This is a genomic window from Clostridia bacterium (assembly GCA_017620395.1).
Lineage (GTDB): Bacteria > Bacillota > Clostridia > Oscillospirales > RGIG8002 > RGIG8002.
The window spans coordinates 1-57671 of record JAFZQJ010000018.1 but is presented as its reverse complement, the minus strand read 5'-3'; the positions used below and the strand labels follow the sequence as shown (position 1 = coordinate 57671).

45 protein-coding genes and 1 pseudogene (1 of these 46 running past the window's edge) are annotated in these 57671 nt (G+C 60.2%); 32 read left to right on the top strand and 14 right to left on the bottom strand.

Features of this window, described 5'->3' with window-relative positions:
- On the top strand, positions 1–2230 hold the 3' portion of the coding sequence (locus tag J5441_03345; GenBank protein MBO4934190.1) for a leucine-rich repeat protein. Its footprint begins 1514 nt before the window's first position; only the last 2230 of its 3744 coding nucleotides appear in the window; the start codon falls outside the window, past its left edge; its stop codon occupies positions 2228–2230.
- 88 nt (positions 2231–2318) lie between these two features.
- On the opposite strand, the gene J5441_03340 is transcribed toward J5441_03345, so the two are convergent.
- Entirely contained in the window at positions 2319–2576 is a 258-nt protein-coding gene (locus J5441_03340; GenBank protein ID MBO4934189.1) for a YlmC/YmxH family sporulation protein, read from the bottom strand.
- A gap of 199 nt (positions 2577–2775) precedes the next feature.
- On the opposite strand from J5441_03340, the pseudogene rpsB reads away from it, so the two are divergent.
- The 6 genes and pseudogenes from rpsB (at position 2776) to J5441_03310 (ending at position 10032) form a co-directional block, all read left to right on the top strand.
- A pseudogene (gene rpsB / locus J5441_03335) lies at positions 2776–3486 on the top strand (30S ribosomal protein S2).
- A 393-nt stretch (positions 3487–3879) separates the two neighbouring features.
- The gene (locus J5441_03330) at positions 3880–4794 is read left to right on the top strand and encodes an elongation factor Ts (protein MBO4934188.1); all 915 of its coding nucleotides are present in this window, start codon (positions 3880–3882) and stop codon (positions 4792–4794) included.
- 66 nt (positions 4795–4860) lie between these two features.
- A complete protein-coding gene (locus tag J5441_03325) occupies positions 4861–5505 on the top strand; it encodes an HAD hydrolase-like protein (protein ID MBO4934187.1) in 645 nt (214 codons plus the stop codon).
- Between the two features lie 49 nt (positions 5506–5554).
- Positions 5555–6991, top strand: coding sequence for a hypothetical protein (locus J5441_03320; GenBank protein ID MBO4934186.1), 1437 nt, complete (start codon positions 5555–5557; stop codon positions 6989–6991).
- Positions 6992–7066: 75 nt separating this feature from the next.
- A complete protein-coding gene (locus J5441_03315; GenBank protein MBO4934185.1) occupies positions 7067–8491 on the top strand; it encodes a hypothetical protein in 1425 nt (474 codons plus the stop codon).
- Positions 8492–8607: 116 nt separating this feature from the next.
- Positions 8608–10032: a hypothetical protein gene (locus tag J5441_03310; GenBank protein ID MBO4934184.1), complete on the top strand. Its 1425-nt coding sequence runs from the start codon at positions 8608–8610 to the stop codon at positions 10030–10032.
- A gap of 440 nt (positions 10033–10472) precedes the next feature.
- On the opposite strand, the gene J5441_03305 is transcribed toward J5441_03310, so the two are convergent.
- The 10 genes from J5441_03305 to J5441_03260 form a co-directional block, all read right to left on the bottom strand.
- Positions 10473–12230 carry an iron hydrogenase small subunit gene (locus J5441_03305; protein MBO4934183.1) on the bottom strand — a complete coding sequence of 586 codons (1758 nt, stop codon included), beginning with the start codon at positions 12228–12230 and terminating at the stop codon, positions 10473–10475.
- A gap of 17 nt (positions 12231–12247) precedes the next feature.
- Complete coding sequence (nuoF, locus tag J5441_03300) at positions 12248–14044, bottom strand: NADH-quinone oxidoreductase subunit NuoF (protein ID MBO4934182.1); 1797 nt, start codon at positions 14042–14044, stop codon at positions 12248–12250.
- A gap of 63 nt (positions 14045–14107) precedes the next feature.
- Positions 14108–14479, bottom strand: a complete 372-nt coding sequence (locus J5441_03295; protein ID MBO4934181.1) for a (2Fe-2S) ferredoxin domain-containing protein — start codon at positions 14477–14479, stop codon at positions 14108–14110.
- A gap of 23 nt (positions 14480–14502) precedes the next feature.
- Positions 14503–15066 (bottom strand): sensor histidine kinase, encoded by a 564-nt coding sequence (locus J5441_03290; GenBank protein MBO4934180.1) that lies wholly within the window; start codon positions 15064–15066, stop codon positions 14503–14505.
- Entirely contained in the window at positions 15063–15797 is a 735-nt protein-coding gene (locus J5441_03285) for a PHP domain-containing protein (GenBank protein MBO4934179.1), read from the bottom strand. The genes J5441_03290 and J5441_03285 overlap by 4 nt, the downstream gene beginning before the upstream one ends.
- Complete coding sequence (locus J5441_03280) at positions 15794–16120, bottom strand: hypothetical protein (protein MBO4934178.1); 327 nt, start codon at positions 16118–16120, stop codon at positions 15794–15796. Before J5441_03280 ends, J5441_03285 begins: the two co-directional genes overlap by 4 nt.
- Before the next feature lie 17 nt (positions 16121–16137).
- Positions 16138–17478: a 4Fe-4S dicluster domain-containing protein gene (locus tag J5441_03275; protein MBO4934177.1), complete on the bottom strand. Its 1341-nt coding sequence runs from the start codon at positions 17476–17478 to the stop codon at positions 16138–16140.
- Positions 17479–17512: 34 nt separating this feature from the next.
- A complete protein-coding gene (locus tag J5441_03270; GenBank protein MBO4934176.1) occupies positions 17513–17938 on the bottom strand; it encodes an ATP-binding protein in 426 nt (141 codons plus the stop codon).
- Complete coding sequence (locus tag J5441_03265; protein ID MBO4934175.1) at positions 17935–18288, bottom strand: hypothetical protein; 354 nt, start codon at positions 18286–18288, stop codon at positions 17935–17937. The genes J5441_03270 and J5441_03265 overlap by 4 nt, the downstream gene beginning before the upstream one ends.
- Positions 18289–18321: 33 nt before the next feature.
- Positions 18322–18825 carry an NAD(P)H-dependent oxidoreductase subunit E gene (locus tag J5441_03260; protein ID MBO4934174.1) on the bottom strand — a complete coding sequence of 168 codons (504 nt, stop codon included), beginning with the start codon at positions 18823–18825 and terminating at the stop codon, positions 18322–18324.
- A gap of 355 nt (positions 18826–19180) precedes the next feature.
- Here J5441_03260 and mraZ point away from each other — a divergent pair, with 355 nt between their 5' ends.
- The 20 genes from mraZ to tig all read left to right on the top strand — a co-directional run bounded on the left by mraZ (position 19181) and on the right by tig (position 41284).
- Positions 19181–19654: a division/cell wall cluster transcriptional repressor MraZ gene (gene mraZ, locus J5441_03255; GenBank protein MBO4934173.1), complete on the top strand. Its 474-nt coding sequence runs from the start codon at positions 19181–19183 to the stop codon at positions 19652–19654.
- Between the two features lie 4 nt (positions 19655–19658).
- The gene (gene rsmH, locus J5441_03250; protein ID MBO4934172.1) at positions 19659–20591 is read left to right on the top strand and encodes a 16S rRNA (cytosine(1402)-N(4))-methyltransferase RsmH; all 933 of its coding nucleotides are present in this window, start codon (positions 19659–19661) and stop codon (positions 20589–20591) included.
- Positions 20592–20594: 3 nt separating this feature from the next.
- Positions 20595–20999 (top strand): hypothetical protein, encoded by a 405-nt coding sequence (locus tag J5441_03245; GenBank protein MBO4934171.1) that lies wholly within the window; start codon positions 20595–20597, stop codon positions 20997–20999.
- A 201-nt stretch (positions 21000–21200) separates the two neighbouring features.
- Positions 21201–23414, top strand: coding sequence for a PASTA domain-containing protein (locus J5441_03240; GenBank protein ID MBO4934170.1), 2214 nt, complete (start codon positions 21201–21203; stop codon positions 23412–23414).
- Between the two features lie 36 nt (positions 23415–23450).
- Entirely contained in the window at positions 23451–24893 is a 1443-nt protein-coding gene (locus J5441_03235) for a UDP-N-acetylmuramoyl-L-alanyl-D-glutamate--2,6-diaminopimelate ligase (GenBank protein ID MBO4934169.1), read from the top strand.
- Between the two features lie 27 nt (positions 24894–24920).
- Entirely contained in the window at positions 24921–26282 is a 1362-nt protein-coding gene (locus tag J5441_03230) for a UDP-N-acetylmuramoyl-tripeptide--D-alanyl-D-alanine ligase (protein MBO4934168.1), read from the top strand.
- A gap of 21 nt (positions 26283–26303) precedes the next feature.
- Positions 26304–27293: a phospho-N-acetylmuramoyl-pentapeptide-transferase gene (locus J5441_03225; GenBank protein MBO4934167.1), complete on the top strand. Its 990-nt coding sequence runs from the start codon at positions 26304–26306 to the stop codon at positions 27291–27293.
- A 9-nt stretch (positions 27294–27302) separates the two neighbouring features.
- A complete protein-coding gene (gene ftsW / locus J5441_03220) occupies positions 27303–28496 on the top strand; it encodes a putative lipid II flippase FtsW (GenBank protein ID MBO4934166.1) in 1194 nt (397 codons plus the stop codon).
- A 2-nt stretch (positions 28497–28498) separates the two neighbouring features.
- Positions 28499–29611: an undecaprenyldiphospho-muramoylpentapeptide beta-N-acetylglucosaminyltransferase gene (murG, locus tag J5441_03215; protein ID MBO4934165.1), complete on the top strand. Its 1113-nt coding sequence runs from the start codon at positions 28499–28501 to the stop codon at positions 29609–29611.
- 66 nt (positions 29612–29677) lie between these two features.
- Positions 29678–30982: a UDP-N-acetylglucosamine 1-carboxyvinyltransferase gene (gene murA, locus J5441_03210; protein ID MBO4934164.1), complete on the top strand. Its 1305-nt coding sequence runs from the start codon at positions 29678–29680 to the stop codon at positions 30980–30982.
- On the top strand, positions 30933–31799 hold the full coding sequence (locus tag J5441_03205) for an FtsQ-type POTRA domain-containing protein (protein ID MBO4934163.1): 867 nt from the start codon (positions 30933–30935) through the stop codon (positions 31797–31799). Before murA ends, J5441_03205 begins: the two co-directional genes overlap by 50 nt.
- 30 nt (positions 31800–31829) lie before the next feature.
- Entirely contained in the window at positions 31830–33026 is a 1197-nt protein-coding gene (gene ftsZ / locus J5441_03200) for a cell division protein FtsZ (GenBank protein ID MBO4934162.1), read from the top strand.
- A 79-nt stretch (positions 33027–33105) separates the two neighbouring features.
- Positions 33106–34383: a galactokinase gene (locus tag J5441_03195; GenBank protein MBO4934161.1), complete on the top strand. Its 1278-nt coding sequence runs from the start codon at positions 33106–33108 to the stop codon at positions 34381–34383.
- A 20-nt stretch (positions 34384–34403) separates the two neighbouring features.
- On the top strand, positions 34404–35669 hold the full coding sequence (obgE, locus tag J5441_03190; protein ID MBO4934160.1) for a GTPase ObgE: 1266 nt from the start codon (positions 34404–34406) through the stop codon (positions 35667–35669).
- Positions 35647–36057 carry a ribonuclease III gene (locus tag J5441_03185; GenBank protein ID MBO4934159.1) on the top strand — a complete coding sequence of 137 codons (411 nt, stop codon included), beginning with the start codon at positions 35647–35649 and terminating at the stop codon, positions 36055–36057. Before obgE ends, J5441_03185 begins: the two co-directional genes overlap by 23 nt.
- 37 nt (positions 36058–36094) lie before the next feature.
- The gene (locus tag J5441_03180) at positions 36095–37018 is read left to right on the top strand and encodes a YitT family protein (protein ID MBO4934158.1); all 924 of its coding nucleotides are present in this window, start codon (positions 36095–36097) and stop codon (positions 37016–37018) included.
- Between the two features lie 86 nt (positions 37019–37104).
- A complete protein-coding gene (locus J5441_03175; GenBank protein MBO4934157.1) occupies positions 37105–37839 on the top strand; it encodes a YebC/PmpR family DNA-binding transcriptional regulator in 735 nt (244 codons plus the stop codon).
- A gap of 64 nt (positions 37840–37903) precedes the next feature.
- Positions 37904–38611 carry an ABC transporter ATP-binding protein gene (locus tag J5441_03170; GenBank protein MBO4934156.1) on the top strand — a complete coding sequence of 236 codons (708 nt, stop codon included), beginning with the start codon at positions 37904–37906 and terminating at the stop codon, positions 38609–38611.
- The gene (locus J5441_03165) at positions 38608–40191 is read left to right on the top strand and encodes a hypothetical protein (GenBank protein MBO4934155.1); all 1584 of its coding nucleotides are present in this window, start codon (positions 38608–38610) and stop codon (positions 40189–40191) included. Before J5441_03170 ends, J5441_03165 begins: the two co-directional genes overlap by 4 nt.
- 13 nt (positions 40192–40204) lie before the next feature.
- Positions 40205–41284, top strand: a complete 1080-nt coding sequence (tig, locus tag J5441_03160; protein ID MBO4934154.1) for a trigger factor — start codon at positions 40205–40207, stop codon at positions 41282–41284.
- A gap of 139 nt (positions 41285–41423) precedes the next feature.
- Here tig and argH read toward each other — a convergent pair whose 3' ends face one another.
- A complete protein-coding gene (gene argH, locus J5441_03155; GenBank protein ID MBO4934153.1) occupies positions 41424–42797 on the bottom strand; it encodes an argininosuccinate lyase in 1374 nt (457 codons plus the stop codon).
- Positions 42798–42977: 180 nt separating this feature from the next.
- Here argH and J5441_03150 point away from each other — a divergent pair, with 180 nt between their 5' ends.
- From J5441_03150 to J5441_03130, 5 genes are all read left to right on the top strand, one after another.
- On the top strand, positions 42978–47903 hold the full coding sequence (locus J5441_03150; GenBank protein MBO4934152.1) for a hypothetical protein: 4926 nt from the start codon (positions 42978–42980) through the stop codon (positions 47901–47903).
- Between the two features lie 158 nt (positions 47904–48061).
- Positions 48062–49345 carry a UDP-N-acetylglucosamine 1-carboxyvinyltransferase gene (locus J5441_03145; protein MBO4934151.1) on the top strand — a complete coding sequence of 428 codons (1284 nt, stop codon included), beginning with the start codon at positions 48062–48064 and terminating at the stop codon, positions 49343–49345.
- A 68-nt stretch (positions 49346–49413) separates the two neighbouring features.
- Positions 49414–50199 (top strand): MBL fold metallo-hydrolase, encoded by a 786-nt coding sequence (locus tag J5441_03140; protein MBO4934150.1) that lies wholly within the window; start codon positions 49414–49416, stop codon positions 50197–50199.
- A 12-nt stretch (positions 50200–50211) separates the two neighbouring features.
- A complete protein-coding gene (locus J5441_03135) occupies positions 50212–52605 on the top strand; it encodes a UvrD-helicase domain-containing protein (GenBank protein MBO4934149.1) in 2394 nt (797 codons plus the stop codon).
- 1 nt (position 52606) lies between these two features.
- On the top strand, positions 52607–53179 hold the full coding sequence (locus J5441_03130) for a DUF1273 family protein (GenBank protein ID MBO4934148.1): 573 nt from the start codon (positions 52607–52609) through the stop codon (positions 53177–53179).
- Positions 53180–53673: 494 nt separating this feature from the next.
- Here J5441_03130 and J5441_03125 read toward each other — a convergent pair whose 3' ends face one another.
- Both J5441_03125 and J5441_03120 read right to left on the bottom strand, forming a co-directional pair.
- The gene (locus J5441_03125; GenBank protein ID MBO4934147.1) at positions 53674–55620 is read right to left on the bottom strand and encodes a hypothetical protein; all 1947 of its coding nucleotides are present in this window, start codon (positions 55618–55620) and stop codon (positions 53674–53676) included.
- A 460-nt stretch (positions 55621–56080) separates the two neighbouring features.
- Positions 56081–57469, bottom strand: a complete 1389-nt coding sequence (locus tag J5441_03120) for a hypothetical protein (protein ID MBO4934146.1) — start codon at positions 57467–57469, stop codon at positions 56081–56083.
- Positions 57470–57671: the final 202 nt, after the last annotated feature.

The following is a 57671-nucleotide window of genomic DNA, read 5'->3' as shown; positions in this document are numbered from 1 at the left end:
GTTCTCCAACTGCACCGGTCTGACGAGCGTGACGATACCGGATAGCGTTACAAGCATCGGCAGCGATGCGTTCTTCAACTGCCGCAATCTTACGAGTGTGACGATACCGAACAGCGTGACGAGCATCGGCGGTAGTGTGTTCTACAACTGCACCGGAGTGAAGCATTTAATAACAGGAACAGCTGGTATCGGTATTGTTACAACATGCTTTAAGAATAGTTTGACTGACGTTGTTATTCTGGACGGCGTGACGAGCATCGTCAATGATGCGTTTAGCAGTTGCACCGCTTTGACGAGCGTGACGATACCGAACAGCGTGACGAGCATCGGCGATTATGCGTTTAGCAGTTGCACCGCTTTGACGAGCGTGATGATACCGGACAGCGTGACGAGCATCGGCGATAGTGCGTTCTATAACTGCACCGGTTTGACGAGCGTGACGATACCGAACAGCGTGACGAGCATCGGCGATTATGCGTTCCACATATGCGCCGGTCTGACGAGCGTGACGATACCCAATAGCGTAACGAGCATCGGCGATGGTGCGTTCGAATACTGCAGCGGTCTTGAAGCCATAACCGTTGAAAATAATAATCCCGTCTATCACAGCGCGGGTAACTGCCTGATAGAAACTGAATCAAAAACGCTTATAGCCGGTTGCAAAAACAGCGTTATTCCCGCAGATGGCAGCGTGACGAGCATCGGTAAATATGCATTCTACTGGTGCCGCCTTACGAGCATAACGATACCGGACAGCGTGACGAGCATCGGCGATTATGCATTCTCCAACTGCACCGGTCTGACAAGAGTGACAATACCGAACAGCGTGACGAGCATCGGCAAATATGCGTTCCATTATTATACAGGCAGCTATATTCAAATCAACGCTATTTTAATAGTTTATAAAAACTCCTATGCGCATCAATATGCGGTATCAAATGGTTTTTCTTATGAATTTATCAAGCCGAATCATATAGAGGTCTCTCGCCTTCCTGATAAGCTGACTTATCTCGAAGGAAAAGAGGAGATTGATGTTTCCGGCGGAATAATCAGCGTATATTATGATAGCGGTGCATCCGAAGAAATCGAAATGACCGCCGATCTGGTCAGTGGATTAGATAATTCAGTTGTTGGAGAGCAAACGCTGACAGTCGAATATGAAGGACTGACAACGACGTTTGATGTTGAGATCATAGCCAAGTCTTTAAGCGGTATGCGAGTCACGACCCTGCCGGCTAACAGGCACTATATCGAATACAAGGACGGACTTGAGCTCGACGGCGGAGAAATAACACTTTATTATAATAACGATACGTATGAAACGATCGAAATGACCGCCGATATAGTCAGCGGCTTCGATATAACGTCGATAGGCGTTCAGACGCTGACGGTTACTTACGGTGGCTTTACTGATACATTCACCGTTGAGGTCGCGCCGAAAAGCGTATCCGATATAGCTGTCACTACGCCTCCGAGCAAACTGCAGTATTTAATCAATAAAGACCGGCTTGATATTTCCGGCGGTATTGTTACGATCTATTTTGATAACGATACAACCCGCGAGGCGTATATGGTCTATAATAACGGGTATAAGCTTATGTTCGCGGATGATTTCACTCTTGCAGATCTGGCCGTGACCGGATTTGACAATACGAGCGTGGGAACAAAGACTATCGTTGTCCGGTACAGCGGCAAGAGTGCGACGTTTGATATCGAGATACTCGATAAAACGCTTGTCCGTCTCGAGATCGTGACCAAGCCGGCAAAAACAGAATATATCAAGGGCGAGCAGCTTGATTTGAGCGGCGCGATAATAAGGCTGCATTATGACAATGACACCACGCAAACGGCGAACGTTATTTCCGTCGGCGGCAATCAACGAATGATCATCAGCGGCTCGTCTTCGTCGCTGCCGCTTACCGTAGACGGCTTTTTCAGCAATAACAGCGGAAGACAAACCGTAATCATTACATATAACGGTTGTTCGGATTCGTTCGATGTAAAAGTCAAAGGGGAAAACGTGATAATCGGCGATCCTGACGGCGACGGCGAGATCGGCGTCACGGATGCGCTGATGTCTATGAGGGCGGTTCTTGGGATCATTATCGTTGTTGACGGCGACGTATTCATCGCGGCGGACGTTGACGACGACGGGTTGCTGACCGTTTCCGACGCGCTGCGTATGCTTCGCATGGCGGCGGGATTGCCGGTCACAAGATTCTCTATTTGATACAACAAACAGCGCCGCCTGCGAATAACGCCTGCGAATAAGATAAACCGCGTATCAAAACGCCGCCCGGTAGGGCGGCGCTTTTCTTTTACCTTCTCTTTTTCCGCGGGCGGGGCGGGCAGTCGAAGTCGACGAGGATCGCGTCCTCGCCGATCTTTTCTATCGCGTTCCACGGGATGACGTATTCGTCCTGCTTGAAGAAGGGCAGGGGCGAGCCGGTCGGCACGATAATGTCCGCGATCCTGCCGGTCTTGCACTCGATCCGCAGGTCGCCGACGAAGCCGAGACGCTCGCCGTTGCGCAGGTTTATCACTTCCTTGCAGCGCAGCTCGGTCAGCTTTTGCATATCCTCACACCTCCGCTGAAAATAATAGCGCGGAAACGCAAAAAAATGACGATTTTCCGAAAAAAACTCTTGCATTTGGGGCGGGTTTGTGATAATATATATCAGCAATTCACACGCCGCATGCGGTTTTGCCGGTGCCGGAGCCGTTTCCGGTCGCAAAACGTAGGTGCGGCGGAGGGAAAACCAAGGAGGAAAAATTATGTCAACAGTAGTATCCATGAAGCAGCTGCTGGAAGCGGGCGTCCATTTCGGACACCAGACCAGACGCTGGAACCCGAAGATGGCTCCGTACATCTTCACCGAAAGAAACGGCATTTACATCATCGACCTTCAGAAGACGGTCAAGAAAATCGAAGAAGCCTACGATTTCGTCCGCGAGCTTTCCGCTAACGGCGGCACCGTGCTCTTCGTCGGCACCAAGAAGCAGGCGCAGGATTCCATCAGGGAAGAGGCCGAGAGAGTCGGCATGTACTACGTCAACGCCCGCTGGCTCGGCGGTATGATCACCAACTTCACGACCATCCGCCGCAGAGTCGACCGCCTCGCCAACCTCCGCAAGATGCAGGAGGACGGTACGTTCGACCTGCTGCCCAAGAAGGAAGTCATCAAGCTCAACCTCGAGATCGAGAAGCTCGAGAAGTTCCTCGGCGGCATCAAGGACATGAAGAAGCTGCCTTCCGCGCTCTTCATCGTCGACCCCCGCAAGGAGCACATCGCTCTCGCCGAAGCCAAGAAGCTCGGCATTCCGGTCATCGCCATCGTTGACACCAACTGCGACCCCGACGCCGTCGACTACGTCATCCCCGGCAACGACGACGCCATCAGAGCCGTCAAGCTGATCTCCGAGATCATCGGCAACGCCGTCCTCGAGGGCAGACAGGGCACCTCCATGGCGGAGGCCGCTCCCGAAGAGTCCGTCGCTCAGGGCGAAGCCAAGGAAGCCGTCCCCTTCGTAATGGCTGAAGAAGACAAGGTCAAGGTCGAGAAGCCGAAGGCCGCTCCCAAGGCCGCGAAGACCGACAAGCCCCTTATGGCCGCTATAATCGGCGAGGAGACCACCCTCGTCGCCAAGGAAGCCAAGAAGCCCGCCGCCCGCCGCACCACCAAGAAGGCGGAGGAGCCCAAGGCTGAAGAGCCCAAGGCCGAAGAAGCGAAGGCCGAAGAGCCCGCGAAGAAGCCCGCCCGCCGCACCACCAAGAAGGCGGAGCCCAAGGCCGAAGACAAGGCTGAGTAATTTATAAGTTCGGGATACCCGACATGAAATACTGTCGGGTATCGACTATGTATAGGAGGAAATAATACTATGGCATTCACTGCGAAAGACGTTGCACTGCTCAGAGAAAAGACCGGCTGCGGTATGATGGACTGCAAAAAGGCCCTCACCGAGTCCGACGGCGATATGGAAAAGGCTATCGAGTACCTTCGCGAGAAGGGCATAGCCGCCGCCGAGAAGAAGGCCAGCAGAATAGCCGCCGAGGGCATAATCGGCTCCTACGTTTCCGAGGACGGCAAGGTCGCCGCGCTCGTCGAAGTCAACAGCGAGACCGACTTTGTCGCCAAGAACGCCGGCTTCCAGGAGTTCGTCAAGGCCGTCGCCGCCACCGTCGGCAAGAACGCTCCCGCCGACGTTGAGGCGCTCGGCGCCATGACGATCGACGGCGGTAACATGACCGTTACCGACGCTCTCCGCGAAAAGATACTCACCATCGGTGAGAAGCTCACCATCCGCCGTTTCGTCCGTTACGAAGGCCACGTCGTGACCTACATCCACGGCGGCGGCACCATCGGCGTCATGGTCAACCTCGACGCCGACGACGCGACCTTTGCGAAGCCCGAGTGCGTCTCCATGGCCAAGGACGTCGCGATGCAGATCGCGGCCATGAGCCCCACCTTCCTCGACAAGGCCTCCGTTCCCGCGGAGTTCATCGAGAAGGAGAAGGAGATCCTGCTCGCTCAGGCGATCAACGAGGGCAAGCCTCAGAACATCGCCGAGAAGATGGTCATGGGCCGTATCGCGAAGTACTACAAGGAGATCTGCCTCCTCGAGCAGGCGTTCGTCAAGGACGACGAAATCAACGTCGACACCTTCGTCAAGAACGTCGCCAAGGAGCTCGGCGCTCCCGTCTGCATCAAGGAGTTCGTCCGTCTCGAGAAGGGCGAAGGCCTTGAGAAGCGCGAAGACAACTTCGCCGCCGAAGTCGCCGGCATGGTCAAATAAGCAAACGCATTTCCGAACACCGACCGGATTTCCGGTCGGTGTTTTTGCAAGCGGGGGGGTTACGGAATGAAATACGGATACGCGCTTTTAGATCTCGACGGCACGCTGACCGAGTCCGCGCCGGGCATAACGAACGCCGCGGCCTACGCGCTTAAACGCTTCGGCGCAGAAGCGGAGCCGTCGGAGCTGGAGTTCTTCGTCGGGCCGCCGCTGCACGGCTCCTTTATGCGCTGCGGGCTTTCCGACGCACAGGCGCGTGAGGCGATAAGCGTCTACCGCGAGTACTACGTCGCGAGGGGGATGTTCGAGAACCTCCCGTACGAAGGCGTCGCGGACGCGCTGCGCCGCCTGAAGGAGGCGGGCGTGACGCTCATCGTCGCGACCTCCAAGCCGGAGCCCTTCGCTGTGCGGATCCTCGAACACTTCGGGCTGGCGGAGTTTTTCGCCGTCATAGCGGGCAGCACGCTGGACGAAACGCGCACCTCCAAGCGCGACGTCATCGAGTACGCGCTCGCGTCCGCGGGCGTTTCCGACAGGAGCGGCGCGGTCATGATAGGCGACCGCAGCTACGATATCGAGGGCGCGAAGCAGACGGGGCTCGCCTCTATGGGCGTGCTCTACGGTTACGGCTCGGCGGAGGAGTTCGCGGAGGCGGATTACGTCGCCGAAACGCCTGCCGATATCGCTGATATATTGCTCGCCGCGTCTTGACATAAGCGCGGGCGGGTGATATAATAATGGTGAAACGGAGGGATATCCCATGTATATGAGAATTATGGCTATGTTTCTTATGCTGCTTCCGGTGGTCGCGATGATATCGGGTATGTTCCCGATGAATACGCTCGCCGCCGCGGAAGCGATGATAGGCGATATTGACGAGGACGGCGACATAACCGTTTCCGACTCGCTCGGCGCGCTCCGCGCCGCCGCGGGACTGAAGCAGTACAGCGCGTCCGACGTTCCCGTCTACGACGTCAGCGGCGACGGCGAAGTCGGCGTTGACGACGCGCTCGGCCTGCTGCGCAGCTCCGTCGGCATGGCGGACAAGGATTTCGGATACGCCGGAGTCGAGCTTTCGTTCGTCCCCAATCAGGACGCGCTCGACTGCAAGTACACGCAGACCTCCATAAATAACTCTATCGTTTCCGTCGGCGACACCGCCAAGCTAGCGAAGGTGATGCAGCGCGCCGCGAACGGCGACCGCATCAATATGGTCGTCCTCGGCGGCTCGATCACCGCCGGCTCGTCCGCCTCCACAAGCCGCCTCTGCTACGGATACCGCACCTACGAATGGTGGACCGCCAACTTCCCGCAGGGACGTTTCAACTTCTACAATATGGGCATCGGCGCGACCGGCAGTATGCTCGGCGTGCACCGCCTCGAGGACGACGTGCTGAAAAAGAATCCCGACTTCCTTATCGTCGAATTTGCCGTTAACGACGCGGCGGACGAGTATAAGTACTACGAGGGCGTCATCCGCCGCGTGCTCGCGAACGATCCCGAAACCGCGGTCCTGATGCTCTTTATGCAGAACGAGACCGGCGGAAACGTGCAGGAGACCGAGATCCCGATCGGCAACTACTACAAGCTGCCGATGATCAGCTACCGCGACGCGACGAATCCGCTGCTCAAGGCGGGCACGATCAAGTGGACCGACATCTCGCCCGACAATATCCACCCGAACGACCTCGGCCACAAGATGGTCGCTTCGCTCATCGCCTCCTACCTTGACGGCGTGAAGGCGAAGTACGAGCGCCTCTCCAAGGTCATCCCGGCGTTCCCGGCGGCTCCGCTTTACACCGACCGCTACGACGACGCGAAGCTCTGGATGGGCGGCACGATCCAGCCCACTCAGCTCGGCGCGTGGAAGGCCGAGCCCAACGGCGGCGCCTTCTATCACCTCAAGGGCGCGTGGACGACCGAAAAGAAGGGCAAGGCGCTGAAGTTCAAGGCGACCTTCAGAGAGCTGAACGTCATCTTCTGGAGATACCTGCCGGATAACAATCCGAACGCCGGCAAGGTCGACGTCAGCGTCGACGGCGTGAAGCTCGCCACGCTCGACGGCACGTTTGCGGGCGGCTGGGGCAACTACCTCGCCAAGGAGCACGTCTTCGACTCCGACGAACCCGCGGAGCACGAGGTCACCTTCACCTGCAACGGAGGCAACTTCACGCTTTCCGGACTGCTCATGTCCTGACGAATAAAGGCTTGCGAAGCGGCGCGTCGCGCCGCTTTCGCTTCATAAAAGCTCATTAAAGGAGGAACGCCCGATATGAAATTCACCGCAATCATGCTCGCGTTCACGCTTGCCGCGACGCTTATAGCGGGCGCGTTTCCGCTGCGCTCCGTCGCGGCGGGGGAGGCGCTGATCGGGGATATCGACAGGGACGGTGAGATAACCGTCTCCGACTCGCTGCTGACCATGCGCGCAGCGGCGGGGTTGAACGAATACACCGCCGGAGACGTTCCGGTCTACGACGTGACCGGCGACAGCGCCGTCGGCGCGGACGACGCGGTCGGCATAATGCGCTGCTCGCTCGGCATGACGGGCGGCTTCGGCTACGACGGCGTCGAGGTGACCTACGCGCCGAACACCGTCGCGAAGAAGCACGGCGTGACGCAGGCGATCTTCGACAACACCCTCGTCTCCGCGGGCAGCACCGCCCGCCTCGCGCGCGTGATGGAACGCGCCGCGAAGGGCGATACCGTCAACGTCGTCACGCTCGGCGGCTCGATAACCTACGGACTCTACGCCTCCACCTCGCAGAAGTGCTGGGCGTATCTGACTTATAAGTGGTGGACGGAGAACTTCCCGAAGGCGAAGGTCAACTACCACAACGTCGGCATCAGCGGCACGAGCAGCATCCTCGGCGTCCACCGCATGGGCGACGACGTGATCGCGAAGGACCCCGACCTCGTCATCGTCGAGTTCTCGGTCAACGACACCATGGAGGACTACCCCTACTACGAGGGCATCGTCCGCAACGTGCTGACCAAGTGCCCGGACGCCGCCGTGATAATGTTCTTCACCGTCTGCGAAAGCGGCTGGACGATGCAGAATACCGAGATCCCGATCGGCAATCACTACGGCGTGCCGATGATCAGCGGCGCGAACGCCGTCAACGGTCTGCTCGCCTCCCACGCGATGATCTGGACGGACTTCGGCACCGACGACGCGCACCCGACCGACAAGGGGCACGAGATATACGCCTCGCTCATCCGCTCCTACCTTGACTCCGTCAAGAAGAAATACACGAAGCTGTCGAAGGTCGTGCCCGCCGTGCCGGAGGCGCTCTACGGCGAGCGGTATAAGGACGCCAAGCTCTATATGGGCGGCACGCTCGAGCCGGACAGCCTCGGCGTCTGGACGGTCAACAAGAACTATCAGACCTCGCATTTCAACCACCTGAAGGGCGCGTGGCTGACGACGAAGAAGGGGAAGGCGCTGACCTTCACGGTCACCTGCAAGGAGATAAACCTGCTCTATATGCGCTGGAAGACCGACCCCAACGCCGGCAGGATCGACGTCAAGGTCGACGGCGTCCTCGTCGCGACCGTCGACGGCAACTTCAACGACGGCTGGGGCGACCACCTCTATTACGAGACCGTCTACAAGACCGACGAGGAGGCGGAGCACGTCGTCACCTTCACCGGCAGCGGCGGCAACTTCACCCTCGCGGGCATAATGCTTTCATAAATAACGGAACGGGCTCCCCGCGGGCCCGTTTTTGTTATATGAAAAAATGCGCCTTATGAATTGACACGCCGCGATAATCGTGGTAAAATGAGTTATAAACGCTCAGAGGTGATATTATGAAGTTTACCGCAATTCTGCTCGCTGTCCTGATGCTGACGGCGATATTCGCGGGAATGCTCCCGCTTTCCGCCGCCGCCGTCGCCGGTTCGCTTATAGGCGACGTCGACAAAGACGGCGCGCTGACCGTTTCCGACGCGCTGCTGACCATGCGCGCCGCGGCGGGACTGTACGCGTATGAAGAGGGGGATAAAGAAGTGCTTGACGTTTGGAACGACGGGACCGTAGGTCCGGAGGACGCGCTCGGCATTATGAGAAGCTCCATGGGAATGATAGGCTCCTTCGGCAAGACGGGCGTGAAGCTTTCCTTCGCCCCGAACGCCGCCGCCACCGCCGCGACGGTGACTCAGGCGATGCTCGACCGCGCGATCGTTTCCGCCGACGGCAGCTCCCGCATCGCGAAGGTGATGCAGAAGGCCGCCCGCGGCGAAAAGATCAGCGTCGTCACCCTCGGCGGCTCGATAACCCACGGCTCCGGCGCTTCTACCGAGAACAAGCGCTACGCGAACATAGTCGCGAAGTGGTGGAGAGACGCCTTCCCGCAAACGACCGTGAAGTTCCACAACTCCGGCATCGGCGCGACGGGCAGTATGCTCGGCGTCCACCGCCTTGAGCGCGACGTCTACGCGCACGACCCCGATTTCCTTATCGTCGAGTTCGCGGTCAACGACACCTCCGACGGCACTCAGGAGAGCTATGAGAACCTGATCCGCCGCGTCGTTACCCAGAGCCCGGACACCGCGATCGTCATGCTCTTCATGACTACCGAGTGGTTCCACGACAAGCAGGCGGAGGAGGTCCCGGTCGGCCGCGCCTACGGCATCCCGATGATAAGCTACCGCGACGCGATCAAGCCCGAGTGCGAGAGCGGCAGATACACCTTCAAGAACCAGCTTTCCGACGACGGCACGCACCCGAACGACTTCGGCTACGCGATCGTCGGCAATCTGATCACCTCCTACCTCGACGGCGTCAAGGCCGTTTACGCGGATTACAATACGATAATCCCCGAGGTTCCGGCGCAGCCGATGACGAGCGAAAAGTACATGAACGCCAAGATGTACTGGTGCAACGAAGGCCTCGAGCCCACCTCGCTCGGCAGCTGGGTGAAGGACACCTACGCCTTCTATGATTTCAGCGGCTCCTGGTCGGTCAGCAGCGGCAAGCAGCCGCTGGTCTTCGAGGTCGACGCGAAGAACGTGAAGATACTCTATGAGAAGTCGATAAGCACGAGCAAGTCCGGCGTCATCCAGATGCGCGTGGATACCTCGCTCGTCGGCACGGTCAACTCCTACTTCGAGAACGGCTGGGGCGACTACCAGACCATCGCGGACGTCTACGACGGCTCCGAGTTCAAGCACCACAAGCTGCGCTTCACGCGGATGACCGGCACCTTCCGCATCGCCGCAATCCTGCTGTCGTAAGCCGCGAAGCGGCTTAGCGTTCGCCGCAGGCGAACATATCGCGTCGGCGTAAGCCGGCATATCGCATTCGCGAAAGCGAATATATCGTATCGGCGCATCCGATATATCGCGCCGAACGACAGCGAGACATATCGTAAAAACCGCACCCGCGAGGGTGCGGTTTTTCTTATCCGCGCGCATTCGCGCAGAAGTCTCGCGTTTTTGTCATCCTGAGGCGCACCCGCGCCGAAGGATCCCCCGCCTTTTGCAGTCGGTTGCATCAGGAAGGGGATTCCTCGTCGGCTGACGCTTCCTCGGAATGACAGAGGCCGTCCGCGTACAACTGCCGCAAAGCAGCAATATCACCGCCGACGCATTGAAAAAAGCGCTCTCCCGCATGCGGGAGAGCGCTTTCATAAGACTTATGCGGTTTTGCGCTTCGGCGGCGTTCCGCCTCCGCGTTATCTTTCCTTGCCGTAGGTGTCTCTGGCGACGTAGTGCGTGTGCAGGACCTCGTGCGCCTTGTGGCTGCCGGGCTTGCCGAAGTACTCGTCGTAGAGCATCTTGATGACGGGGCTGTCGTGCGACTTGCGCAGCGGCAGGTTGGCGTCCTCTTCGTAGAGCGCCTTCGCGCGGATCCCCTTCAGGTCGGTGAAGTTGCGCACGCTCGCGGGCTGGATGGGCTGTCCGCCGCCGTTTACGCAGCCGCCGGGGCACGCCATGATCTCCACGATGTGGTAGTTCGCCTCGCCTCTGCGGATGCGGTTAAGCAGCTCTCTGGCGTTCGCGAGGCCGGAGGCGACAGCCGCCTTGACTTCGAGGCCGCCGACGTTGTAGGTCGCTTCCTTGATGCCCTGAGTGCCTCTGACGTCGGTGAAATCGACCTTCTCGAGCTTGCTGCCGGTCAGCGTTTCGACCGCCGTGCGGAGCGCGGCTTCCATAACGCCGCCGGTGGCTCCGAAGATCGCCGCGGCGCCGGTGGTGATGCCGAGCGGCGCGTCGAACTCCTCGTCGGGCAGGTTGACGAAGTCGATGCCCGCGCGCTCGATCATTCTGCCGAGCTCACGGGTGGTCAGCGCGACGTCGACGTCCGGAACGCCCGCGGCGCTCTGTCCGTCGCGGCTGCGCTCGAACTTCTTGGCGGTGCAGGGCATGATGCTGACGACGACGATGTCCTTGGGATCGAGGCCGTTCTTCTCGGCGTACCAGGTCTTGACGACCGCGCCGAACATCTGCTGAGGCGACTTGCAGGTCGAGAGGTTATCGAGGAAGTCGGGGAAGTTGTGCTCGCAGAACTTGATCCAGCCGGGCGAGCAGGAGGTGATGATCGGCAGCTTGCCGCCGTTCTGCACTCTCTCGATGAACTCGTTGGCTTCCTCAAGGATGGTAAGGTCGGCGCCGACGTCGGTGTCGAAGACTCCGTCGAAGCCGAGTCTGCGCAGCGCGGCGACCATCTTGCCCTTGACGTTGGAGCCGATGGGCATTCCGAAGCATTCGCCGAGCGTTACGCGGATGGAGGGCGCGGGGTTGACGACGACGTGTTTCGTCGGATCCTCGAGCGCCGCCCACACCTTCGCGGTGTCGTCGCGCTCATAGAGGGCGCCGGTCGGGCAGACCGCGGTGCACTGGCCGCAGGCTACGCAGGGGACTTCCCACAGATCCTGATCGAAGGCGCAGCCGATGTGCGTCTTGAAACCGCGTTCGTTCGCGCCGAGGACGGCGACGGACTGGTTCTTCTCGCAGACGGCGACGCAGCGGCGGCAGAGGATGCACTTGTTGTTGTCGCGGATCATGTGCGGCGCGCTGTCGTCGATCTCGTAGTGGTTCATCGCGCCCTTGTAGGCGTCGACGTCGTCCACGCCGTAGTCGTTGCAGAGCTTCTGCAGCTCGCACTTTCCGCTTCTGACGCAGGAGAGGCACTTCTTATCGTGGTTCGAGAGCAGGAGCTTGAGGTTGGTCTTTCTCGCTTCCTGGATCTTCGCGCTGTTGGTGATTATCTCCATACCGTCTCTGTCGACGGGATAAACGCAGGCGGCGACCATTCCGCGCGCGCCCTTGACTTCGGTAAGGCAGAGGCGGCAGGCGCCGATCTCGTTGATGTCCTTCAGGTAGCAGAGGGTGGGGATCTCCACGCCGGCGTAGCGGCACGCTTCAAGCACCGAAAGGCCGGTGGGAACGGTATAGTCTCTTCCGTTGATTTTGATGTTCAAAGTATCCATTCTGTTCTCCTTTCCGCTTACTGCTTCGAGATCGCGCCGAACTTGCAGGTGCTCATGCAGGCGCCGCACTTGACGCACTTGGCGGGATCGATGGAGTACGGAACTCCTTTTTCGCCGCTTATGGCGTCAGCCGGGCAGTTGCGCTTGCACATTCCGCAGCTCTTGCACTTCGCCGGGTCGATGACGTACTTCAGCAGGTTCTTGCAGACGCCCGCCGGGCACTTCTTGGCGACGATGTGGGCGACGTATTCGTCGCGGAAATTGCGAATGGTGGAGAGAACGGGGTTCGGAGCGGTCTGACCGAGTCCGCAGAGGGAGTTGGCCTTGATGTACTCCGCGAGCTTCTCGAGCTCGTCGAGGTCGGACATTTCGCCCCTGCCGTCGGTGATCTTCTCGAGGATCTCGAGCATACGGCGGGTGCCGACGCGGCAGGGTGTGCACTTGCCGCAGGACTCGTCGACGGTGAAGCCGAGGAAGAACTTGGCGATGTCGACCATGCAGTTGTCCTCGTCCATGACGATAAGTCCGCCGGAGCCCATCATCGCGCCGATGGCGGTCAGGTTGTCGTAGTCGATCGGCACGTCCATCTTCTCCGCCGGGATGCAGCCGCCGGAGGGACCGCCGGTCTGCGCGGCCTTGAACTTCTTGCCGTTCGGGATGCCGCCGCCGATGTTCTCGATGATCTCGCGGAGAGTGGTGCCCATCGGGATCTCAACGAGGCCGGTGTGCTTGATCTTGCCGCCGAGGGCGAAGACCTTGGTGCCCTTGGACTTCTCGGTGCCCATGGAGGCGAACCATTCGGGTCCGCGGAGGATTATCTGCGCGATGTTCGCGAAGGTTTCGACGTTGTTCTCGGTGGTCGGGCAGCCGTAGAGTCCCTTGATCGCCGGATACGGCGGGCGGGGACGCGGCTCGCCGCGCTTGCCCTCGATGGAGGTCATCAGCGCGGTCTCCTCGCCGCAGACGAAGGCGCCGGCGCCGAGGCGGATCTCGAGATCGAAGTTGAAACCGGTGTTGAATATGTTCTTGCCGAGCAGGCCGTATTCGCGGGCCTGGTCGATGGCTATCTGCAGGCGCTGGACGGCGATGGGGTACTCGGCGCGGACGTAGATGAAGCCCTTGTCGGCTCCGATCGCGTAGCCGCAGATCGCCATGCCTTCGATAACGCAGTGGGGGTCGCCTTCGAGGACGGAGCGGTCCATGAACGCGCCCGGGTCGCCTTCGTCGGCGTTGCAGACGACGTACTTCTGCGGCGCCTGAACGGGCGCGCAGAGCGACCACTTTCTGCCGGTCGGGAAGCCGCCGCCGCCTCTGCCGCGGAGTCCGGAATCGCTGACGCACTTGATGACGTCGTCGGGGGTCATCTCGGTGAGGACCTTGCCGAGGGCGGCGTAGCCGTCCATGGCGATGTATTCGTCGATGTTTTCGGGGTCGATGACGCCGCAGTTTCTCAGCACGACGCGCTCCTGCGATTTGTAGAAGGCGGTGTCGCTGAGGGCGACGTCCTTCATCAGCTCCTCGGCCTTGCCGGTGTCGTTGTAGACGAGTCTTTCGACGGGTCTGCCCTTGAGCAGATGCTCGGTCACGATCTCCTCGACGTCATCGGCTGAAACGCGGCTGTAGAAGGTGCCGTCCGGATAGACGATGACGACCGGGCCGAGGGAGCAGAGTCCGAAGCAGCCGGTCTGTACGAGCTTGATCTCGTCGGAAAGGCCGTTCTTCTTTATGCTTTCCTCAAACGCTTCGCGAACCGCTTTGCTTCCGGAGGACGTACAGCCCGTTCCGCCGCAGACCAATACCTGTGCACGAATCATAGTGTATATCATCCTTTCTTAAAATACGGGTTTGATTATTCCGGCATCCGCCGGAGCCGGCGCTCAGAGCTGGTGCGCCGCTATCGTGTATTCGGTGACGGGTTTGCCGCCCTTGAGGTGCTCTTCGACGACGCGCTTCGCCTTTTCGGCGGTCATCTTGACGTAGGTGATCTTCTCCTTGTCGCCCTCGAAGACTTCGACGACGGGCTCGAACTGGCAGATGCCGATGCAGCCGGTCTGGATGACGGATACCTTATCGCTGAGGCCCTCCTTGTTGACCTCCTCGACGAAGGCGTTGAGCACGGGGCGCGCTCCGGCGGCGATGCCGCAGGTGGCCATGCCGACTACGACGCGGATATCCGCGACTCCGTCGCGCAGTACGACCTTGTCCTTCATCTTGTCTCTGATCGCTTTGAGTTCTTCCAATGACTTCATAGCTTTTTTCCTTTCTGAATGATTTATGCCGTCGGTTCTCCGGCGTACTGCTCGCGCAGGCTGCCTTCGATCCATTTTATGACGTCGTAGCTGTTGAGGGGGATATCGTCCCCGAGGACCTCGCGCAGCTCCCGCGTGTCGAGCTCGACGGTGTTCCCGCCGGGCAGGGAGTGGCGAAAGAGGAAATCCGTGTCGGGATGCCCCTGTATCAGCGTCGTGACGCTTGAAACGAGGTCTCCCGTCGGAGTGAAATCGATGTGGTTTTTGAAGAAGCTCGCCCTGACGACCGTGCCGTGATCGTCGGGGAAGTCCTCCGCACAGCGGGACTCGACCGAAAGTTCTCCGCCCGTCTGCTCCGCCGCCAGCTTCAGCAGGGGAAGCCCCATGCCGACCTTGCGTGTCGTGCGGCTCGTGCAGAAGGGGTCGGTAACGACGGCGACCGTCTCCGGCTTCATTCCGCAGCCGTCGTCGGTTATCGTCAGCACGAGGACGTCGTCGGTTTCGTCGATCGTGATCTCGGTCAGCGTCGCGCCGGCCTTGACGGAGTTCTCCGCTATATCGAGTACGTTGAGTGAAAGCTCCTTCATTTGTGACGCTCCAGAAGCTCGAAGAGGCGCTGTCGGACGAGCGCGCCGCTGTAAGGCTGATCGTCGAGCTCAAAATATTCGCGTTTCTCCTTGACGTCCCAGAGGTAGTGGGCGTCGGAGCTTACGATGATATGCTTGCTTTCGAGGTGATGGAGCCGCGTGAGCTCCTCGACCTTCTCCGGGCGGTTTATCTCCACGCAGGCGAAGTCGGGCTCCGGCGGCAGCGTCCCCAGCACGGCGAGTATGCCGTTCGCCTCGCGGTCGATGTGCGCCGGGTAGCAGAGCGCGCCGTATTCGCGGGCGAGGGGAAGCGTTTCTTCTATCGTTATGTCGGTCGCGTTGGAGAGGAAGAACTCCTCCGTGCCGACCGTCTCGTCGTTTTCGTTCACTATGAACTGATCGCCGAATATGTCCGTGCGGTTGGGGATGCGCGGCTTGCGCGAGGCCACAAGTTTGTCGAACTCCAGCGCGGCGTCGAGCTCGCGGAAGAGGAAAACGGCGTGGATGTCCTCGGCGGTCGTCAGCTCCATGCCGGCGATCGGCACGATGCCGTACCGCTTCGCCGCCGCGAAGAAGGCGGGGCAGTTGCGGCTTGTGTTGTGGTCGGTCAGCGCCATTATGTTCAGCCCGTTCAGCACGCCCATCCCGATCAGGTTGCCCGGCGTGCATTCGTTATCGGCGCAGGGCGAGAGGCAGGAGTGCATATGCAGGTCGTAATAATAGCGGTTCATATCAGTTCATTCAGCCTGCAGGCCGCGGCGTATGCGCCGCAGGGGGCGGAAAGCACGTTGACTCCCTTCGCCTCGGCGGTGGCGGAGACCTTTTCGTCGAGCTCCACGCCTTCGGCGAGGATCACGCAGGCGGCGTCCGCGAGGGAGGCGACGGCGACGATGTTGATGTTGGACATTATCGTTATCCACGCGTCGCCGGTGGTCGCTCTGCCCATCACCCAGCTCAGAAGGTCGCCGATGTAGGCGCCGGTGATCTCTCTGTCGCCGTCGGGCAGCGCTATCGGGGCGAAGCCGCTTTTTTCGGAAAACTCTCTAACGGTCATATCGCAGTCCTTTCGGATCAGTCGAACGAGTGGAAATCGTCGGGCAGGGAGGGCGTTTCGGCGGCCTCGGCGCATTCGGCGCAGTTCCCGCCGCAGAGCATATTCTCAAGCTGCGCGACGCGCAGGTTGACGCAGCTTTCCTTCGTCGTCTTGCCCTTGACGACGTCCTCCGCGAAAGCGCGGCAGGTGGGCGCTCCGCATGCGCCGCAGTCGATGCCCGGCAGCTCCTCGCGGAGCTTCTGGATATCCGCCATCATACGCAGGGACTTGGCCATATCGTTGCTCAGGCGGGAGATCGGGCGGTACTTCGGCAGGTCGTTGAAGAGGTAGCCGTCGGGGATGTACTTCTCGCCGTTCTTGCCGATAAAGTTGCGCGAAACGGGCAGGTAGCGGCGCAGCGTCTGCAAACGCGCCTTCGCGATGAAGGGGTTCTGCATCGTCAGAACGCCGCCGACGCAGCCGCCGGTGCAGGCGTTCAGTTCTATGAATTCGAGCGGGGGGATGTTGCCGTTCTCGATCTGGTCGAGGATGCGGATGACGTTGTCGATCCCGTCCGCCGCGAGGTAGTTGTCGTTGAAAAGGGCGGTCGCTTCGCCGCCGGTGGACGCCCAGCCGATCCCGATCATGCCGGATTCGGAGAGCTGGTCGGTGTTTTCGGAGTGCTTCATCTCGTTGATGAGCAGGAAGTATATGTCGCTGATGGAGACGACCGCGTCGACGGCGCTCTTGTAGTCCGCGAAGCCGTTTTTGACGTAGCTCGCCTTCGCCGGGCAGGGGGAGATGAAGCAGACGCCGATCTCCTCGTCCTTCAGCTCGGGGTGGTTCTTCTTGGCGCGTTCCCTTGCGAGACGGGCGGCGACCTCCATCGGCGGGAGCAGGTGGATGATGCTGTCCTTCAGCGAGGGGAAGCGCAGCCCGATAAGGCGCAGCACGACGGGGCAGGCGGAGCTGATGGCGGGCTTCTTGACGCCCTCCGTCTGCAGGTACTGCCGCGTGTAGGCGGAGACGAGCTCCGCGGCGGCGGCGACCTCGAAGACGTCGTCGAAGCCGATCTTCAGCAGTCCGTCGAGGACGTAGTCGACGTCGTCGAGGTTGTCGAACTGCCCGTAGAGCGTCGGCGCGGGCAGCGCGATCTTCCACTTGAAGCCGTCCATCGCGTCAAGCTTGGAGCAGACGGCCTTTTTCGCCTTGTTGGGGCAGACGCGTATGCATTCGCCGCAGTCGATGCAGCGTTCCTGGTTGATGACGGCGTGACCGTCCTTGATGCGTATCGCTTCGGTAGGGCAGTGCTTGAGGCAGGTAGTGCATCCGTTGCACTTCTCGACCTCGAGGCATACCGAATGTTCGTATTCGTTCATACCGCACCGCTCCTTTCCCGAAATGATTGCCGGATCAGCCTATGTTGACCCTCATTGTGATCGTGGTTCCCTTGCCGAGCTCGGTGTCGATCTCCATCGAGTCGGTGTAGCGCTTCATATTGGGCAGCCCCATGCCGGCGCCGAAGCCGAGCGAACGGATGCTGTCCGAAGCGGTGGAGTATCCCTCCTGCATCGCGAGGCCTATATCCGCGATGCCGGGGCCCGTGTCGGAAAGCACTATCTCGACGGCTTCCGGCGAAACGGTGACGTCCGCGGCTCCGCCGTGGGCGTGGATGACCATATTGATCTCGCCTTCGTACATTGCGATTGAGACGCGCCTGATTATCTCGGGATCGATCCCGAGCTGACGCAGGTTCTTCTTGATCTGCACCGAAGCCTGACCGGCCGAGGTGAAGTCGGTGCCGTCGACGTCGTAATGGAAGGTTATGGCGTTGCTCATTGCTTCACCCTGTTGCCGACCAGCCCGTTCTCGTAAAGGTGGCCGCAGGCCTCGTACATACGCATTTTGGTCGCGAGCAGGACGATCTTGTCCTCCTTCGCCAGCGCCACCATCTCTTCGGTGGGGCGCTTTGAGCGCACGAAGACGATGCAGTTCATGTCCATCATCTCCGCGGTGCGCACGACCTGCGAGTTGACGAGCCCCGTCAGCAGGACGGCCTGGTCCTTGACGTAGGCGAGCACGTCGCTCATCATGTCGCTTCCGCAGGCGGAAAAGACGTCTCTGTCGAGCCACTCCTCGCCGCAGATGACTTCCGCGTCGAGCAGCTCCTTAATGGTAGAGGTTTTCATCTTGCGTTTCCTTCCGTAACACGAGATCGCGGCTTACTTGCCGAAGCCGTACTTGGCGAGTATGCCGTCAAGCTGATCGACGGTGAGGCGTCCGTAGACGTCGTCGTTGACCGTCATAACGGGGGCGAGGCCGCAGGCGCCGACGCAGCGGCAGGCGTCCAGACGGAACTTGCCGTCGGGAGTGCATTCGCCGTTGTCGACTCCGAGCTTCTCCTTGAGCTTCTCGAAGATGTCGCCGGAGCCCTTGACGTAGCACGCCGTGCCGAGGCAGACGGAGATGTTGTATTCGCCAAGCGGCTGCAGCGAGAACTGCGCGTAGAAGGTGACGACCTCATAGACCTTTTCCATGGAGACGTTCAGCTTCTCGGCGATCATCTTCTGCACCTCGTAGGGCAGATAGCCGTAGATCTTCTGCGCTTCCTGAAGCACGGGGATCAGAGCGCCGCTCTGGCCGCTGTACCTGTCGATCGCCTTGAAGAGCTCTTCCTGCTGTTCTTTCGTTCCCTTGAAGGGGATTTTGGTGATGGTGTTTGCCATTGTCCGTATGACCTCCTTGTGGTTGTCGGGGAGAATTTTTCTCAAACAAAAGTATTATACCAAAACGTAACGCCGATTGCAAGAGTAAAAACGTCCGTTCGACAAAAAAATTATATGTAAATAATTCAAGCCCGCGCCCGCTTCGCCCGCCCGTGAAAACGCCGCTTTCCCGCGGCGGACGGCGGGCGCTTTTTAAGCCGGCGGGGGAGCGCGGATCCCGCCTTAAAACCGCGCGGAAAAAAGCGAAAAACGCAGCGCTTCCGCTTTCCGTGCGGACGCTTAAAATTTTTTGAAAAAATCTCAAATTAGGGGTTGATTTTTTCGAAATTATAGTTATAATTGTGAGTATAGTGGTATGAAATCCCATACAGTGGTAACAAATCCCATAAATCGCGGACGAAAGGAGGCCGGATTCATGCTTATAGGACACTACAACCACACACTCGATCAGAAGGGCAGAGTCTCGGTCCCCGCCAAATACCGCGAGGAGATGGGCGCGACCTTCGTGGTCTCGAAGGGCTACGGCAACTGCGTATCCGGCTACCCGCTCGACAGGTGGGACGCGTGGCGCGAGAGCGTCGAGAAGCTCCCCGTCAGCAAGAGCCGCGTCAAGAGGTTCTTCCTCGGCTCGGCGTTCGAGGTCGAGGTGGACAAGCAGGGGCGCATAATCCTGCCGGCCGACCTTCGCGAGTTCGCGGGGCTTGAGACCGACGTCGTCGTCGCCGGCATGAGCGACCATATCGAGATATGGAACCGCGACAGATGGCTCGACGAGGAGCGCAGAGACGACGAGGATATCGAGGAGCTGCTCGGCAGCATCGAGATCTGACCGCATGGAGTTCAAACACTATTCGGTACTCCTGAATGAAACCATAGAGCTGCTGAACGTCAGACCTGACGGCGTGTACGTCGACCTGACGACCGGAGGCGGAGGGCACTCCCTCGCGATCGCCGAACGCCTCGGGAAGGGCGGCAGACTGATATGCTTCGACCGGGACGCCGACGCCCTTGAAGCCGCGAAAGCGCGCTTGAAGGATTACGCCGACAGGACCGTGTTCGTCAGAAGAAACTTCGGAGAAGCCGCGGAAGTCATTTCGGAAATGGGTGTCCGGGCTGACGGCGTTATCGCCGATCTGGGAATCTCCTCCTTCCAGATCGACAATATCGCCCGCGGCTTCTCTTACGCTTCTGACTCGCCGCTGGATATGCGTATGGACGCGAGCGGCGGCGTAACGGCGGCCGATCTGGTCAACGCAGCCGACGAAAGGACGCTCGCGCGGATAATAAGCGAATACGGGGAAGAGAAGTTCGCCTCCCGCATCGCGCGTTTCATCTGCGAGGAGCGCAAAAGAGAACGCATCGAAACTGCCGGAAGGCTGACCGATATAATCAAGAGCGCGATCCCCGCCGCCGCGAGAAGAACGGGCGGCAACCCCGCGAAGCGCACGTTTCAGGCGCTGCGGATAGAAGTCAACGACGAGCTCGGCGAGCTGAAGCGGCTCATGGGCAGCTTCTGCGATATGCTGAACGTCGGGGGCAGGATCGCGGTGATCTCCTTCCATTCGCTCGAGGATCGCATCGTCAAGCAGTCCTTTGCAGAGCTGGCGCGGACCTGCACCTGTCCGCCCGACCTGCCGGTATGCGTATGCGGCACGGTGCCGAAGGTGAAGGTGCTTACGAAGAAGCCGGTGCTCCCCTCCGAAAGGGAGCTTGAAGAGAACAAAAGATCGCACAGCGCGAAGCTCCGCGCTGCGGAAAGGATATAAACCATGGTAAGAGAAAACCTCGCCTACGACTTCTCCCGTTTCGAGGAGCGCAAGCCGACCGAGCACGCCGTACAGCTGAAGCTCGTTGAAAAACAGAAAAACTCGAAAAAAGCCATGGTGAAATCCGTCTGGGCTTATCTCGCCGTTTTCGCCGCGGTAGCGACCTTCGTCGTGGGGCTGCTTTTCTCATATATGCGCTCCAACGAGCTTTCGTCTGCGATAAAGGCGGCGGAGAAGCGCAACCGCGAACTGACCTCGCAGAACACGCTGCTGCAGGTCGAGATCGACCAGACCTTCTCAATGAAGAAGGTCAGCGAGCTTGCCGAAAGCTACGGTATGGTCAAGGCGGAAAAGTATCAATATAAATATTTTACCGTCGCGGAGGGCGACAAGGTCTCCGCCGACTGAGCCGTAACGCGCCCCTGCGGCGCTCGCGGCAAACAGCTGATTCGGATTTGCGGGTTGTGAGGGGCATAGAGCCGTTCCGAGCCGCATTTTTCGATATAACGGGGCATTTTTCCGCGCCGGAGTAATAGTCGGCGGCGGGGAGAAGTATTATAGTTTCAGAGCGTATCACGCGCCGCCGCGGCGGCAAACGAGGTAAAAAACATGGCTAAAAAACCGAGCAAGCGAATGGGAGTTCGCGCCACCGCCGTGGCGCTTATTATCGCTGTGCTCGGTTCCGTCGCTTTAACGGGAGTTCTCGCGAAGGCGCAGCTCATCGACCACGATTTCTACAGCAAGAAGGCGCTGGAGCAGCAGACGACGGACAGCACCATAGCGGCCAAGCGCGGAAGCATCCTCGACTGTAACGGAGTCGTCCTCGCGCAGAGCGCGACCGTCTGGGACATCGTTATCAATCCGTCGGATATCAAGAGCGACGAAAAACGCGCCGAGCTGGCGTCGGGGCTCGCGGAGATCCTCGAACTCGACTACGACGCGGTCTACGCGCAGACGCTGAAGAAAAACAAGTACGAACGCATAAAGCGCCGCGTCGAAAAGGACGTGACCGAGCGCGTGCGCGAATTCGTTTCGGAAAATCACATAACCTGCGTGACGTTTGAAGAGAATACCAAGAGATACTATCCTTACGGCAGCTTCGCTTCTCATCTGATCGGCTTCACGGGCTCGGACAATCAGGGGCTTGAGGGCGCCGAGGCGTACTACGACGGCTACCTGCGCGGAACGGACGGCAGAGTTATGTCCTCCCGCAACACACTGACCGGCGAGATGACGAGCAAGTACGAAACGCGCATCGAGCCGATCAACGGCTACGATCTTTATCTGACGATAAATCAGGGCGTGCAGAACTTCTGCGAGAAGCACCTGAAATGGGGCGTCGAACGCGCAAAGGCGTCTGAGGGAGGCTGCGCGATCGTGATGGACGTCAAGACGGGCGCGGTGCTCGGCATGGCGGTCTATCCCGACTACGACCCGAACTCGCCCTATGAAATAACCGACGAAGCCGTGCTCGAGGAACTGAGCAAGCTCGAGGGCGACGAATACGACGACCTGCGCCGCAGGACGCTGACCGAGATGTGGAACAACAAGGCGGTCACGTCGACCTACGACCCCGGCTCCGTCTTCAAGATGTTCACCATGTCGATGGGGCTCGAGGAAGGGGTTGTCAACCTCAACTCCATGTTCTACTGCGGAGGCGGCGTGACCGTCGCGGACCGCAACATTGGCTGCTGGTACACCGCCGGTCACGGCTCCGAAACGCTCACGCAGATACTCGAGAACTCCTGCAACCCCGGCTTCATAAAGCTGAGCAGTCTGCTCGGCGTGACGAAGTTCTGCGAATACGCCAAGGCGTTCGGCTTCCTCGGCAGGACGGGGATAGACATCTCCGGAGAAAGCGCCGGCGTCTTCTTCGATCCGAAGACGATGGGCGCAGTCGAGCTCGCGGTCGCGTCCTTCGGCCAGACCTTCACGGTCTCGCCGCTGCAGGTCATAACCGCGATGTGCGCCGTCGCCAACGGCGGCTACCTCGTTCAGCCGCACATCCTCGGCAGGCTCGTCGATTCGGAGGGCAAGACGATAGAGGCCGCGCAGACCGTTATAAAGCGGCAGGTCATCTCGAACGAAACGTCGAAGACCGTATGCAAAATGCTCGAGTCCGTCGTCACCAACGGCACCGGCAAAAACGCCTACGTCGCGGGCTACCGCGTCGGCGGCAAGACCGGCACGAGCCAGAAGATACAGAAGCAGAACGAGACCGGCAGAGACGACCTCCGTATCGCCTCCTTCGCCGCGATCGCGCCGGCGGACGATCCGGAGATCGCGATCCTCGTTATGATAGACGAGCCGAACACGGCGAACAGAGGCGGTTCCGCCTGCGCCGCGCCGGTCGTCGCGAAGATACTCGAGGATTCGCTGCCTTACCTCGGCATCGAGCCTTCTTACACCGAGAAGGAGCTTGCGAAGCTCGACAAGACCGTTCCGGACACGATAGGCTTCACCGTTTCGGAGGCGAAAAAGACGGTCGCGGACGCCGGCTTCAGCTGCAAGGTGCTGGGCGACGGCGAACGCGTCGTCGAGCAGATGCCGCGCCAGGGCGACACCATACCCGCGAAGGGGCAGGTCGTGCTCGTCACCGAGGGCGCGCAGCTCGAAACGGTCAAGGTTCCGGACCTCGCCGGCATGACCTCGCGCGAGGCGAACAGAGAGCTGACCGACGCGGGGCTGAATATACGCGTCAAGGGCACCGACGTCGCGAAGAGCGGAACGACGGTGAATACCCAGAGCGTCGCGCCGGGCACGGAGGTGCCGATGGGCACCGTCGTCAGCGTGACCTTCCTGCACTACGATCAGGTGCAGTAGCTTCTCCAACCACTACTTACATCGGGAGACTTGAAAATGACTGTCAGAGAACTTCTTAACGGAATCGAATACAGAACGGAGATCGACATCGACGCCGAGGTAACGGATATAACCGCCGATTCGCGCAAGGTCGCGCCCGGCAGCGTCTTCGTATGCGTCAGCGGAACGCGGGTGGACGCCCACGTCTTCGCCGCCGACGCGAGGAAGGCGGGCGCGGTCGCCGTCATAGGCGAGCGCGACCCCGGCGACGGCAGCGTGAATATCTTTGTCGACAGCTGCCGCAGGGCCTACGCGCTGGCGTGCTCGAATTTCTACGGCAGACCGCAGGAGCGGCTGAAACTCATAGGTGTTACCGGCACGAACGGAAAGACCACGACTTCGGTGCTCATCAAAAACATACTCGAACACACCGGCCGCAGCGTCGGACTCATAGGCACTATCTCCAACGTCATCGGCGGCAGGGAGGTCTCCGCGAACTACACCACTCCGGAGGCGAAGGAGTTTTATTCGCTGCTCCGTCAGATGGCGGACTCCGGCGCCGAATACGTCGTCAGCGAGATATCCTCCCACGCGCTCGACCAGAGCAGAGTGGATGGATGCGTGTTTGAGGTCGGCGTTTTCACCAACCTCACGCAGGACCACCTCGATTACCATATCACGATGGAGGCATACGCGGCCGCGAAGGCGAAACTGTTCTCCGTTTCGCGCATCGCCGTCGTAAACGCGGACGATCCGGCGGGAGCGCAAATGCTCGCCGCCGCGCACGGAGAGACGCTGACCTACTCGGCGCGCTCGGACGACGCCGACCTGACGGCGAAGAACGTCGAGCTGAAGAGCACGGGCGCGACCTACGAGCTCGTCACGCGCGGAGACATTGCGCGTATAATAACCCGTATGCCGGGAATGTTCAACGTGTATAACACGCTCGCCGCCGCCTCCGCCGCTTACGCGCTCGGAATCCCGCTCGCCGCCGTCAAGGAGGCGCTCGCCGTTTCGCACGGCGTCAAGGGCAGGCTCGAGGTCGTGCCTACGGATACCGACTACACCGTTATCATTGACTACGCGCACACGCCGGACGGCATAGAAAACATCCTCCGCGCCGTCCGCGACTTCGCCGAGGGCAGGGTAATATGCCTCTTCGGCTGCGGAGGCGACCGCGACAAAACGAAGCGGCCGCTGATGGGCGAGACCGCCGCCGCGCTCGCGGATTACATTTTCATCACCTCCGACAACCCGCGCACCGAGGATCCGGAAGCGATAATCGCGGATATCCTCGAGGGAGTCAAAGACGCCGGAACGCCCTACACGGTCATCACCGACCGCACGCAGGCCATCGCCGCCGCGCTCGCCGAAGCGAAGGCCGGCGACGTCGTCATCCTCGCGGGCAAGGGGCACGAGACCTACCAGATACTCGGCACGGAAAAGATACACTACGACGAACGCGAGATCGTCGCGGATATACTATCGAAGAATAATTAAAGCGGCTCCCGAAAGGAGGCTTTCTCAATGATAAAACTCACGGTTGAACAGGTCGCGAAGCTCGCCGGAGGCGTCGCTGCGGGGAACGGCGAAGTCGTTTCCGTCGCGATAGACTCGCGCAAGGTCATTCCCGGCTCGCTCTATATCGCGATAAAGGGGCAGCGGCTCGACGGCCACGCCTTCATCAGGGAGGCGTGCGAACGCGGCGCTTCCGCCGTTATGGCGCACGACGACTGCGAGTGCGCCGTTCCGGTCGTGCGCGTTGACGACACCACCAAGGCGCTGCTGCGCTTCGCGGGCGCTTACAGGGATATGTTCAGCCCGTTCCTGATAGGGCTGACGGGCAGCGTCGGCAAGACCTCCACCAAGGATATGACCTACTGCGCCCTTTCCGAAAGCATGAACGCGATAAAGACGGACGGCAACCTGAATAACCATATCGGTATGCCGCTCAACCTTCTCCGCCTTGATGAAACCGTCGAAGCGGCGGTCATCGAGATGGGCATGAACGCACGCGGCGAGATAAGCCGCCTTACCCGCGCCGCGAAGCCGGACGCCGCGATCATCACCAACATCGGCATTTCGCATATCGGGCTGCTCGGCAGCAGGCAGGAGATACTGAACGCGAAGATGGAGATCGTCGAGGGCATGAAGACGGGCGGAACGCTCGTGCTGAACGGCGACGACGATATGCTCTCCGCCGTGACGGAGCCCGAAGGCATAAAGATAATCCGCTACTCGCTGCTCGGCGACGCCGACGTCAGCGGCAGGATACTCCGCGAGGGCGACAACCACAGTGAGGTAAGGATAAAGACCGCCTCCGGCGAATACGATATGATCGTGCCGGTCAGCGGCAGACACAACGTTTACAACGCGCTCGGCGCCTTCACAGCGGCGACCGTCGCGGGAGCGGAACCGCTCTCCGCGATACGCGGCATCGGCAATTTCCGCCCCGCCGCGATGCGCCAGACCGTCTACGAAAAGGACGGCGTGACCGTCATAGAGGACTGCTACAACGCGGCTCCGGACTCAATGTCGGCGGCGCTTTCGCTGCTGTCGAAGACGGGAAACGGCAGGCGCATAGCCGTGCTTTCGGATATGGTCGAGCTGGGCGACTACTCGCCCGCCGCGCACGAACGCGTCGGCAGGGAAGCGGCGTCCGTCGCGGATCTGCTGATGATATACGGCAGGTTCGCCGCGGATTACGAACGTGGCTTCAACTCCGTCGCCGGCAGGCGCGGCAGCGTCGTGATATTCCCCGACAAGCCCGCGTTGACGCAGGGGCTGAAGGAGACGCTCCGCGAGGGCGACGCCGTGCTTTTCAAGGCTTCCCGCGCACAGCGGCTTGAAGAGGTAATAGAGGAAGTGTTCGCCGAAGGGCGTAAATAAACGGAAGAGAGAGGAATCGCGATGAGTGATTATTATATCGTTATCGCAGCGTGTCTGAGCTTCGCGGTCACCGCGCTGAGCGGACTCGTGCTTATACCGCTGCTCCGCAGACTGCGCTTCGGGCAGTCGATCCGCGAGGACGGCCCGACCTGGCACGAGAAGAAGCAGGGCACTCCCACGATGGGCGGCGTCATGTTCATCCTCGGCATCGGAGCCGCCGTACCGTTCGCGCTCAGCAAGGCCGCGGACGGCGGTGAAAAATACGGCATAATCTACTGCGGACTCACCGCCCTGCTTTTCGGGTTGGTGGGCTTTATCGACGATTTCATCAAGGTATCGAAGAAGCAGAACCTCGGCGTGACCGTCAAACAGAAGCTTTTCCTGCAGTTCGCCGCCGCGATAGCGTTCACCGTTTCGATGGCGCTCAGCGGCCTGCTCTCCTCGCAGATAGATATCCCGTTCACGAAGCTCAGCGTTGACATCGGATGGGCAATATATCCGCTGACCGTTATCGCGATGGTCGGCATAGTCAACGCCGTCAACATAACGGACGGGCTCGACGGACTCGCCTCCGGCGTTACGTGGATCGTCGGAGTTTTCCTTCTGCTGACCGCCTCGGCCTTCAGGCTGGAGGGCTATTCGATACTCGCCGCCGCGCTTGCCGCGGGCATGATGGGCTTCCTCGTCTGGAACTTCTACCCGGCGAAGGTGTTTATGGGCGACACCGGCTCGCTCTTCCTCGGCGGACTTGTCGGCACGCTCTGCTTTGCGCTGAAGATGCCGCTGGTATTCCTTATCGTCGGCGTCGTTTATATGATAGAGATACTCTCCGACGTCATTCAGGTGCTGCACTACAAGCGCACGAAGCGCCGCGTCTTCCTGATGGCGCCGATACACCACCATTTTGAGAAAAAGGGCTGGTCCGAGATACGGATCGTCTTCACCGCCATGGGGATCACCCTGCTTTTCTGCGCGGGCGCGTTCCTGTGGGTGTACTTCGTTAAGCTTTAAGGGGCAGGTATGGGAACTTCCGCGGTCGCGAAAGCCGAAAAACTGAATAAAGAAAAGCTTCCGCCGCTGGATCTGCCGTTCCTCGTGCTCGTTATCCTTGTGCTTATCAGCGGTCTGGTAATGCTGTTCTCCGCGAGCTACGCCGCGGGACTCGCCGACGAGGGCGACAGCATGTACTACATCAAAAGGCAGCTCATCGCCGCGCTGCTCGGCGTCGGCGCGATGCTCGTCGCCTCGCGGTTCAACTACAGGTTCTACCGCAGGCTTTCGGTGGTGGCGGCGGGCGTCTCGCTGCTGCTGCTCATACTCGTCTTCCCGATGGGAGTCACCGTCAACGGCGCGAGGCGCTGGATCTATCTCGGCCTCCGCTTTCAGCCGTCCGAGATCGCGAAGATCGGCATGATCCTGCTGCTCGCGCACGTCATAACCAAATACTACGACAAGATGACGAACTTCACCTACGGGATACTGATACCGCTCGGGATAACCGGCGTTTTCTCGCTGCTCGTCATGATCGAACCGCATCTTTCGGGCGCGGTGCTGCTCGTCGTTATCGGCGCGGTAATGGTCTTCGTCGGCGGCGCGAACTGGAAGCACCTGCTGCTGTGTTTTCTCGTAGTCCTGCTGCTCGTCGTGCTTGTCGTGAGCATGACGAGCTATATGGGCAAGCGCGTCAACGCGTGGCTCGATCCGTGGTCGGATCCGCAGGGGGAGGGCTATCAGATAATCCAGTCGCTCTACGCAATCGGCTCAGGCGGACTCATGGGGCTCGGACTGGGCAACTCCCAGCAGAAATACGGCTACCTGCCGGAGGCGCATAACGACTATATTTTCTCAATCGCCTGCGAGGAGCTCGGCTTCATCGGGGCGGTGGTGATAATCCTGCTGTTCGCGCTGCTCGTCTGGCGCGGCTTCCGCATCGCGCTGAAAGCGGAGGATAAGTTCGGCTGCCTCATCTGCGTCGGCGTAATGACGCAGGTCGGCGCGCAGACGCTGCTCAATATCGCCGTCGTCAGCAACGCGATCCCAAGCACGGGCATCTCGCTCCCGTTCTTCAGCTACGGCGGCACCTCGCTCGTCCTGCTGCTGCTTGAAATGGGCGTCGTGCTGAACATATCGCGCTATTCCGGCTCGCCCGAGGGCGCTTCGAACCCGCGGCGCGGGAGCGCCCTGGCGCGAAGGACAACAACGGAAGGAAGATGAAAATGAGGATAGTTTTCGCCGGCGGAGGCACCTCCGGCCACATCAACCCCGCGATCGCTGCGGCGAAGTACATCAAGCGCCGCATGCCCGACGCGGAAATACTCTTCATCGGCACGGAAAACCACATCGAGGCGAAGCTCGTTCCCGAAGCGGGCTTCAAAATCGAATTTATAGACATCAGGGGCTTCAGACGCAGTCTTTCGCCCTATAATTTCGGCACGCTCCGCCGCATATTCACCTCGCGCCGCAGGTGCAAGAAGATATATAAGGAGTTCAAGCCGGATATCGTCGTCGGCATGGGCGGCTACGTCAGCGGCCCGACGCTGCTCGCCGCGCACAAGCTCGGCATACCCTGCCTCATCCACGAGCAGAACGCCGTCGCCGGCATGACGACGAAGCTCGCCGCGAAGTACGCCTCCGCGGTCATGCTGACCTTCCCGGAGGCCGCCGCGCAGCTGCCGCAGGGAACGCGCAGCGTGGTCACGGGCGTGCCTATCTACGAGGACCTGCTGAAGCTCGACAAGGCGGAGTGCCGCCGCGAGCTCGGCTTCGACGACCGTCCGCTGCTGCTCTGCTCGGGCGGCAGCCTCGGCGCACGCACGATCAACGACGCGATGCTCGCCTACATAATCAGACACCACAAGGAAGAAAAAATACAGATAGTACACGGCATCGGCAAGTTTTACTACGAAGAGTTCATGAAGGCGCTCGACGACGCGGGCGTCGAAACGGGCGGGAGCATCCGCGTCTTCGAGTACATAAAGGATATGCCGAAGTATATGACCGCCTGCGACGCGGTCGTCTGCCGCTGCGGCGCGAGCTCCCTCGCGGAGATGAGCGCGGCCGGCAAGCCCGCGATAATCATTCCGTCGCCGAACGTTACGGATAACCACCAGTTCCACAACGCCAAGCACCTCGCGGACGCCGGCGCGGCGATCCTCGTCGACGACAAGGACTACAACTGCAAGGCGCTCGAGGACGGACTCGAGACCGTCATCTTCGATAACGCGAAAAGAAACGAAATGACCGAAAACCTGAAAAAAGCCGCCGTTTACGACTACGGCGAGCGGGTTTTCGACTGCATAATCTCCGAACTGGAGAGAGCCGGCAAATAACGGCGCTTCACTCCCGCTTCCGGAAAGGCATAGAATGGCACGTAAATGCTTTTTCGGAGGTCGCGGATGGGAACTCTTGTTATTGACGGCGGAAATAAGCTTCACGGAGAGGTAAGCGTTCAGGGCGCGAAAAACGGCGCGCTGCCGGTGCTTGCCGCGTCCGTACTCGGCGGCAGGAGCGTGATACATAACTGTCCGCGCCTGGCCGATACCGGCAGCTCCGTTGAAATACTGCGCATGCTTGGCTGCGAAGCCGAACGCGACGGCGAAACCGTGACCGTGGACGCCGCCCGCGTCCCGCGATGCGACATCCCGCCGGAGCTGATGCGCCGGATGCGGTCGTCGGTGATATTCCTCGGCGCGGTGCTCGCGCGCTGCGGCAGGGCGGTCGTTTCCGCTCCCGGCGGATGCGAGCTCGGTCCGCGCCCGATAGACCTTCATCTCAAAGCGATGCGCCTGCTCGGCGCGGATATATCCGAAAGCCGCGGGCTTGTGATCTGCGAATGCGCGGGGCGGCTGAAGGGAGCCGAGATCGTGCTTCCTTATCCCAGCGTCGGCGCGACCGAGAACGCCGTCATAGCGGCTTCGACCGCGAAGGGCAGGACTGTGCTGGTCGGAGCGGCGAGGGAGCCGGAGATAACCGAGCTCGCGGATTTCATAAACGCGAAGGGCGGCAGGATAAGCGGAGCCGGCGGCGAAGTCGTCGTGATCGACGGCGTCGAAGCCCTCGGCGACTGCGAGCATACCTGTATACCCGACCGGATAGCCGCGGCCACGTACATCGCCGCGGCGGCCGCGACGGGCTCGGAGCTTACGCTTCGCGGCGCGGAGCCGGAGCATATGACGGCGGTGATATCCGCCTTTTCGGAAGCGGGATGCCGCTTCCGCGAGTCCGGCGGCGGTCTTACCGTGACGGCGCCGGATAGGCTGAAGGCCGTGCGCTTCGCGCGCACCGCGCCCTACCCGGGCTTCCCGACGGACGCCCAGCCGCTTCTCGCGGCGGCGCTCGCCTTCGCGGACGGCGTCAGCGTGATAAACGAGACCGTCTTCGGCGGCCGCTTCCGCTACCTGCGCGAGCTGGCGAAGCTCGGCGCGGACGTGAAATACGACGGTTCGCTCGCGGTCATCCGCGGAAAGCCGTTCCTCACCGGCGCGGAGGCCGCCTGCACGGATCTGCGCGGCGGAGCGGCGCTGGTCGCAGCCGCGCTCGGCGCGAAGGGCGTGAGCGTCATATCGGGAACTGAGCATATAGACAGAGGATACGAAAGCGTCGAAGCGGCGTTCGCCGCCGCAGGCGCAAAAATATACGGGAACGTGAAAAATGAAACAGCGCACGCAGGCGGCCGCTTCCGAGAAGCTTCGGGAGTATAACGCCAGACGCAAAAAGAAATACAGGCGCAGACGCAAGACGGCGGTATATCTCGTACTGCTGCTTTTGGTCTGCGTCGTTTGTCTTATCCTGTCGCTGACAGTCTTTTTCAACACGTCGCGGATAAAGGTGGGCGGCAACAGCCGCTACACCGAAGAGCAGATAGTGAAGGCGTCCGGTATCGAGAAGGGCGACAACCTGCTGCGGATGAGCAAATCCGGCATCAAAGAGAAGATACTCAAGGCGCTGCCTTACGTATCCGACGTGCAGGTCATTCGCGAGCTTCCGTCGACAGTCACCCTGAAGGTAACGGAAACGGAGCCGTCCTGCCGCTACCTTATAGGGGAGCACCGCTGGGCGCTGCTTTCGGAGGATCTGCGCGTTATGGAGATAACCTCCGTCGAGCCGGAAACGACGCCGGTTTTGAGCGGAATTACGCTCGATATTACGGACGAAGGGGAGACCGCGAAGGCGGATTCCGAGATTTCGGAAAAAATATTGCTTGACTTATTGACGATACTGAAAGAAAATGATATAATAAACATCGATAGTATCGTCTTCACCAGTCCGATAAGCGTAAATATGAAGCTCGAGGGCAGAGTTACCGCCAAGCTCGGCGGCGATTCCGACCTCGATTACAAGGTGCGGATGGTCAAGACGTGGATCAACGGTTCTCTCCCCTCGGTGGGCGAGTGGACCGTCGACGTCACGTCGGGGGACAAGCTCTACGCGGGCAGAGGATCGCCTTCCTCGTCGGAGGAAAGCGCTCCCGAAGAAAGCGAGGGCTCGTCTGAAGGCGAGAGCGAAGGAAGCGAATAATAAACTATAATAAACGGGAGGTTCTCGGTAATGGCGATGGAACTTATCAACGACGATGAACAGATAGTATGCATAAAGTGCGTGGGTGTCGGCGGAGGCGGCGGCAACGCCGTCAACCGTATGATCAAATCCGGCGTGGAGAGCGTTGAATACGTTGCCGTGAATACGGACGCGCAGGCGCTCCTCAAGTCGAAGGCGCCCACCAAGATCCAGATAGGCGCGAAGACGACGATGGGCAGAGGCGCGGGCGCCGACGCCGAAAAGGGACAGCGTTCCGCCGAGGAAAGCCGCGAGGAGATCGCCAACGCCCTGCGCGGAGCGCAGATGGTGTTCATCACCGCCGGAATGGGCGGCGGCACCGGCACGGGCGCGTCTCCGGTCATCGCGGAGGTCGCCAAGGAAATGGGCGTACTCACCGTCGCGATCGTGACCAAGCCCTTCGGCTTTGAAGGCTCGTATAAGATGAGTCAGGCAGAGATGGGCATCAACGCGCTCATGGAGCACGTCGATTCCCTCGTCGTCGTTCCCAACGACAGGCTCAAGCTCGTCAGCGATCAGAAGATAACCCTTCTCAACGCGTTCGATATGGCGGACGACATTCTCCGTCAGGGCATACAGAGCGTTTCGGACCTCATCAAGCTGCCCGACGCGCTGATAAACCTCGACTTCGCGGACGTCTGCGCGGTCATGAAGGACGCAGGCCTGGCGCATATGGGCGTCGGCCACGCCACCGGTCCGGAGAAGGCCGTCGAGGCCGCGAAGGCCGCGATCTCCTCTCCGCTGCTCGAGACCTCGATCAACGGAGCGAGAGGCGTCATCCTCAACTTCGCCGCCTCGCCCGATATTTCGCTTGACGACGTCGAGACCGCCGCGAATATGATCAAGGAAGCGGCTCACCCTTCCGCGAACATCATCTGGGGCTATACCGTCGACGAGAATATGGAAGACGAAATGCGCGTGACCGTCATAGCCACCGGCTTCAGCGGCGGAGCGTCCGTTTCCTCCTCTTCGTCCTACGTCGATCCGTTCGAGGATCTGACCTCTCCTTTCGTTTTCTCGATGGGCGGCAAGAGCGCCGCTCAGCCTGCCGCGCCCGCTCCGGCGCCGGCTCCGGCTCCCGCGCCACGCGCCCCGAAGCCGAAGGCTGAGGACAACGACGACATCTCCTTCACCGACTTCCAGGCGGTAATGGACATAGTCAACAAGCGCAATCGCCCCGAGGAATAATCGGGAGAAAAAACCATAATTTCGGCGGCTGCCCGTTTCAAGGCAGCCGCAAACTATGTAAAACGACAGGGTGATACCTATGACCAACGAAAGATTACGCCTCGCGGTGCTCGCGGGAGAATACGACGCGCTGCTATCCGGCTTTTACGGCGCGGCGGCGCTCGATTACCAGCGCGAACGCTACGCCGAAGCGCTCGGCGAGTTCGGAAAGCTCTACGGCGAGCGCGAGGTATGCGTATTCTCCGCGCCCGGCAGAAGCGAGATAAGCGGCAACCACACCGACCACAACCACGGCAAGGTCATCGCCGCCGCCGTCGACCTCGACGTCATCGCGGTCGTCGCTGCCAACGGCACTGACAGAGTCACCGTCAAGTCAAAGGGCTTCGACAGCACTGACGTTATAGAGATAGACAAGCTCGCCGAGTTCAAGAAGGGCGTTTCCTGCTCGCGTTCGCTCATCGCGGGAATGCTCGCCCGTTTGAGCGCGGACGGATACGCCGTCGGCGGCTTCGACGCCTACACGACCTCCGACGTCATACGCGGCTCCGGACTTTCCAGCTCCGCGGCGTTCGAGGTGCTTATCGGCACGATAATCAGCGGCCTCTTCAACGGCGGCGCGCTCGATCCCGTCTACATCGCCGTCGCGTCGCAGTACGCCGAGAACGTCTACTTCGGCAAGCCCTGCGGACTTATGGATCAGACCGCCTGCTCGGTCGGCGGTTTCATCGGCATCGACTTCGCCGTTCCCGCCGAGCCGGAGGTCATGAAGATAGACTTTGACTTCGCGCACTGCGGCCACGCGCTCTGCGTCGTCGACACCGGCGGCAGCCACGCCAACCTGACGGACGAATACGCCGCCATCCCGGCGGAGATGAAGTCGGTCGCCGAATACTTCGGCAAGGCCGTCCTGCGTGACGTCGACGAGGCGGAGTTCCTCGCCGCCATACCCGAGCTGCGCGAAAAATCCGGCGACAGAGCCGTGCTCCGCGCGCTGCACTTCTTCAACGAGAACCGCCGCGTGGACGCTCAGCGCGCCGCGCTCGAAAGCGGCGACTTCGATTCGTTCCTGCGCCTGCTGAACGAATCCGGCAGATCGTCTTATATGCTCAATCAGAACGTCTTCTGCGGCAGCCGTCCGCGCGAGCAGGGCATAGCCATCGCGCTCGCGCTCGCGGACGAGCTGCTCGGCGGCAGAGGCGGCTGCCGCGTGCACGGCGGCGGCTTCGCCGGCACGATGCAGGCCTTCGTGCCGCTCGACCTGCTCAGCGAGTACAAAAGCGGCATGGAGAGCATTTTCGGCGCCGGAAGCTGCAAGGTGCTTTCGGTGAGGAAACAGGGCGGAGTACGCGTTATCTGACCCACCTGCGGAGAAGAGATATGTTTACCGACTATTCAAAAATCCGGATATCGTCCGGCAAGGGCGGCGACGGCGCCGTTTCCTTCCACCGCGAGAAGTATATCGCGTCCGGCGGTCCGGACGGCGGCGACGGCGGCAAGGGCGGAGACGTGGTCTTCGTCGTCGACGACAACCTCGCCACGCTGTCCGACTTCCGCTACAAGCGCAAGTACGCCGCCGAGAACGGCGCGAACGGCGCTTCGGCGCGCTGCACCGGCAAGAGCGGCGCGGATCTCGAGATACGCGTTCCGCGCGGCACGCTCATCCGCGACGCGGAGACCGGCAGACTGCTCGCGGATATGTCCGCCTGCGACCGCTTCGTCGCCGCGAAGGGCGGCAAGGGCGGCGCCGGCAACCAGCACTACGCGACCTCCACGCGCCAGACGCCCCGCTTCGCGAAAACGGGCGAGGAGGGCAGAACGCGCGAGCTCGAGCTCGAGTTGAAGCTGCTCGCGGACGTCGGGCTCGTCGGCTTCCCGAACGTCGGGAAATCGACGCTGCTTTCCCGCGTCAGCAACGCCCGCCCGAAGATCGCCAACTACCATTTCACCACGATAAACCCCAACCTCGGCATCGTAGATATCGGCGACTACCGCTCCTTCGTCATGGCTGACATCCCCGGCCTCATCGAGGGCGCGGGCGAGGGCGCCGGACTCGGCCACCGCTTCCTGCGGCATATCGACAGGTGCCGCCTCATTGTTCACCTTATCGACGCCGCCGAAACGGAGGACAGGAGCGCGATTGAGGATTTCGAGAAGATAAACGCCGAACTCGAGGTCTACGACGCGGAGCTCGCGAAGCGTCCGCAGATCATCGCCGCCAACAAGATCGACGCCGCCATCCCCGAGCAGCTCGAGCTGCTCCGCGAGTACGCGGATAAGAACGGCTACGAGATTTATCCGATCAGCGCCGCGACGGGCGAGGGAGTCAAGGAGCTTCTCGCCGCGATAGTGCGCAAGCTCGACGAGCTGCCGCCGATAAAGGTCTACGAGCCGGAGATCGAGCCGGAGGAGGAGTTCGTCCCGATGAAGCCCATCGAGGTCAAGGTCGTCGGCGGAGTCTACGAGCTGACCGGCGGCGGACTCGAGAAGGCGATAGGCAACACCAACTTCGGCGACTACGAGTCGCTGCAGTACTTCCAGAAGCTGCTGGTCGACAGCGGCGCGATAGATATGCTCGAGAGAGCAGGCATAAAAGAGGACGACACCGTCCGCATAGGAGAATATGAGTTTGATTATATCAAGTGACGCGCCGCTTTCGCGCGAAAAGCTCGCCTCTGTGCCGACGCAGGCGCTTGCCTTCGTCGGTGACGCGGTCTACTCGCTGCTCGTCAGGGAGTTCCTCGCGGAAACGCACCCCGACCGCCGCAACCTGCATAATCTGTCTGTGGCGGAGGTAAACTGCCGCGCACAGAGCGAGGCCGCGGAGCTTCTGCTCCCGATGCTTACGGAGGAGGAAGCCGCCGTCTACAGGCGCGGCCGCAACAACACCGCGTCGACTCCGCCGAAGAAGGCGGACGTCGCCGACTACCGCCGCGCCACCGGAGTCGAAGCGCTCTTCGGCTGGCTCTACCTTGCCGGCGACGGCGCGCGCGTGAACGAATTGTTTTCCGCGATAAAGGAAAAACTGTTATAGAATAGATTATTATTTCATTCCGAAAAGGAAGGTCGAAATGAACAAACTCGATAAGATACTCAACAAAAAGACCGGGATAGTCGATATCGCGTATTTTGTTGTCGGAGCCATCGTGTATTCGCTCTCCATGAACGTGTTTATCCTGCCGCACAGGATCGTTCCGGGCGGCGTTTCCGGTATCGCGTCGATACTGCAGAACACCGTCGGGTGGGACGCAGGTATCATGTACTTCGTGCTGAACGTGCCGCTTTTCATCGCGGCGTTCGCATGCTTCGGCTTCAAGTTCGTGTCAAAGACGTTTATCGCGATGACGCTCGTTTCGGTATTCACCGAGCTGATCGCGAAAGTCTTCCCGAGCCTCAAATACTTCCCGACGAATAACGAGCCGGCTATCGGGCTTATCGCGGCGCTCTGTGCCGGAGTCACGAGCGGCATAGGCCTCGCGATAATCTTCCTGCGCGGCGCGACGACGGGCGGCTCCGAGATCGCGGCGAAGTTGATGCGCCTGAAGTTCCCGGGCGTTTCCTTCGGCAGGATGATGTTCATCGTCGACCTCGTGATAATCGCCGCCGGCTACGTCGTCTTCCGTCTCAACGGCGTCACCGCCGCGGAGAACTCCGCGATATTCTCGCTTATAGTCGTATATCTGACCAGCACGGTCATCGACACGGTGCTCGACGGCAACTCCGTCGCGCGCGTCGCGCTGATCGTCAGCAACAACACCGACGGCATCAAGTCCGCGCTGATGAACGGCCTTCACAGAGGCGTCACGGTGCTTCGCGGCTCGGGCGGTTACACCAACAACGCGATGAACGTCATCATGTGCGCTCTGCGCCGCCAGCAGGTGCAGGAATGCCGCAGGATTGTCAAGGAATGCGACGAAGGCGCCTTCGTCATAATCCTGCACGCGACCGAGGTGCTCGGTCAGGGCTTCGACGACGTCAACAAGGAGCCCCTTTGATATAATATAGCAAAAAAATATTGCATAATGCTTCCGTATGGTGTATAATCATACGGAAGCATTTTATTGCGGAAAGGGAGATTCATATGTCCGGACATTCCAAGTGGAAGAACATAATGCACAAGAAGGCGAAGGGCGACGCCGCCCGCGCCAAGATATTCACCCAGATAGGCAGAGAGATATCCGTCGCGGTCAAAGAAGGCGGCGGCGATCCCGCGTCGAACTCCAAGCTGCGCGACCTGATCGCGAAGGCGAAGTCGAACAACGTCCCGAACGACAACATCGACCGCATGATCAAGAAGGCGGCCGGCGGCGACGACAAGACCGACTACGAGAAGCTGACCTACGAGGGCTACGGCCCCTGCGGCGTCGCGATCATTGTCGAAACGCTGACCGATAACAAAAACCGCACCGCGTCCGAGGTGCGCCACTGCTTCGACAAGAACGGCGGCAACATGGGGCAGACCGGCTGCGTCGGCTGGATGTTCACCTCCAAGGGCGTCATCGTCACCGACAAGGCGAAGGGCGAGCAGACGCTCGACGACGCGCTCGAGCTCGGCGCCGAGGACTTCGCCGAGGAGGACGAGGCCTACGTCATCTCCACCGCGCCGAACGACGTGACCGCCGTCCGCGAGGGGCTTGAAGCCGCGGGCTACAACGTGCTTTCCGCCGAGAGCGAGATGGTGCCGTCCAACTACGTCACCGTCAACGGCGAGGAGGAGCAGAAGCTTATGCGCCGCCTGCTCGAGATGCTGGATGACGACGACGACGTCATCAACGTCTACCACAACCTCGAGAACGAAGACGAAATAATGGAGTAATCCTTACAAACAAGAGATAGAAAACGGAGTGATCCTCGGATCACTCCTTCTCATAGGAGGCAGTATGCTCAGGATCGAACACTTTTCCAAATCCTACGAAAAAGGCGTCTACGCCGTGCGGGATCTGTCGCTGCATATCGAAAAGGGCGACGTTTTCGGCTTCATCGGCCACAACGGCGCGGGCAAAACGACCACGCTAAAGGCGGTCGCCGGCGTCCACGACTTCGACGAAGGCGAGATATATATCGACGGCGTTTCGCTGAAGGAGCGTCCCGTCGAATGCAAGCGCAAGTTCGCCTACATCCCCGACAACCCCGAGCTTTATACCAACATGAAGGGTATAAAATACCTTGATTTCGTCGCGGACGTATACGGCGTTTCCGCCGCCGACCGCGCCGAGCGGACGGAGAAATACGCGCGTATGCTCGAGCTTTACGACGATCTCGGCAGCGTCATTTCGTCCTATTCGCACGGAATGAAGCAGAAGCTCGTGATAATCTCCGCGCTGATCCACTCGCCGAAGCTGCTTATTATGGACGAGCCCTTCGTCGGGCTCGATCCGAAGGCGGCGTTCAGCGTCAAGGAGCTCATAGCGGAGCTGTGCGCCGGCGGCGGCGCGGTCTTCTTCTCCACCCACGTCCTCGACGTCGCGGAGAAGATATGCAACAAGATGGCGATAATCAAAAACGGAGAGCTCATCGCCTGCGGCGCGACCGCCGATATCAAGGGCGACAACTCCCTTGAAGAAGTATTTTTGGAGCTGACGGAATGAGAAACGTCTGGACTTTGTTTCGCGCCGAGGCGTCGGAGAGTCTGAACCCGCGCCGCCTCGTCGAACGCAGGAGCAAGAATAAAGGGAGCGCGGCGAATCTGATCATCGGCGCGCTCATCGTGCTGCTGATGCTCGGCGCATCGGCGTTTTACGCCTTCACGATCGCGAAGGCGGCGCAGGCGATGAACGCCGGTTACGTCTCCGTGCTGCTCGTGTTCATCTGCGCCGACGCGCTGCTGACGCTGATAACCGCCGCGTCGACCGGCTCGGCGCGTATGTTCCGCGCCACGAACCTCGAGGTGCTGATGTCGATGCCGTTCACCGGCTTTCAGATCTACGCGGGCAAGCTGTGCGCCTTCCTCGCGGAGAATTATATTTATTCGGCGATAGTGCTCGTTCCGGCGTTCGCCGTTTACGCGTATTTCGCCGCGCCTCCGCTGCTCTTCATCGCCGCGGCGCTCGTTATGTTCATATTCGTCCCGATGATACCCGTCGGGCTCGGACTGCTGATCTCGGCGGCGTTCAGCCGCTTCTCCTTCGGCGGAAAGAGCAGGATGATCCGCAACGTCATAGGCGTCGCGCTCTTCGTCGGCGTCTATCTCTGGTTCATGTCGGAGTCGGACGGCATTATGACGCGCCTGCTGCTTGACCCGGACGGGGCGGTGCGCGCCGCGGGAAGGTTTTTCCCGCCTCTGCGGTGGTGCCTTGACGGCGCGGCGCTGAAATGGGGCCCGCTGCTGCTTTTCGCGGCGGTCTCCGCGGCGTTCATCGCGCTCGTCGCCTTCGTCGCGTCGCTGCGCTTCAACCGCAGCGTGAGCAGCGTGAACGCCTCCGCCTCCGTTAAGGGCGGCGCCGCCCGCAGCGCGCGTGCGCGGTCGGTTTTCGCCGCGCTGTTCCGCAAGGAGGCGGCCGGCTATTTCTCGTCCTTCGCGTATTTTATGAACACCGCGTTCGCGCCCATGATGCTGATCGTCGGCGCGGTCTACGCGGCGGTAAAGCTTCAGGGTGCCGCGCTGTACGGACCTCTTGAAGCGGCGCCCGTCGTGATGATGGCGGTCTTCTTCTGCATATCCATGAGCAGCACGACAGCGTCCTCGATCTCGATCGAAGGGCGCCGCCTCCCGCAGCTGAAGGCGATGCCGCTGCGTCCTCGCGACGTCTTCGCCGCGAAGATCGCGCTCAACTTGCTCGTCTGCGGCGCGCCGGTGCTCGCGGCGTCCGCGGTCGTCGCTGCTGTCGGCGTGATTTCGCCGCTCGATTGGGCGGTCGTCTTCATTGCCGCCGCGTGCTATACGCTCTTCATATCCGCCGCGGGACTACTTATCAACCTGCGCCACCCGAAGCTCGAATGGACGAACGAAAACGCCGTCGTCAAGCAGAGCGCGTCGGTCGGTCTCACGATAGGGCTCGGTTTCATATTCAGCGCGCTTTTCGGAGTGCTGTTCTATCTTATCATCTTCAAATTCGAACTTGGCGCAAACGCCTTTATGCTCGCTTCGGCGGGGATTTCCGCGCTCGCGGCCTGCGCCGCGATGCTTCTGCTGAAAGCGAAGGGCGGGAAGCTCTATAACGCGCTGTAAAGGAGATATTATTATGAAAAAAACGCTTGCGATACTGCTCGCCGCGCTCGCACTGTGCGGCTTTTCCGCCTGCCGCGGCGAAGGCGAAACCGCCTCCGGCGGCTCGGGCGAACCGCTCGGCAAATACGACTTTTACGACTACGACCTGAACGAATACGTCGAGCCGGGCGAATTCAAGGGCATCGAAATTTCCGCCGCCGAGATCGCCGTCACGGACGAAGAGGTCATCGAAACGGTACACGAGTTCCTGCTCAACAACAACGCGCTTGAAAAAGCGCCCGTGACCGACCGCCCCGTGCAGAAGGGCGACTTCGTGAACATTGACTTCGAGGGCCTGCGCGACGGCGTTCCGTTCGAAGGCGGCACCGCGCAGGGCTACGACGGGCTCGAGATCGGCGCGGGGCAGTTCATCCCCGGCTTCGAGGACGGGCTCATCGGCGTGGAGATAGGGCAGACGGTCTCGCTCGACCTCAACTTCCCCGACCCGTACCCGAACAACCCCGACCTCGCGGGCGTTCCGGTCGTCTTCAACGTGAAGGTCAACTCCATCCAGGCGTACGCCTACCCGGAGATAACCGACGAGTACGTCGCCGCGAACTTTGGCGACTACGACAGCGCCGAGGCGTTCCTCGCGGACGTGCGGGCGGATAACGAAACGAACAAAAAGTGGACCGCCGTCCGCGAAAAGCTGCTCGGCGGCGCGAAGGTGCTTAAATATCCGCAGAAGGAGATTGACTCCTTCAAAAAGGAGATAACTGATAACTATCAGAAGTACGCGGACGCCTACGGCTTAACGCTCGAGGGCTTCGTGCAGCAGTATATGAGCATGAGCTACGAGACCTTCCTGCAGCAGACGGAGGAATACGCGCAGGGCGAGGTGAAAACGCAGATGGTCTGCGTCGCGCTCGCGCGCCGCGAGGGGATAGAGCTGAGCGAGGAGGAGTTCAACGACTACGTGACCTTCTACGCGAAGCAGTATAACTGCGCGAGCAACGAGGAGTGCCTGCAGAAGTACGGCAGAAGCAACATCACGATATGGGGCCTCGTCGACACCGTCATCCAAACCGCCGTCGACTCCGCCGTGGTGAAGTAGTGGCGATCTGATCGCCCGCAAAAAAAACGCAAGCCGGAGGCAACCGCCTCCGGCTTGTTTACGTTTAATGCGCAACTGCTGTTTCAGCTTGTGGGATTCCTCGTCGGCTGACGCCTCCTCGGAATGACGTGCTTATTTATTACCCTATATCTTCCCTTATCGCCTTTATCTGCGCCTTTACGCTGTCGGGGGCGGTGCCGCCGAAGCTGGTGCGCTTCGCGACGCAGACGTCGAGGTCGATCGCGTCGAAGACGTCCGCCTCGAAGACGGGCGAGAAGCCCTTGTATTCCTCAAGCGTGAGCGTTTCCAGTGTCTTGTCCTCGTCGATGCAGTAGGCGACGAGCCCGCCGGTGAGCTTATACGCTTCGCGGAAGGGCACGCCCTTTTTCGTCAGGTAGTCCGCGCAGTCGGTCGCGTTGATGAAGCCCTCCGCCGCCGCCTTGCGCATATTCGCGGCGTTGACCTTCATCGTGCGCAGCATCGGCGCGTAGAGCCGCAGGCAGTCGCAAACCGTGTCCACGCTGTCGAAGATCGCCTCTTTATCCTCCTGCATATCCTTGTTGTATGCGAGGGGAAGCCCCTTGAGCAGCGTCAGCAGCGTCGTCAGATCGCCGTAGACGCGCCCCGTCTTGCCGCGCACGAGCTCGGCGACGTCGGGGTTCTTTTTCTGCGGCATTATCGAGGAGCCGGTGGAGTAGGCGTCGTCCAGCTCGACGAAGCCGAACTCGCGGGAGCACCAGAGGATCGTCTCCTCCGCGAGCCGCGAGAGGTGCGCCGCGATGATCGCGCAGTCCGCGGCGAGCTCGGCCGCGAAGTCGCGGTCGGAAACGCCGTCTATGCTGTTCGCGCAGGGCGCGTCGAAGCCGAGCAGCTCCGCCGTCATCGCGCGGTCGATCGGATAGGTCGTGCCCGCGAGCGCGCAGGAGCCGAGCGGGGAAACGTTCATGCGCCTGCGGCAGTCGGCGAGCCTGTCGAGGTCGCGCAGAAGCATCTGCGCGTAGGCGCAGAGCTGGTGGCCGAAGACGATCGGCTGTCCGCGCTGCAGGTGCGTGTAGCCGGGCATAACGGAGTCCGTGTTCGCCTCCGCGACGTCGAGCAGCGCGGAGATAAGCTCCTTCGCCGCTTCGGAAATATCGTCTATGCGCCCGCGCAGATAAAGCCGAAGGTCGAGCGCGACCTGGTCGTTCCTGCTGCGCGCGGTGTGCAGGCGCTTGCCCGCGTCGCCGATGCGCTTGGTCAGCTCCGCCTCCACGAAGGAGTGTATGTCCTCCGCCTCCGGCGAGGGCGCGAGCGCGCCGCTTTCCATATCCGCGAGTATGCCTTCAAGCCCCGCGACGATGGAGTCGCGGTCGGCTTCGGTGATTATTCCGCACGCCGCGAGCATCTTCGCGTGCGCGATCGAGCCGGTCACGTCCTCGCGGTACATCCGGCTGTCGACCGATATCGACGCGTTGAAGGCGTTCGCCGCCTCGTCGAGCGTTTTTTTGAACCTTCCCGTCCAGAGTTTTTCCATAATAAAACCTCATAATTATACGCGATTTTTTATATTTTATCTCACTATTCGCCCGTTGTCAAGAGAATAATGGAAATATATGCATAAAAGTTACAAAAAAGTTACAAAACTGTAACTATTTTGTAATCGCTTTTTTATATAAGGCGTGATATAATGCAATCGTAAAAGGAGGGGAAAGGTATGAAAATCTTTTCTTCGATTGGCAAATGGATATCAGCGCACAAGGCGATAAGCGTATCCGTCGCCGCAGTTCTCGTCGCGGCGGCGGTCGGCGCGGTGCTGCTTTTCGCGCTCAAGCCCGCGGTGTCGGATCCCGTTCCGATAACTGCGGAGATAACTCCGACGGCCGCGGACGTCAACGGCGTCTTCACCGAGTCGCAGTTTCTGATCGCCGGCGAGCGCTTCGCGGACGCCGACGACCTGCGCTCGCAGCTTTCCGCCGGAGTTGAAACGCCGTTCGAGCTGCAGAAGACGGAGCAGGGCAACTACCTGCTGACCTTCGATGAGCCGCTCAAGCCGGATTCGATGCTCACTTTCATGATCGACGACGGCAAGGGTAACGACCGCTCCTACGCCTTCCAGACGCGCTCGGAGTTCGGCGTGCGCTCCTTCTTCCCGAAGAACGGCGGCGTCGCCGAGCCGAACTCAGGCGTTGAGATAACCTTCACGCGCGACGACTTCACCGACTGGGAGAACTTCATCACCGTCGAGCCCGCGGGCGCGTACAGGATGGAGAAGGTCGGCAACCGCGTCGTCATCATCCCCGAGAAACGCTGGGAAGAACTGACGACCTACGTCGTCACCGTCAAGGCGGGGCTGAAGACCGCCTCCGGCGAGGAGATGGCCGAGGCCGCTTCCGCGACCTTCAGCACGAACGAGGACGTCAACGCCGAGCACCTTATTTCCCTCGGCGGCAGCTTCGAGGAGACCTTCCTGACCACCGACGTTCCCGTTATCGAGCTTCGCGCGGATACCTACTCGAACACCGGCAGAAGCATAGGCTACGACTTCGTTTCCTTCGACGTGACGGTTCACAGGGTAGCGTCCGCGGACGCCTACGCGGAGCTTATCCGCGCCATGGAAACGAAGGACGTTTACCGCCGCGATTTCCGTTACGCGAGCTACCGCGGCTACGACGCGGTCGATACGAGCGGCATGGAGACCGCCGTGAAGGCGACGCTCAACCTCGTTCCGTATTCGCAGGGCGATTACTCCACCTGCTACCTTATCCTGCCGGAGGAGCTTCCGGAGGGCTACTACGTCGTGACCGCTTCCAAGACTCTGAACAACAAGCAGTACGTTATCCAGAAGCTTATCCAGGTCAACGACACCGTTGTTTATATGCGCAGCGAAAACAAGCGCCTCTTCGCTTGGGTGAACGACGCGAAGACCGCCTCCGCAGTTTCCGGCGCGACCGTGACGGTTGACGGCGAGAGCGCCGTCAAGACCTCCGCGGACGGCAGCGTTTCGATCCCTCTGAAAGGCGGCGTCCGCGCCGCTGTCGTGAAGATCGAGAACGGCGGCCGCCAGCCCTTCATCGGCTCGGTGCTGCTCGCTCCGGAGGATGAGCTTCCGGTATCCGACAGATACTACTCTTACATTTACACCGACAGGGAATCATACCTGCCCACCGATACGATAAACGTCTTCGGCGTGCTGCGCGGCAGATACTCCTCCGCGCTGCCGGAGAAGCTCACCGTCGCGCTCGGCGAGGTCCGTTACGACTACGATTTCAACGCGCAGACCCACCGAGAATACATACCCGCGGAGGACCGTCTCGTTTCCGTTGAAGCGGCTGTGAACGATGAGGGAGTCTTCACCGCGAAGCTTCCGCTCAGCGCCTTCGAACACGGCTACTACGGTGTCGCCGCGCTGATCGGAGACGACGCCGTCTGCTGCGGCTACGTTCAGGTCGAGGATTACACGAAGCCCGCCTTCACCGTGACCTTCGACGAGCTGAAGGACTGCTACAAGGTCGGCGAGACGGTGCACTTCGGAATGACAGCGGAGTACTACGGCGGCATCCCCGCCGCGGGCGAAGAGTTCATCATTGACGGCAATTACTACACCACCGACTCCAACGGCCGCATCACCGTCGACTATCCCGTGACCGCGGAGGCCAACTACACCAACTGGCAGCCTGCGTACAGATATATCTCCGTCAAGGACAACGTCACCCTTGACAAGGTCAATCAGTACGGAATGAACTTCAGATACCTGCCCTCAACCGCGATAATCACGGTCGAGGCCGATAAGAAGGACGGCGTCGCGCACGTCGCCGTGAAGACCAACAGGTACAAGGATAATCCGACCGCCGGGGAGCTGGATAACTACTACGTCGACGCCGATCCGCTCCGCGGCGCGGCTTACGATACCACCGTCAGCATCCGCGTAAAGAAGTACACCTACGATCCGCCGACGGAGTATACCTATTACGACTACGTGGCGAAAAAGACCGTCACTACGCAGGTGTATAACTACACCAGACACGAGGAGATTGTCTTCGACTCCGCCGTCGCGTCTCAGGGCGGGATCGCGTCCGTCGATATCGCGCTCGAGCCGCTCGAATACGGTTACTACGAGGTCCTCGCCTCCTGCGCCGACGAAAACGGCAGACTTATCGAGAGCACCTGCGTAGTCAATAACGATTATCTGTATTACCGCAACAATACCAACGTCAAGCACTTCGGCCTCGTCGATACCGACGCCGATAACAATTATGACGGCATCGGCTGGTGGGATTTCGCTAAAACGCTGAAGGCCCGCAGGACCGGCGAGAGCTTCAAGCTCGACCTGCAGGACGACGACGGCGTGCGTCCCGAAGGCGGCACGCTTATGCTCGGTATCGTCAACGAGGGGATCAGCGAGGAACGCGCCTGCGCCTCCTTCCCGATAGATATGACCTTCAAAGAGGAATACGCCCCCGACGTCTATCTCGTCGGAGCGTTCTTCGACGGCAGGCGCATATATAAGATGAACGACGCGGTCGTACCCTACGACTACGCGGAGAAGAAGCTCGACGTCGAGATAACCGCCGACAAGGAAGAATACAGACCCGGCGACGAGATGAAGATAACCGTCTCCGTCAAGGACGCGAACGGCTCCGGCCATTCCGGCACCGTCAACGTCAGCGTCGTCGACGAAGCGCAGTTCGCCGTCGCTCCGCAGTACGCCGATCTGCTCGGCTCCGTCTACGGCAGATGGGTCGGCAGCGGCGTCCGCGACACCTTCGTTTCGTACACGCAGCACTCCTTCAACGGCGACTACAGCGGCGGCGGTGAAGGCGGCGGCGGAGGCGACGAGGGCAGCGCCAGACAGAACTTCGTCGACACCGCGGCGTTCGAGACCGTCAGCGTCGGCGGCAGCGGCAAGGCCGAAGTCACGATAAAGCTTCCCGATAACGTCACCGACTGGCGCGTCACCGTCAACGCGATATCCGACGATCTCTACGGCGGCAGCGCGAAGATAAACGTCAGCGCGTCGCTCCCCTTCGTGACCGACGCGGTCGTGGCGAAGACCTATCAGACGGGCGACGACGTCTCCTTCGGCGTCCACGCCTACGGCAGGGGCGTTTCCGGCGGCGAGACCGAGTTTACCGCGAAGCTCGCGAAACCGGACGGTTCCGAGCAGACGCTCACGCAGTCCGCTAAGGGCAACGCCTTCACCTACTTCAACTTCGGGCAGCAGCCCGAGGGCGTTTACACCGTCACAGTCAGCGGCAAGAACGGCTCCGAAAGCGACGCGATCGCGGAGACCTTCAGAGTCATAGCGAACGCCGACGAGCTCCCGCTCTTCAAGGAGTTCGACCTCGCGGGCGGAGTCGACGTCAACGCGCTGCGCTCGCCCGTGACGCTCGTTTTCAGCAATGGTAACGCAAAGTATATCGCTTCTGCGCTTTACAAGCTTTATTACTCCGTCGGCGGCAGAGCCGATCAGCACCTCGCGGCGGCGGTCGCGGGCAGGATGCTCGCGTCCTTCGCGCCGGATGAGGAGAAAGCGTTCTACGCCGTTTCCGATATCGCGGCGGGCGACCTGCAGGGCGACAAGGGCGGCGTGGCGATATACCCCTACGCCGAAGAGGATCCCTTCGTGACCGCGTTCGCGGTCTGGGCGGATCCGGACGCCTTCAACGCCGCGCGCGTCAGAAGCTACGCGCAATCGCTGAACGAAACCGAGAAGTACCTCATCCTCGCCGCGCTCGGCGATCCGGTACTGCTTGAAGTCCGCGCCAAGCTCGCGGAAGCCGACGCGTCCGACCTCTACTCGCGTATGATTTACGCCTGCGCGCTTGCCGCGCTGGGCGACGACGCGGGCGCGGAAGCGGAGTTCAACGCGACCTTCCGTCCGCTCGTTTCCGAGAGCGTAAGCGGCAGCGCCTTCATCAAGGCGGGCGACGACGGCGATATAAACGACCGCCTCACCGCGATGGCGCTGACGATCGTTTCCCGCACCGACAGAAGCCTCGCCAAGCGCCTCATGAAGCATATCTGCGACATAGAGAAGCCGACCGACTTCTACGGACTGCAGCAGGTGATATACGCGGAGAATATGCTCCGCGGCGCATACGGTAGCGCGTCCTTCGAATACGCAGGCGGCTCCGTAACGCTTGAAGGCACCGCGACGAAGACGGTCAGAATGACCGCCGAACAGCTCGCCGCCGCGAACTTCAAGGTGACCGAAGGCAGCGTCGACGTGACCGCTTACTACACCGGCGGCGCCGACGAGCTCGACGTTTCCGGCGCGACCTACACGGTCAGCAAGCGCGTAGAGCCTGTGCGCGGCGGGAAGATCTCCGTCGGCGACAAGGTGCGCGTGACGATCGACGTTTCCGGCGTGAAGAACAAGCAGAGCGTCAACATCATGGACTACGTCCCGTCCGGCTTCCGCTTCTCCGAGTACGATTACAACGAGAGCAGCCACGCCTGGCTCTGCGATCAGGACGGCCAGCGCGTCACGATCTGCGCATGGTCCGAAGGCGGCAGCGCCCGCGCGGTCTTCTACGTCCGCGCCGTAACGCCCGGAACCTTCGCCGTCAACAGCGCCTACGCCTGCGACTCCGAGAACGCCTGGGGCTTCAGCGGACGCTCGACTGTTACCGTCGAATAACACGCATAACAAAGCCGATTCGCGGCCGGTACTGAGTACCGGCCGCGAATTTGACAAAAAAATCTAAAATAACTCTTTTATTTTTGTGTTAATTGTGTTATACTATACGGAGTGTAAAATGCGAAAATACCGATTCCGGACACGGAGGGATATTTCACTTGGACAGCATCATCGTCAGAGGCGGCAGGCGCCTGAAAGGTGAAGTCAATATCAGCGGCGCGAAAAACGCCGCCATAGCGGTCATTCCGGCGGCGATTCTTTCCGACGGCGTGTGCCACATAGATAACATACCGAACATATCCGACGTCTTCACGGAGCTTGAAACGCTCACCAGCATGGGCGCGACGGTGACCATGCGCACCGCCAACAGCTTCGACATAGACACGCGCGGACTGCGTAACGTCGCTCCGCCTTACGAGCTTGCGCGTAAGATGCGCGCCAGCTACTACTTCCTCGGCGCGCTCGCCGGACGCTTCGGCGAAGCGTCCGTCCCGATGCCGGGCGGCTGCGATATCGGCGTGCGCCCGATCGACCAGCACATCAAGGGCTTCGAGGCCCTCGGCGCGAAGGTCGACACGACCGGCGGCATAATCAATCTGAAATCGGACAGGCTCCTCGGCTCGTCCATCTACCTCGACGTCGTCTCCGTCGGCGCGACGGTGAACATCATGCTCGCCGCCGTGAAGGCGAGGGGACTGACCGTCATCGAGAACGCGGCGAAGGAGCCGCACATCGTCGACCTCGCGAACTTCCTCAACACGATGGGAGCAGACGTGCGCGGCGCCGGTACTGACACCATCAAGATCCGCGGCGTCCAGCAGCTCCGCGGCTGCAGCTACGCGCTGATCCCCGACCAGATCGAAGCCGGCACCTACATGGCGGCCGTCGCGGGCGCGGGCGGCGAAGTGCTGATCAACAACGTCATCCCCAAGCACCTTGAATCCATCAGCGCGAAGCTGGAGGAAATGGGCGCGGAGATACGCGAATACGACGAAGCGGTCTACGTCGGCAGGACCGGCCCGCTGAACAAGGTGAACATCAAGACGATGCCGCACCCCGGCTTCCCGACGGATATGCACCCGCAGATCGCGGCGGTGCTTTCGACGGCAAACGGCACGAGCATCATCAACGAGAGCGTGTGGGAGAACCGCTTCAAATACGTCGACGAGCTCAAGCGCTTCGGCGCGAACATCCAGGTGGACGGCAAGATCGCGGTCATCGAGGGCGTGGAGAAGCTGAAGGCGGCTCCGGTCCGCGCGACCGACCTGCGCGCCGGCGCGGCGATGATAATCGCCGGCCTGATGGCGGAGGGCGAGACCGAGATCACCCACATCCACCATATCGAGCGCGGCTATGAGAACATCATCGAGAAGCTCCGCGCGCTCGGCGCCGACATAAGCCTGAAAAAGGACTACACCGAAGCGGAAAACGCCGCCGGATAAAACGGAACAGAAAAAAGCGGGGTGGGCGCGGCGCCCGCCCCGTTTTAATAAAAGGAGAAGTGAGCGCCTTGCGGTTTTTCAGCATCGCATCAGGAAGCAAAGGCAACTGCATATGCGTCGAAAGCGGCGGTACCGCCGTCCTCATCGACGCGGGAGTGCCGTCCCGCCGCGTAGCCGAAGTGCTGCACGGCTTCGGCGTCGCGCCCGCCGCGGTGAAGGGCGTCTTCATCACGCACGAACACTCCGACCACGTCAAATGCCTGCCCTACGTCGTCCGCGCCGTCAAGGCGCCGGTCTTCGCGAATATGAACACGATCGACGCGCTGAACCTCCGCGCCGCTTCGGACGGCTGTGCCTTCTACGAGCTGCCGACGGGCAGGGAGGCGGATATGGGCGCGCTCTCGCTGCGCTCCTTCCGCACGTCCCACGACGCCGCCGAAAGCGTCGGCTACGTCGTCTCCGACGGCAAAACGCGCCTCGCGGTCTGCACCGACACCGGCAGGATGACGAAGGAGGCTTCTGAGGCGATCGCCGGCTGCCGCCTGGTCTACATAGAATCCAACCACGACGAGGAAATGCTCATCAACGGCCCGTACCCGGCGTATCTGAAAGACCGCATCCTCAGCAGCCGCGGCCACCTCTCCAACACCGAGTGCGCCTGCTCCTGCCGCGCCTTCGCGGCGGACGGCGCGGAGCACTTCATCCTCGCGCACCTGAGCGAAGAGAACAACACGCCCGAGCTCGCGGTATCCACCGTCGGAGGCATCCTCGCCGCGGGCGGCGTACGCGCGGGCGAAGACTGCACGCTCGAAGCGGCGGGGCAGTACGGGCCCTCGCGCGTGTACGAAATATAAAAGGAAGAAACAATGAGCGTTAAGACCGATTTCCTGCGCCTGCGCAAGGCGTATATCGAAAATGAATACAAGCGCCTCAACGATATGCAGCGCAAGGCGGTGCTCGCTTCGGGCAGCCCGCTTCTCATCCTCGCGGGCGCCGGCAGCGGCAAAACGACCGTCATAGTCGAAAAGATCGCCTGCCTGCTGCGCTTCGGCGACGCCTATAACAGCGACGAAGTCTGCTTCGACCCGACCGAAGCCGACGTCGCGGAGCTGGAAGCCGCGCTGAAGCTGAAAGCGCCGCTTTCCGAGCGCCTGCGCCGGATGCTCTCAGTCGACGCGCCGAAGCCGTGGCAGGTGCTGGCGATAACCTTCACCAACAAGGCGGCGAACGAGCTGAAGGAGCGCATCGCGCTCTCCTGCGGCGCCGACGCCGCGCAGGACGTCTGGGCGTCCACCTTCCACTCAGCATGCGTGCGCATCCTGCGCCGCGAGATCGAAGCGCTCGGCTACTCGAGCGCCTTCACCATCTACGACGCGGACGACTCCAAACGCGTGATAAAAGAAGCCGTGAAGGCCCTCGGGCTCGACGGCGACTACTACAAGCCCGCCGCGGTCGCGGCGCGCATCTCCGCGGCGAAGTCCGCCTTCATCGGCGCCGAAGAATACGCGAAGGACGCGGCCGGCGACGTCTTCCTCGAAAGCGTCGCGAAGATCTACGCCCGCTACGCCGAAACGCTGAAAAAAGCCAACGCCGTCGATTTCGACGACATCATCAACCTTACCGTCAGGCTCTTCCGCGAGTTCCCGGACCGCCTGGCGTACTGGCGCGAAAAGTTCCGCTTCGTCCTCGTCGACGAGTACCAGGACACCAACGCCGCGCAGTTCCTGCTCGTCTATCTGCTGACGAAAGAAACGCGCAGCGTTTGCGTCGTCGGCGACGACGACCAGAGCATCTACAAGTTCCGCGGCGCGACGATCCGCAACATCCTCGACTTCGAGAAATACTACCCCGAAGCCGTCACCATACGCCTCGAGCAGAACTACCGCTCGACGGGCAACATCCTCGCGGCGGCGAACGCCGTCATCGCGAACAACCTCGAGCGCAAGGGCAAAAACCTCTGGACCGAGAAGCCCCTCGGCGAAAAGATCACCCTCTGCACCTGCGCGGACGAGCGCGGCGAAGGCGACTACGTCGCGGCGTGCATACTGAAGCATCAGCGCGAGGGCGGCAAGCTTTCCGACTGCGCGGTGCTCTACCGCACGAACGCGCAGGCGGCACAGATCGAGCAGAGCTTGAACTACTTCAAGATCCCCAACCGCGTCATCGGCGGCACGCGCTTCTTCGAGCGCCGCGAGATAAAAGACGTGATCTCCTACCTCTGCGTCATCGCCAACCCGAGCGACGACCTGCGTCTTAAGCGCATAATCAACCTGCCCAAGCGCGGCATCGGCGACACGACGGTAGAAGCCGCCGAACGCATCGCCGCGGGGCTGGGCGAGCCCATCATAAACGTGATACGCGAAGCGGAGAACTACCCCGACCTCGAGCGGTCGAAGGCGAAGCTCGCGGAGTTCTGCGCGCTGCTGGACGAGCTTACCGACGCGGCGCTGAACGCGCCCTTCGAGGATATCGTCAAGACCGTCGCGGAGAAGAGCGGCTACATGGCGATGCTCGCGGCGGAACGCGACCGCGACGGACTCGACCGCGCGGATAACGTCCTCGAGCTCGGCTCGATGCTCATCCGCTACAAAAACGACAAGACCGCCGCCGGCGAAGAAGCGACGCTTACCGGCTTCCTCGAGGATATGTCCCTCGTCACCGACATCGACGACTACGACAAAAACGCCGACGCCGTCGTGCTCATGACGCTGCACAACGCCAAGGGGCTGGAGTTCAACGTCGTCTTCATAACCGGCCTCGAGGAGGAGCTCTTCCCGTCGATGCGCTCATACGACGACGGCGAGATCGAGGAGGAGCGCCGCCTTATGTACGTCGGCGTCACACGCGCGCGGGAGAAGCTCTACCTGACCCGCGCCGAGCAGCGCCTGCTCTACGGCGCGACGCGCTTCAAGAGGCCGTCCCGCTTCCTCGAGGAGCTGCCGCGCGAATACGTCGAGAAGACCGATACCCTCCCGAAACGCACGGTGAAAGCCGACTTCGGCGACTTCTTCGGCGTCGCGCGCTCGACCTACGCGCCCAAGCGCCCGCCCGCGGGACGCCCGCCGCGCCCCTCGGCTTCCGCCTCCGCGCCGAAGGCGGGGAAGACCTTCTCCGTCGGCGACCGCGTGAAGCACGCGGCCTTCGGCGAAGGCACGGTCGTCTCCGCGATGCCGATGGGCAACGACACGCTGCTCGAGGTCAATTTCACGGTCGGCAAAAAGAAGATAATGGCGAACTTCGCCCCGATAGAGAAGATATAATATGAACGATATTCATATTTCAAGCGCGAAAAAGCCGTACGCGATGCCCGAAGGGCTGACGCTCCTGCCGGAGCGCACCTGCTGCTTCACGGGGCACCGTCCGGCGGCGCTCGGCTTCGCGGAGGACAGCGCGGAGGCCGCGCGCGTCAAGGCGCGCCTGCGCGAAGAGATCCTGCGGCACGCCGCGCTCGGCGTGGACTCCTTCATCACCGGCATGGCGCAGGGGATCGACACGTGGGCGGGGGAGATATGCGCCCGCCTGCGCGGGGAGGGAACGCCGCTGCGGCTGATCGCGGCGCGTCCGAGCCCGGCGCAGATGTCGAAGGCGTCGGGCGAGGCGAAGCAGCGTTACGAAGCGCTGCTGGAGCAGTGCGACGCGGTGGTGACCGTTTCGGAGAAATACACCCCGTGGTGCAACCACGACCGCGACCGCTTCATGGTGGAAAACTCGGCTTACGTCATCGGCGTCTACAACGGCGCCGACTCCGGCGGCACGTATTACACCCTGCGCTACGCGCGAAAGCTCGGCCGCGCCGTCACGCTCATCACGACCGGCACGATACTGGACTTGTGAAAAGGCTTCCCCTTGAGGGGAAGCTGTCTTTTTTGCGCAGCAAAAAAGACTGATGAGGTGTAGCCGCCGCAGGCGGCGCCCGCAAAGCGGGCAATGATATATCACGCGATGCGTGACATGATATACGCCTTCGGCGCATGATATATCGCTGACGCGATATGATATATTCGCTGCGCGAATATTAAGGAACAAAACGGCCCCCGTCGGGAGCCGTTTTGAATAATTCAAACCGCGCCGGCGCGGTTTGTTCCATAATGCTCGCGTTGCGAGCATATCACGTTTGCCGAAAGGCGAATATATCACGCGGCTTCAGCCGTATATCATATCGGCGGAGCCGATATATCATTTCCGCGCCGCGCAGTCGGCGTAACCCCGCCGTGCGCCCCTCGCGCGTAATATAATAAGGAACAAAACGAAGCGGACGGAGCAAAAGCTCCGTCCGCTTGTGTGATGTTTTGGTAGGGATTGATGCAACCGGATATTAGACTTCAATCTTAATCATCAAGCCCGGGGTTGCCCTGTGCACCCTCTCCGCTGCCGGTAGTAATATCAAAATAGCCACCGCTTGGCATATTTATGGAGTCGCCGTCTATGCTCAGACTGTTGCCGGTGCCTTTGTCGTATCCGAAGTGGCAACCGTTTCCAATGTCAAACGTGCAGTTCTTAAACGCTACCGAGCTGTTTTCGGCATTGTTATTGAAGCCAAGAAGCGCCTGTTTGTTTCCGGTCGTTTGAGAAGCTCTGATTGTCGTGTTCTCAATACTGATAGTGTAATCAGCGGAGTGGAGCGTCGTTTCACCGGTGGTATCGCCCTCGAGGCAGATGGTAGCAAAGTTGTTCCACCCTTCGGCATTATAACCCTTGTCGTTAATACCGATAAGCTCAGAATCCTTGACGGTAATAACGTTGCCGGTGCCATAGGCGTTGATAGCGGACCAACCGGAGATCGTGGTATCGGTAACCGTCAGATTAACAGTTGTTTTGGTGCACAGGTTAACAGCGTAATACGTCATATTGACGATATCGCAGTTGTCGATGATAATAGTGGCGTAATTCCATTCGCCGCTGTCGAGAACGTTCACCTGAACACCGCGCTGGCACTTGTTCGCGCCGTCGATCGTGAGGTTCTTCAGCGTGAGGGTAACTCCGGTATCATCGATCCAGATAGCTCTGCCGCTTGTGTTTGTATCGGTTATCTTGTGGCCGTTACCGTCGATAACTGTATCGGAAATAACAGTGAATCTGTCGCCGGTAATGTCAGCTGTAAGAAGAATATAGTTCTTCTTCGCGGCCAAAGCAGCAGCCAACTCACCAGCATTCGCGACGCGCGTGATAACCTTGTAGGAAATCTCAAACGGGCTGAATGACTTGGTGTAGATAGTCAGGTCGCCGTTGGTGGGGTCATACTGATACTGCTGATCGCCGGTACCTTCGGTCAGCGCAACGCCGTTGTGGGTGACACTGGAGATGGTCGCGTCGGGGCCGATGTTCATTGTCATCTCATAGAGCGTACTGCTGCCGGAGACCTTAACGTTGTTCAGATACAGAGATGCATCAAAAGCAACAGAGGTCTCGCCGCTTGTTGGATCCGTTTCAGTGTTGGCGTTGGAGACGTCGAGCTCATAGACGTTATCGGTCGCGCCGGCGTTCGCAGGCAGGGCAACAGTGATGTCACCCGCAGTGATGGTGGTAGCATTTCCGTTGGCGGGAACCGTTACGCTCGCAACAGCAGGCATCGTCGCGGTAGAGTCATACGTGTTGCTGAAGCTGTCGCTCTCGATAGTCGCCTGCGACGCAAGCGCGTTCAGACCGAATGTGATGCTGGGCTTGTGATTCGGATCGGGGTTCGCTTCGTTGCCTACGCTGCTCGGCATGTAGATAACGAGAGCGAGTACCACGGGATCATCCGTAGGTCTAAGTATGCTGTTGGTAGCAACTACCTCAGCGGAGTTCACGAGGCTGGCACCCGTGCCTACAGCGGTAATCGCGTTTTCGCGGGAAGTGTAGGGAGCGCTGACCGTGGCTTTTCCGAACTTGAGGTAATCAGAGAGCTTCACATCTGCATTGTCTTTGGTCTTGCCGATGACTTCGTTGTCGACCACGACGGATACGCCGTACTTGAAGGCAAGATCTCCGCCGTTCTTGATGCGGATGTAGGCGACCTGAACGGCGCCGGGTTCGAATTTCGCGTTGTCATCGAAGAGAGCGACGCTGGCGTTAACGGGTTTCCAGTTAGCTTCGGTGAAACTGGTATCACCGACTTGACCGTCGTAATACTCAATCGATAACTCCAAGCTGCCGGCGACGATGGTGTTTCTGCCGCTGGTGACGCTGTCGTTATACCACGCGAAGGTGGTGCCGACAAACATCGTGAAGCACAGGCAGAGCACAAGCACGGAGCTTATGAACGATTTCTTCGCCGACTTTTGCTTTTTCGTCATAGTGTTTCCTCCTTTTTTGAGATTTTTTACTTTGCAAAGTATATAAAAGGCCTATGACAAGCCTTTTATACGACTTGAGGCTTCCCCTCGAGGGTAGCGAAGCGGAGGGCGCGGTAGTGAATGACAGCCCGGTGGGCTGTCAGAGCCGCGACCTGACCGAGCCCGCAGGCGAGACAGCTGTCGAGAAGGGCAACGCCCTTCGAGACTGATGAGGTGTTATTCAATAATAACCATGCGCGTATGTACGACGCCTCATCCGTCTTGACGCCGCTTCGCGGCTACACCTCATCCGCCCCTTCGGGGCACCTTCCCCTCAAGGGGAAGGCTTTTCCGCTTCGCGGCTTTGCCCTTCCGGCGGTAAAAGGGTGCGAGGAATTCGCGCCCTTTTACCGCCGCCCGTCCGTTTGAACGGGCGGCAATAAGCTTTTAAGCTGTGCGTGTTGTCACGCGATTGAGTCAATTACGGATTGACTCTGACGCCGTCAACTATGATTACGCAGTTGTTCATGAGGTAATCAAAGTCGCTGTCGTGAACCTTGTCAAACTTGGAGACGAAGTTCGCAGCGGTGACAGGCTCGCCGCCATGCGTGCAGTTGTTCAGCGTGATGGTGCCGGTGGAGGTAGCTCTGCCGAAGAACTGGAAGTCGCCGCTGAACGCACAGTTGTTAAACGTCACATTGTCGTAAATCGCAAAGTAGGCGTAGTTCGCAGCGCCGCCGTTGGTGCCTCTGCCGAACGTGCAGTTCGTGAAGGTGGCGTCGACGTCATCCATCGAAGTCCAGCCGAGGAAGGTGGAGTTGGTGGCGATGAGCTTATGGTTGTTGCCCTTGCCGATGTTCATGGCATAGGTCGGGCCGTCAACCGTGACGTTGTCGATGTAGAGATCGCCGTCCATAGCATACTGTCCGGAAGAACCGGTGCCGATGCCGCGGCCGGTGCCGGTGACGGTGACGTTCTCGATGGTGCCGCTCTTAGCGTTAAGTCCGCAGTCAGAGCCGGTGTTGGAAACGGTGATGGTGTTGCCCTGGCCGTCGAGGGTCTTTCCGGAAATCGCCTGAGGACCGGAAACAGAAATATCTTCGTTCAGGGTAACGGTGTCGATCTCGTTGTTGCCGAGGGCAGCGGTGAACTCTTCAGCGCTGTCAACGATCTTCTGAGCGGGATACTCAGCGTCCTTGTCGTACTGATCGTCGAACGCATCCGCTTCGTAGGTGTACTGAGTGGCAAGGATGACGAACTTGAAGCTGGAGCCGATGCTCAGCTCCTGATACTCGTTGCCGGCCTCCTCCTGCATGTGGAGAACGATGGTAGCGTAATCAGCAACTTCCGTAGCAGTGGCGTCAGGAATGAGATTGTCGTTGATAACGACGGTGCCGTTGATGGCGTCCTTCAGAGTGCCGATCTTGGTCAGACCGAGGGCGGTGAGATCAGCGGGTCTGCCGGCGGTGGCAACGTCGGGCTTCGCGATCTCGCTGGCGGCGTAGTAAACGTCGATAACTTCAGCCAGCTTGGAGACTTCGCCGGTGGCGGCGATCTTCATGGTGTACTTGAGCGCGAGGTTGCCCTTGTTGACGACCTTGGCGTTCGCCCAGGAAGTGTAGCCGGGCTCCCAAAGGTCGTAATCAAAAGCGGCCTTGGTGGGAACGTCGGTCACGGAAACGTAGTCCGCATCGCCGTCGGCCTTGATCAGCAGGTCGATGTCGAGCTTGCCGGACTTGATGATGTTGTTTCCGGACTCAACGCTGTCGGTAAACCACGCGAACGTAGTTCCGGCCAGCATGGTGAAGCACATCGCAAGGATAAGCAGGCTGCTTATCAGCGCGCGCTTCGTTGACTTTTTCTTTGTCATGATGTTTTCCTCCTAAGATTTTTATATTTTGCAAAATATATAAAAGAGCCATGACACTCTTTTATACGCTTGTTAAGCCTTCCCCTTGAGGGTAGCGAAGCGGAGGTTGCGGTAGTGAATGACAGCCCGGTGGGCTGTCAGAGCCGCGACCTGACCGAGCCCGCAGGCGAGACAGGTGGCGCGAAGCGCCGAATGAGGTGTG

What these genes read in the sequence shown, in the direction of transcription:
- J5441_03185 (MBO4934159.1), top strand. Translation starts at nt 35,647, where the DNA reads ATGAGTTTGATTATATCAAGTGACGCGCCGCTTTCGCGCGAAAAGCTC.
- J5441_03135 (MBO4934149.1), top strand. Translation starts at nt 50,212, where the DNA reads ATGAGCGTTAAGACCGATTTCCTGCGCCTGCGCAAGGCGTATATCGAA.
- J5441_03265 (MBO4934175.1), bottom strand. Translation starts at nt 18,288, where the DNA reads ATGAAAACCTCTACCATTAAGGAGCTGCTCGACGCGGAAGTCATCTGC.
- J5441_03235 (MBO4934169.1), top strand. Translation starts at nt 23,451, where the DNA reads ATGACTGTCAGAGAACTTCTTAACGGAATCGAATACAGAACGGAGATC.
- J5441_03310 (MBO4934184.1), top strand. Translation starts at nt 8,608, where the DNA reads ATGAAGTTTACCGCAATTCTGCTCGCTGTCCTGATGCTGACGGCGATA.
- mraZ (MBO4934173.1), top strand. Translation starts at nt 19,181, where the DNA reads ATGAAATCCCATACAGTGGTAACAAATCCCATAAATCGCGGACGAAAG.
- J5441_03325 (MBO4934187.1), top strand. Translation starts at nt 4,861, where the DNA reads ATGAAATACGGATACGCGCTTTTAGATCTCGACGGCACGCTGACCGAG.
- J5441_03285 (MBO4934179.1), bottom strand. Translation starts at nt 15,797, where the DNA reads ATGAACCGCTATTATTACGACCTGCATATGCACTCCTGCCTCTCGCCC.
- J5441_03175 (MBO4934157.1), top strand. Translation starts at nt 37,105, where the DNA reads ATGTCCGGACATTCCAAGTGGAAGAACATAATGCACAAGAAGGCGAAG.
- J5441_03245 (MBO4934171.1), top strand. Translation starts at nt 20,595, where the DNA reads ATGGTAAGAGAAAACCTCGCCTACGACTTCTCCCGTTTCGAGGAGCGC.
- J5441_03205 (MBO4934163.1), top strand. Translation starts at nt 30,933, where the DNA reads ATGAAACAGCGCACGCAGGCGGCCGCTTCCGAGAAGCTTCGGGAGTAT.
- J5441_03315 (MBO4934185.1), top strand. Translation starts at nt 7,067, where the DNA reads ATGAAATTCACCGCAATCATGCTCGCGTTCACGCTTGCCGCGACGCTT.
- obgE (MBO4934160.1), top strand. Translation starts at nt 34,404, where the DNA reads ATGTTTACCGACTATTCAAAAATCCGGATATCGTCCGGCAAGGGCGGC.
- J5441_03225 (MBO4934167.1), top strand. Translation starts at nt 26,304, where the DNA reads ATGAGTGATTATTATATCGTTATCGCAGCGTGTCTGAGCTTCGCGGTC.
- J5441_03330 (MBO4934188.1), top strand. Translation starts at nt 3,880, where the DNA reads ATGGCATTCACTGCGAAAGACGTTGCACTGCTCAGAGAAAAGACCGGC.
- J5441_03130 (MBO4934148.1), top strand. Translation starts at nt 52,607, where the DNA reads ATGAACGATATTCATATTTCAAGCGCGAAAAAGCCGTACGCGATGCCC.
- argH (MBO4934153.1), bottom strand. Translation starts at nt 42,797, where the DNA reads ATGGAAAAACTCTGGACGGGAAGGTTCAAAAAAACGCTCGACGAGGCG.
- ftsZ (MBO4934162.1), top strand. Translation starts at nt 31,830, where the DNA reads ATGGCGATGGAACTTATCAACGACGATGAACAGATAGTATGCATAAAG.
- J5441_03305 (MBO4934183.1), bottom strand. Translation starts at nt 12,230, where the DNA reads ATGGATACTTTGAACATCAAAATCAACGGAAGAGACTATACCGTTCCC.
- murA (MBO4934164.1), top strand. Translation starts at nt 29,678, where the DNA reads ATGGGAACTCTTGTTATTGACGGCGGAAATAAGCTTCACGGAGAGGTA.
- J5441_03280 (MBO4934178.1), bottom strand. Translation starts at nt 16,120, where the DNA reads ATGACCGTTAGAGAGTTTTCCGAAAAAAGCGGCTTCGCCCCGATAGCG.
- J5441_03125 (MBO4934147.1), bottom strand. Translation starts at nt 55,620, where the DNA reads ATGACGAAAAAGCAAAAGTCGGCGAAGAAATCGTTCATAAGCTCCGTG.
- J5441_03230 (MBO4934168.1), top strand. Translation starts at nt 24,921, where the DNA reads ATGATAAAACTCACGGTTGAACAGGTCGCGAAGCTCGCCGGAGGCGTC.
- tig (MBO4934154.1), top strand. Translation starts at nt 40,205, where the DNA reads ATGAAAAAAACGCTTGCGATACTGCTCGCCGCGCTCGCACTGTGCGGC.
- J5441_03340 (MBO4934189.1), bottom strand. Translation starts at nt 2,576, where the DNA reads ATGCAAAAGCTGACCGAGCTGCGCTGCAAGGAAGTGATAAACCTGCGC.
- J5441_03120 (MBO4934146.1), bottom strand. Translation starts at nt 57,469, where the DNA reads ATGACAAAGAAAAAGTCAACGAAGCGCGCGCTGATAAGCAGCCTGCTT.
- J5441_03180 (MBO4934158.1), top strand. Translation starts at nt 36,095, where the DNA reads ATGAACAAACTCGATAAGATACTCAACAAAAAGACCGGGATAGTCGAT.
- J5441_03320 (MBO4934186.1), top strand. Translation starts at nt 5,555, where the DNA reads ATGTATATGAGAATTATGGCTATGTTTCTTATGCTGCTTCCGGTGGTC.
- rsmH (MBO4934172.1), top strand. Translation starts at nt 19,659, where the DNA reads ATGGAGTTCAAACACTATTCGGTACTCCTGAATGAAACCATAGAGCTG.
- J5441_03165 (MBO4934155.1), top strand. Translation starts at nt 38,608, where the DNA reads ATGAGAAACGTCTGGACTTTGTTTCGCGCCGAGGCGTCGGAGAGTCTG.
- J5441_03195 (MBO4934161.1), top strand. Translation starts at nt 33,106, where the DNA reads ATGACCAACGAAAGATTACGCCTCGCGGTGCTCGCGGGAGAATACGAC.
- J5441_03290 (MBO4934180.1), bottom strand. Translation starts at nt 15,066, where the DNA reads ATGAAGGAGCTTTCACTCAACGTACTCGATATAGCGGAGAACTCCGTC.
- J5441_03150 (MBO4934152.1), top strand. Translation starts at nt 42,978, where the DNA reads ATGAAAATCTTTTCTTCGATTGGCAAATGGATATCAGCGCACAAGGCG.
- J5441_03240 (MBO4934170.1), top strand. Translation starts at nt 21,201, where the DNA reads ATGGCTAAAAAACCGAGCAAGCGAATGGGAGTTCGCGCCACCGCCGTG.
- J5441_03295 (MBO4934181.1), bottom strand. Translation starts at nt 14,479, where the DNA reads ATGAAGTCATTGGAAGAACTCAAAGCGATCAGAGACAAGATGAAGGAC.
- ftsW (MBO4934166.1), top strand. Translation starts at nt 27,303, where the DNA reads ATGGGAACTTCCGCGGTCGCGAAAGCCGAAAAACTGAATAAAGAAAAG.
- J5441_03170 (MBO4934156.1), top strand. Translation starts at nt 37,904, where the DNA reads ATGCTCAGGATCGAACACTTTTCCAAATCCTACGAAAAAGGCGTCTAC.
- murG (MBO4934165.1), top strand. Translation starts at nt 28,499, where the DNA reads ATGAGGATAGTTTTCGCCGGCGGAGGCACCTCCGGCCACATCAACCCC.
- J5441_03270 (MBO4934176.1), bottom strand. Translation starts at nt 17,938, where the DNA reads ATGAGCAACGCCATAACCTTCCATTACGACGTCGACGGCACCGACTTC.
- J5441_03260 (MBO4934174.1), bottom strand. Translation starts at nt 18,825, where the DNA reads ATGGCAAACACCATCACCAAAATCCCCTTCAAGGGAACGAAAGAACAG.
- J5441_03275 (MBO4934177.1), bottom strand. Translation starts at nt 17,478, where the DNA reads ATGAACGAATACGAACATTCGGTATGCCTCGAGGTCGAGAAGTGCAAC.
- nuoF (MBO4934182.1), bottom strand. Translation starts at nt 14,044, where the DNA reads ATGATTCGTGCACAGGTATTGGTCTGCGGCGGAACGGGCTGTACGTCC.